At 47.9% G+C, this 50,924-nt stretch carries 48 protein-coding genes and 1 pseudogene (1 of these 49 cut by a window edge); 28 read left to right on the top strand and 21 right to left on the bottom strand.

Translation table 11 applies throughout. The features are described from left to right. Positions 1–629 (top strand): annotated as a pseudogene (locus Q0101_RS09525) (aminoacyl-histidine dipeptidase); the annotation flags it as partial. 452 nt (positions 630–1,081) lie between these two features. On the opposite strand, the gene nth reads toward Q0101_RS09525, so the two are convergent. After that, the gene (gene nth, locus Q0101_RS09520) at positions 1,082–1,717 is read right to left on the bottom strand and encodes an endonuclease III (protein ID WP_297944859.1); all 636 of its coding nucleotides are present in this window, start codon (positions 1,715–1,717) and stop codon (positions 1,082–1,084) included. 105 nt (positions 1,718–1,822) lie between these two features. On the opposite strand from nth, the gene Q0101_RS09515 reads away from it, so the two are divergent. From Q0101_RS09515 to Q0101_RS09500, 4 genes are read left to right on the top strand one after another with little or no spacing between them, the layout of a single operon-like run. Next, positions 1,823–2,632, top strand: coding sequence for a peptidyl-prolyl cis-trans isomerase (locus tag Q0101_RS09515; RefSeq protein WP_291936539.1), 810 nt, complete (start codon positions 1,823–1,825; stop codon positions 2,630–2,632). A 14-nt stretch (positions 2,633–2,646) separates the two neighbouring features. Beyond that, positions 2,647–3,711, top strand: a complete 1,065-nt coding sequence (gene fbaA, locus Q0101_RS09510; RefSeq protein ID WP_297944856.1) for a class II fructose-bisphosphate aldolase — start codon at positions 2,647–2,649, stop codon at positions 3,709–3,711. A 1-nt stretch (position 3,712) separates the two neighbouring features. Then, positions 3,713–5,002 (top strand): MotA/TolQ/ExbB proton channel family protein, encoded by a 1,290-nt coding sequence (locus Q0101_RS09505; protein ID WP_297944853.1) that lies wholly within the window; start codon positions 3,713–3,715, stop codon positions 5,000–5,002. Further along, positions 4,989–6,011, top strand: coding sequence for an OmpA family protein (locus Q0101_RS09500; protein ID WP_297944850.1), 1,023 nt, complete (start codon positions 4,989–4,991; stop codon positions 6,009–6,011). Before Q0101_RS09505 ends, Q0101_RS09500 begins: the two co-directional genes overlap by 14 nt. Before the next feature lie 323 nt (positions 6,012–6,334). Here the strand turns inward: Q0101_RS09500 and Q0101_RS09495 are convergent, their stop codons facing one another. After that, positions 6,335–7,702: a tetratricopeptide repeat protein gene (locus Q0101_RS09495; protein ID WP_297944848.1), complete on the bottom strand. Its 1,368-nt coding sequence runs from the start codon at positions 7,700–7,702 to the stop codon at positions 6,335–6,337. A 147-nt stretch (positions 7,703–7,849) separates the two neighbouring features. Between Q0101_RS09495 and hisD the strand changes: the two genes are divergently transcribed. Together hisD and Q0101_RS09485 are read left to right on the top strand one after the other, a co-directional pair. Next, on the top strand, positions 7,850–9,139 hold the full coding sequence (gene hisD / locus Q0101_RS09490) for a histidinol dehydrogenase (protein ID WP_297944846.1): 1,290 nt from the start codon (positions 7,850–7,852) through the stop codon (positions 9,137–9,139). A gap of 259 nt (positions 9,140–9,398) precedes the next feature. Beyond that, positions 9,399–9,689: a DUF5339 domain-containing protein gene (locus Q0101_RS09485; RefSeq protein WP_291936556.1), complete on the top strand. Its 291-nt coding sequence runs from the start codon at positions 9,399–9,401 to the stop codon at positions 9,687–9,689. A 459-nt stretch (positions 9,690–10,148) separates the two neighbouring features. Here the strand turns inward: Q0101_RS09485 and Q0101_RS09480 are convergent, their stop codons facing one another. From Q0101_RS09480 to Q0101_RS09435, 10 genes are all read right to left on the bottom strand, one after another. Beyond that, positions 10,149–10,811 carry a hypothetical protein gene (locus tag Q0101_RS09480; protein WP_297944843.1) on the bottom strand — a complete coding sequence of 221 codons (663 nt, stop codon included), beginning with the start codon at positions 10,809–10,811 and terminating at the stop codon, positions 10,149–10,151. Between the two features lie 158 nt (positions 10,812–10,969). Continuing rightward, positions 10,970–11,671: a YbaK/EbsC family protein gene (locus Q0101_RS09475; protein ID WP_297944840.1), complete on the bottom strand. Its 702-nt coding sequence runs from the start codon at positions 11,669–11,671 to the stop codon at positions 10,970–10,972. Between the two features lie 184 nt (positions 11,672–11,855). Beyond that, on the bottom strand, positions 11,856–12,281 hold the full coding sequence (locus Q0101_RS09470) for an ecotin family protein (protein ID WP_297896620.1): 426 nt from the start codon (positions 12,279–12,281) through the stop codon (positions 11,856–11,858). An 84-nt stretch (positions 12,282–12,365) separates the two neighbouring features. Next, positions 12,366–13,079 carry a hypothetical protein gene (locus Q0101_RS09465; protein WP_297944836.1) on the bottom strand — a complete coding sequence of 238 codons (714 nt, stop codon included), beginning with the start codon at positions 13,077–13,079 and terminating at the stop codon, positions 12,366–12,368. A gap of 251 nt (positions 13,080–13,330) precedes the next feature. Further along, entirely contained in the window at positions 13,331–13,486 is a 156-nt protein-coding gene (locus tag Q0101_RS09460) for a hypothetical protein (protein WP_297944833.1), read from the bottom strand. Further along, positions 13,483–13,677, bottom strand: a complete 195-nt coding sequence (locus Q0101_RS09455) for a hypothetical protein (RefSeq protein WP_297944831.1) — start codon at positions 13,675–13,677, stop codon at positions 13,483–13,485. Before Q0101_RS09455 ends, Q0101_RS09460 begins: the two co-directional genes overlap by 4 nt. A 152-nt stretch (positions 13,678–13,829) precedes the next feature. Continuing rightward, the gene (locus tag Q0101_RS09450) at positions 13,830–14,387 is read right to left on the bottom strand and encodes a hypothetical protein (protein ID WP_297944829.1); all 558 of its coding nucleotides are present in this window, start codon (positions 14,385–14,387) and stop codon (positions 13,830–13,832) included. Between the two features lie 15 nt (positions 14,388–14,402). Further along, positions 14,403–15,830, bottom strand: a complete 1,428-nt coding sequence (locus Q0101_RS09445) for a hypothetical protein (protein WP_297944826.1) — start codon at positions 15,828–15,830, stop codon at positions 14,403–14,405. Between the two features lie 33 nt (positions 15,831–15,863). Then, complete coding sequence (locus Q0101_RS09440) at positions 15,864–16,298, bottom strand: hypothetical protein (protein WP_297921979.1); 435 nt, start codon at positions 16,296–16,298, stop codon at positions 15,864–15,866. Between the two features lie 253 nt (positions 16,299–16,551). After that, complete coding sequence (locus tag Q0101_RS09435) at positions 16,552–17,787, bottom strand: hypothetical protein (protein WP_297944823.1); 1,236 nt, start codon at positions 17,785–17,787, stop codon at positions 16,552–16,554. A gap of 249 nt (positions 17,788–18,036) precedes the next feature. Between Q0101_RS09435 and Q0101_RS09430 the strand changes: the two genes are divergently transcribed. Beyond that, complete coding sequence (locus Q0101_RS09430) at positions 18,037–18,360, top strand: multidrug efflux SMR transporter (protein WP_297881746.1); 324 nt, start codon at positions 18,037–18,039, stop codon at positions 18,358–18,360. Positions 18,361–18,538: 178 nt separating this feature from the next. Here Q0101_RS09430 and Q0101_RS09425 read toward each other — a convergent pair whose 3' ends face one another. The 4 genes from Q0101_RS09425 to Q0101_RS09410 all read right to left on the bottom strand — a co-directional run bounded on the left by Q0101_RS09425 (position 18,539) and on the right by Q0101_RS09410 (position 23,243). Continuing rightward, the gene (locus Q0101_RS09425) at positions 18,539–19,489 is read right to left on the bottom strand and encodes an NADAR family protein (RefSeq protein WP_297944819.1); all 951 of its coding nucleotides are present in this window, start codon (positions 19,487–19,489) and stop codon (positions 18,539–18,541) included. Between the two features lie 128 nt (positions 19,490–19,617). After that, a complete protein-coding gene (locus tag Q0101_RS09420) occupies positions 19,618–20,319 on the bottom strand; it encodes a cytochrome-c oxidase (RefSeq protein ID WP_297944816.1) in 702 nt (233 codons plus the stop codon). Between the two features lie 463 nt (positions 20,320–20,782). Beyond that, positions 20,783–21,853, bottom strand: coding sequence for a transglutaminase-like domain-containing protein (locus tag Q0101_RS09415; protein WP_297944813.1), 1,071 nt, complete (start codon positions 21,851–21,853; stop codon positions 20,783–20,785). Positions 21,854–22,187: 334 nt separating this feature from the next. Further along, on the bottom strand, positions 22,188–23,243 hold the full coding sequence (locus tag Q0101_RS09410) for a transglutaminase-like domain-containing protein (protein ID WP_297944811.1): 1,056 nt from the start codon (positions 23,241–23,243) through the stop codon (positions 22,188–22,190). Positions 23,244–23,350: 107 nt separating this feature from the next. Between Q0101_RS09410 and cmoB the strand changes: the two genes are divergently transcribed. Further along, positions 23,351–24,244, top strand: a complete 894-nt coding sequence (gene cmoB, locus Q0101_RS09405; RefSeq protein WP_297944808.1) for a tRNA 5-methoxyuridine(34)/uridine 5-oxyacetic acid(34) synthase CmoB — start codon at positions 23,351–23,353, stop codon at positions 24,242–24,244. A gap of 503 nt (positions 24,245–24,747) precedes the next feature. Here the strand turns inward: cmoB and Q0101_RS09400 are convergent. Then, on the bottom strand, positions 24,748–25,347 hold the full coding sequence (locus Q0101_RS09400; RefSeq protein WP_297944805.1) for an MBL fold metallo-hydrolase: 600 nt from the start codon (positions 25,345–25,347) through the stop codon (positions 24,748–24,750). Between the two features lie 91 nt (positions 25,348–25,438). Between Q0101_RS09400 and nadE the strand changes: the two genes are divergently transcribed. The 13 genes from nadE (at position 25,439) to cmoA (ending at position 39,245) form a co-directional block, all read left to right on the top strand. Continuing rightward, positions 25,439–26,242, top strand: a complete 804-nt coding sequence (nadE, locus tag Q0101_RS09395; protein WP_297944802.1) for an NAD(+) synthase — start codon at positions 25,439–25,441, stop codon at positions 26,240–26,242. Positions 26,243–26,252: 10 nt separating this feature from the next. Next, positions 26,253–27,389 (top strand): DegT/DnrJ/EryC1/StrS aminotransferase family protein, encoded by a 1,137-nt coding sequence (locus tag Q0101_RS09390; protein WP_297944799.1) that lies wholly within the window; start codon positions 26,253–26,255, stop codon positions 27,387–27,389. Beyond that, positions 27,382–28,494: a tetraacyldisaccharide 4'-kinase gene (locus Q0101_RS09385; RefSeq protein WP_297944797.1), complete on the top strand. Its 1,113-nt coding sequence runs from the start codon at positions 27,382–27,384 to the stop codon at positions 28,492–28,494. The genes Q0101_RS09390 and Q0101_RS09385 overlap by 8 nt, the downstream gene beginning before the upstream one ends. Before the next feature lie 18 nt (positions 28,495–28,512). Beyond that, entirely contained in the window at positions 28,513–29,370 is an 858-nt protein-coding gene (argB, locus tag Q0101_RS09380; RefSeq protein ID WP_297944794.1) for an acetylglutamate kinase, read from the top strand. Between the two features lie 121 nt (positions 29,371–29,491). After that, positions 29,492–31,045 (top strand): threonine synthase, encoded by a 1,554-nt coding sequence (gene thrC / locus Q0101_RS09375; RefSeq protein ID WP_297944791.1) that lies wholly within the window; start codon positions 29,492–29,494, stop codon positions 31,043–31,045. Beyond that, positions 31,042–31,764 carry a 3-deoxy-manno-octulosonate cytidylyltransferase gene (gene kdsB / locus Q0101_RS09370; RefSeq protein WP_297944789.1) on the top strand — a complete coding sequence of 241 codons (723 nt, stop codon included), beginning with the start codon at positions 31,042–31,044 and terminating at the stop codon, positions 31,762–31,764. The genes thrC and kdsB overlap by 4 nt, the downstream gene beginning before the upstream one ends. Then, positions 31,754–31,891 (top strand): hypothetical protein, encoded by a 138-nt coding sequence (locus Q0101_RS09365; RefSeq protein ID WP_297944785.1) that lies wholly within the window; start codon positions 31,754–31,756, stop codon positions 31,889–31,891. The genes kdsB and Q0101_RS09365 overlap by 11 nt, the downstream gene beginning before the upstream one ends. Continuing rightward, positions 31,888–33,894 (top strand): NAD-dependent DNA ligase LigA, encoded by a 2,007-nt coding sequence (ligA, locus tag Q0101_RS09360; RefSeq protein WP_297944782.1) that lies wholly within the window; start codon positions 31,888–31,890, stop codon positions 33,892–33,894. Before Q0101_RS09365 ends, ligA begins: the two co-directional genes overlap by 4 nt. Continuing rightward, entirely contained in the window at positions 33,891–34,460 is a 570-nt protein-coding gene (locus tag Q0101_RS09355) for a hypothetical protein (RefSeq protein ID WP_297944780.1), read from the top strand. The genes ligA and Q0101_RS09355 overlap by 4 nt, the downstream gene beginning before the upstream one ends. Continuing rightward, entirely contained in the window at positions 34,457–35,701 is a 1,245-nt protein-coding gene (locus tag Q0101_RS09350; RefSeq protein ID WP_297944777.1) for an SAM-dependent methyltransferase, read from the top strand. The genes Q0101_RS09355 and Q0101_RS09350 overlap by 4 nt, the downstream gene beginning before the upstream one ends. After that, entirely contained in the window at positions 35,691–36,203 is a 513-nt protein-coding gene (locus Q0101_RS09345; protein WP_297944775.1) for a lipocalin family protein, read from the top strand. The genes Q0101_RS09350 and Q0101_RS09345 overlap by 11 nt, the downstream gene beginning before the upstream one ends. After that, positions 36,203–37,600: a riboflavin kinase gene (locus Q0101_RS09340; protein WP_297944773.1), complete on the top strand. Its 1,398-nt coding sequence runs from the start codon at positions 36,203–36,205 to the stop codon at positions 37,598–37,600. The genes Q0101_RS09345 and Q0101_RS09340 overlap by 1 nt, the downstream gene beginning before the upstream one ends. Positions 37,601–38,540: 940 nt before the next feature. Next, positions 38,541–39,245, top strand: coding sequence for a carboxy-S-adenosyl-L-methionine synthase CmoA (cmoA, locus tag Q0101_RS09335; protein ID WP_297944770.1), 705 nt, complete (start codon positions 38,541–38,543; stop codon positions 39,243–39,245). A gap of 316 nt (positions 39,246–39,561) precedes the next feature. On the opposite strand, the gene Q0101_RS09330 is transcribed toward cmoA, so the two are convergent. After that, positions 39,562–40,314 (bottom strand): hypothetical protein, encoded by a 753-nt coding sequence (locus tag Q0101_RS09330; RefSeq protein WP_297944768.1) that lies wholly within the window; start codon positions 40,312–40,314, stop codon positions 39,562–39,564. A 459-nt stretch (positions 40,315–40,773) separates the two neighbouring features. Then, positions 40,774–41,046: a 30S ribosomal protein S15 gene (gene rpsO, locus Q0101_RS09325; protein ID WP_005871877.1), complete on the bottom strand. Its 273-nt coding sequence runs from the start codon at positions 41,044–41,046 to the stop codon at positions 40,774–40,776. Positions 41,047–41,150: 104 nt separating this feature from the next. Between rpsO and Q0101_RS09320 the strand changes: the two genes are divergently transcribed. From Q0101_RS09320 to Q0101_RS09310, 3 genes are read left to right on the top strand one after another with little or no spacing between them, the layout of a single operon-like run. Then, positions 41,151–41,564 (top strand): Rrf2 family transcriptional regulator, encoded by a 414-nt coding sequence (locus Q0101_RS09320; RefSeq protein WP_297944765.1) that lies wholly within the window; start codon positions 41,151–41,153, stop codon positions 41,562–41,564. Further along, the gene (locus tag Q0101_RS09315; protein ID WP_297944762.1) at positions 41,561–42,613 is read left to right on the top strand and encodes a DHH family phosphoesterase; all 1,053 of its coding nucleotides are present in this window, start codon (positions 41,561–41,563) and stop codon (positions 42,611–42,613) included. Before Q0101_RS09320 ends, Q0101_RS09315 begins: the two co-directional genes overlap by 4 nt. Next, entirely contained in the window at positions 42,603–42,845 is a 243-nt protein-coding gene (locus Q0101_RS09310; RefSeq protein WP_297944759.1) for a hypothetical protein, read from the top strand. The genes Q0101_RS09315 and Q0101_RS09310 overlap by 11 nt, the downstream gene beginning before the upstream one ends. Before the next feature lie 401 nt (positions 42,846–43,246). On the opposite strand, the gene Q0101_RS09305 is transcribed toward Q0101_RS09310, so the two are convergent. After that, positions 43,247–43,534: a hypothetical protein gene (locus Q0101_RS09305; RefSeq protein ID WP_297944756.1), complete on the bottom strand. Its 288-nt coding sequence runs from the start codon at positions 43,532–43,534 to the stop codon at positions 43,247–43,249. Positions 43,535–43,913: 379 nt separating this feature from the next. Here Q0101_RS09305 and dctP point away from each other — a divergent pair, with 379 nt between their 5' ends. Beyond that, positions 43,914–45,107 (top strand): TRAP transporter substrate-binding protein, encoded by a 1,194-nt coding sequence (dctP, locus tag Q0101_RS09300; RefSeq protein WP_297944753.1) that lies wholly within the window; start codon positions 43,914–43,916, stop codon positions 45,105–45,107. 957 nt (positions 45,108–46,064) lie between these two features. Here dctP and Q0101_RS10730 read toward each other — a convergent pair. Next, entirely contained in the window at positions 46,065–48,332 is a 2,268-nt protein-coding gene (locus Q0101_RS10730; RefSeq protein ID WP_366939434.1) for a molybdopterin-dependent oxidoreductase, read from the bottom strand. Between the two features lie 406 nt (positions 48,333–48,738). Here Q0101_RS10730 and Q0101_RS09285 point away from each other — a divergent pair, with 406 nt between their 5' ends. After that, a complete protein-coding gene (locus Q0101_RS09285; RefSeq protein WP_005871891.1) occupies positions 48,739–49,338 on the top strand; it encodes a 4Fe-4S dicluster domain-containing protein in 600 nt (199 codons plus the stop codon). Further along, positions 49,335–50,924, top strand: partial view of a proton-conducting transporter membrane subunit gene (locus Q0101_RS09280; protein ID WP_297944749.1) — the 5' portion only. It continues 384 nt past the right edge of the window; the window shows 1,590 of its 1,974 coding nt (coding positions 1–1,590); it begins with the start codon at positions 49,335–49,337; the stop codon falls past the right edge of the window. The genes Q0101_RS09285 and Q0101_RS09280 overlap by 4 nt, the downstream gene beginning before the upstream one ends.

Genomic DNA, 50,924 nt, shown 5'->3' with positions numbered 1-50,924 from the left:
TAGATTTTGGCGAGAGGAGCAACTCGATCCCCGCAAACGCCGTGTGCAAGGCGCTCTGTGCGCATGAACCAAAACAGCGCGGCCTCGCGTGGGTAAAGAGCCTGGGCGAGGGCGAAGCGGACGTGCTGGTAAATAGCGGCAAAATTTTGGCGCTAATTAACTCATTCGCTCAGGGCGTACGCAGCTACGACACGCAGCTTGGCATGGTAAACGAAAGCATAAATCTATCGACCGTCAAGCAAAAGGGCGAAGTGATCGAGTTTGACTTTTTCGGACGCGCGATGAAGCGCGAAGGGCTTGAAAATCTGGGCTTTGAGACCGCTACGCTAGCTAGCGCGCTGGGCTTTGAGGTCAAAGTAACCGACCGATCGGCGAACTGGGCTCCGTGCATCAGCGACTTCGCGCATCTCGTGCTCGAGGAGTTGCAAAAACAAAAACCGCAGGCTAAATTTGCCGCCGTGCACGCAGGCCTTGAGTGCGGCGTATTGGTCGCAAAACAGCCTGAGCTACAAGCCTGCTCCATAGGTCCGAACATCCACTCGCCTCACTCCGTGAACGAGCACTGCGAGATAGCGTCGGTGGAGATGATGGCGGAAGTCGTAAGAAATATAATCGCTAGACTTCAGTAGCTTGGAAAGGCTTGTCTTTTGAGCGTCTTTACAGAAACCCCGCCTGCGGCGTCGCTACGCTGGTTTTGAATGAGTTTGAAATTTTAAGTCTGCGGCAGACTACTTGTCTAGCCTTGACTTAAAATTTCCGCACAACATTCAAAATCATCTCGCGATGCTTCGCCTTTAAAATTCTTGTGACGGCTTGTCTCTTGTTGCCCCATGCTTCGTTGGATTTAAATTTTTAATCGGTTACTACCAACTAGGTAACCCCCGCCCTTAAATTTTAAATCTGCCTCGTCGAGAACAAAAATACTTCGCCTTAGCTTCTTGCATTACAAATTTGATTTTAAAATTTGCAGCGATTTTTATAAAATACAGATCATAATAAACACAGCTACCAAGAATCAAAATTCTAAAATTCTGTCAAATTTAAGCTCGTAAATTTAAGCTCGCATCTGTAGACTGAAATTTTACGGAAAATTCTTATCCTTGCTGTGGCACAGCTCGTTTAAAAAGCACTCCTTGCAGTTTGGCTTGATCGCTTTACAGGTGTAGCGGCCAAAAAGCACCATGCCTTGGTGCAGCTTACCAAGATCCGTTTTAAAAGCCTCGCTCAGATCGCGCTCCGTAAGCTCGGGCGTCTTTGCACGGCTCAGCCCTAGGCGATGCGCGACGCGAAAGACATGCGTATCCACCGCCATCACGTTTGCGCCCGCGCCCTCCAAAAGCACGACGTGAGCGGTCTTTTGCCCCACGCCCGCAAGAGATTTGAGCCCCGCTTCATCAAGCGGCACGACGCCGTCAAAGTCGCTAACCACCGCCTGCGCCATTTTGATCAAATTTACCGCTTTGTTGTTGTAGAAATTGCACGAGCTGATTAGCAGTTTAACGCTCGCCAGATTGGCCTTTGCAAGCTCCTTAACGCTAGGGAATTCCGCAAAAAAGCGCGGCGTGATCAAATTTACCCGCTTGTCGGTGCACTGCGCGCTAAGCATCACGCAGACCAAAAGTTGATAGTTGTCTTTAAATTTCAGCTCGCTGCGCTCTTCTGCGAAGTTTTGTAAAATTCTCTTTTTTATCTCTAAAATATCTTTTTTGCTTCTCATTTGTATTTCCTCAAGGCGGAATTCTACCCTAAAATTCTAAAGTACAGTTTGATTGTTAACAACTTTGAGTTATAATCGCCATTAAAATTTTTTTAAGGAATTGTGATGAAAAAAGTTTTATTTACAGCACTTAGTTTGGCTGCCGCTATCAGCCTTAACGCTACCGTTTACGCTACCGTAAATGGCAAAGACGTAACTGAAAAAGAGCTCGCTCCACTACTTCAAGGTATAGGCAATGTAGATATCGCTGCTCTTAATGCCGATCAAAAAAAGGAGCTTATCGATAAAGGTATCGATCTGATGCTGCTAACGGATGAGGCTAAAAAATCGGGCGTTATGGACGAAGACGTTTATAAAAAAGAGCTTGAAATCGTAAAAGATAACTTAGCACTTCGTGTATGGCAGGCTAAAGAAGCCAGTAAAATAAATATCGACGATAAAGAAATAGCCGATTTTTATAACAAAAACAAAGCACGCTTTACCGAGCCTGCGAGAATCAAAGCGGCTCAGATCGTCGTTAAAACCGAAGCCGAGGCAAACGATATTATTAAGCAGTTAAAAGGGCTTAGCGACAGTGCACTATTTACTAAATTTGCAGAGCTTGCCAAAGCTAAATCTATCGATCCGCAGGCTAAACAAACCGGCGGCGAGCTAGGCTGGATGCCTAGCGATCAGGTCAAGCCTTTTGCCGATGCGATCTCTAAGATAAAAGATGGTCAAATCACTACTAAAGCGATTAGAAGCAGGGTTGGATATCACGTCGTGTTAAAAGAGGAGTCTCAAGCTAAAAAGCAGTTAAGTCAAAGCGAGGCAAAGCCTTTTATCGAGCGCGTGCTTAGACAGCAAAAAGCGGCGAAAGTAGTCGAGCAAAAAGCGGCAGATCTTCACAAAAACGCTAAAATCGAGTATAAATAATATAGGAGCTAAAAATGGGCGTTTTAGATATAGTAAAACCGGGCGTTTTAAGTGGCGATGACGTAAGTAAGGTCTATGCGTATGCGAAGCAGCAGGGCTTTGCGATCCCTGCGGTAAACGTAGTGGGATCAAATTCCATAAACGCCGTCTTGGAAAGCGCTAAAATCGCAAATTCGCCCGTAATAATTCAGTTTAGCAACGGCGGCGCGGCGTTTTATGCGGGCGCTACTTGCCCTAATGCCGCGGTTTTGGGTGCTATCGCAGGCGCGCATCAAGTGCATACTTTGGCGGCTCATTACGGCGTTGCGGTGATTTTACATACCGATCATGCCGCAAGGAAGCTGCTCCCGTGGATCGACGAGCTTATCAAAGCTAATACCACTCATAAAAAAGCTCACGGCGTGTCGCTTTTTAGCTCGCACATGCTCGATCTTAGCGAGGATGATTTGGAGTTAAATTTAGCGACCTGCGAGAAGTATTTGGAAATTTTAAGCGATCTTGGAATTTCGCTTGAGATCGAGCTTGGCGTCACGGGCGGCGAAGAGGATGGCGTCGATAATACGAGCGTCGATAACGCGCGGCTTTACACCCAGCCCGCAGATGTCGCGCTTGCTTACGAGCGACTTGGCAAAATCAGCGATAGATTCAGCATCGCGGCGAGCTTCGGCAACGTCCACGGCGTGTATAAGCCGGGCAATGTTGTGCTGAGACCTGAAATTTTGAAAAATTCGCAAAAATTCGTCCGCGAAAAATTTAATCTGCAATCCGAAAAGCCTGTAAATTTCGTCTTTCACGGCGGCAGTGGCAGCGAGACCTCCGACATCAAGGCGGCCGTGAGCTACGGCGTCGTTAAGATGAATATCGACACCGACACGCAGTGGGCGTTTTGGGACGGCGTGCGCGCTTATGAGGGCAAAAATCGCGGCTATTTGCAAGCTCAAATCGGCAATCCGGAAGGTGAGGATAAACCGAATAAAAAATTCTACGATCCTCGCAAGTGGCTGAGGGCAGGCGAGCAGAGTATGGTGGCGCGCTTGCAGGTCGCATTTGACAATCTAAATTGCCTAAATAGGAACTAATATGGATCGCCCGAATAACGAAGTGCTCGATATCACGCTACCTGAGGCGAAGGAGCGCTCGCTAGCGGGCGTTTTTTTTAAGATCGCAGCTCTGCCGATCGCGGTTTTTGTGGTGTTTTTGCTGGGCTATTTGGGGCTTATCGGGCTGAAGGTAGAAACGCACTCGATCCTAATGCTTGCGGTTTTGCTCATTATTGCACTAATTTTAGCTCGTCATAATGCAGAATATGGCTGCTTAAATTTTCAAAATAATATCGATGATTTCAAGCGAGAGCTAAAAAATTACATCGTCGCCAATCTCCTAAGCATTGGCGGTAAGAAAAAATCCGATGCCAGCTTTGATCTTTTTGTGGACGAATACGGCTATTCGCTGCGTAATCAAAACTACGCTTCCGTCGCATCGGCAGTCTTTCCGATGCTTGGAATTTTAGGCACCTTTATCTCGATTGCGATTTCGATGCCACACTTTTCCTCAAGCAATATCGATGGGCTCGAAACCGAGATCGCGCAGCTTCTAGGCGGCGTAGGTACGGCATTTTACGTCTCGATCTATGGAATCTTTTTGGCGCTTTGGTGGATATATTTTGAGAAAAAGGGCATCAGCAAATATGAGCGCCTGCTCATCAAATACAAAAATTCCACTAAAAATTTCTTCTGGAACAAAGACGAAATAACACAGGGCTATCTGAATGAAATTTTAAACGCTAATTCTGAAATTTCGCGCTCATTTGCGATGATGAGCTCTACGAATTTTACCGAAAGGCTAAACCGCCTAATCGATGAAAAAATCGGCGCTTTTGAAAGCGTAATGGAAGCCGAGAAGCGAAGTATGGCGATTACACAAGAAGAGCTTGAAAAAGCAGGAGAGATGATCCAAAGGACAAATCTCGCTCACGGTGAGTTAGATAAGAGTTTCGCTCAAATTTTATCTGCACTCAAGTCCGTGTCTGCAAGCTTAATCGAAATTCAAAACGGAATTTCCGCGCAGTATCTAAGTCAGTCTAAGACTTTAACGGACGGGCAAGGCGAGCTGGCTAACGTTACGAGCGCATTAAGCGCTCAAATCAAGAGCCTAAATGCTTCCTTGGGCGGGTTTGCGGGCGAAATTTCAAGTTCGCAGAATGCTTGCGCCGCTAAAATTGACGCTAGCTTTAAGGGGCTAAGCGCGGATTTGAAGGCACTTTTAGCTGGAGAGGGAGCTGCGCGAACGAGCAACGAAAGCATCATCGAAGAGCTTCGCAAAACGCTTGCGAGCATCGACGAAAAAGCACTTTTAGATGAAAACGAATAACGAAGAAAAAGAGACCTTTTGGATCGCGTACGCCGATTTGATGGCGGGACTGCTTTTTGTTTTCGTGCTTTTAGTAGGCGGCATCATCGTCAAATACTTCCTCACGCAAAGCAACCTACAGGAGAAAGAAAGCCAAATTTCAAGCGCGCTAGCAAGCCTGCAAAGCCAGGAGAAAAAAAGCGCCGAGCTTGAAGCGCTGAATAAAATTTTTAGCGACCAGCTTGAGAAGCTGAACATAGAAAACACCGACCTTCGCAAGCAAAATTCCATCTATTTCATACAGATCGAAGATCTAACCGAGATGGCGGAAAAGCTGAAAAAAGAAAATTTAGACATAAACTCGCTTTTGCAAAAAGCGCGCGACGACGCCAACGCTACGATCAGCCAGAACGAACTTAAAATCGCCTTTTTGCTCGATCAGCTCACGAAGAAGGAGAGCGATTTTAATAAAATTTTACAAGACCTCAACGTCACGAAAAACCGCATCCGTAACCTAACCGGAATGAAGGTCAAGATCATCGCCGATCTGAAGGAGAAGCTGGGCGGCAAGATCCGCATCGACAACGAAAGCGGCGCGATGACGCTAAGCTCGTCGATCCTTTTCGACAAGGGTTCAAGCGAGCTGAAAGAGAGCGCCAAAGAGACGCTCCGCTCGACGCTGCAGAGCTATTTCGCCGCGCTTTTGAATAACGATGAAATTCGCGAAAATTTAGATCAGATCATCATCGAAGGGCACACGGACAGCGACGGCGGGTATTTGTATAACCTCGAGCTCTCGCAAAATAGGGCGTTTGCTGTGATGGATTTCATCAACTCGTGGAATAAAGATGAGCGACTGCAAAAATATCTCATCGCCAGCGGTCGCAGCTACACGCAGCCCGTGATGCGCAGAGGCGTCGAGGACAAGGACGCTAGCCGCCGCATCGAGATCAAATTTACCCTTTCAAACAAAGAGGCGATGGATGAGATCAGGAAATTTTTGCAGTTCGATGCGAACGCTACGAATTAACGGCTCGCTCGAAATTTTAGCCCGCAAAAAAGAGGGCTTAAAATTTTAAAATTCCTAAAGAATTAACGTCTCATCTGAAATTTTAACGGTGGCGGAACGTATCCTTTTATTTTGGCGCGAATGTCGTTGTAATTTGGCGGCTCACTAAATTTTACACACCGCTTACGCAGCATCTGCCGCGGCGGAATGGGTTTAAATTTTAAGTCCGCGTATTTTGACGCGCTTTTAGCGCTGTCGCGAGGATGATATAGTTTAAATTTAGACCTTTAAATTTAAGCCACAAATTTAAACGGGCTTAACGGGCGGCTTAAAATTTAAATGGATCAAAAACCTTGCTCGTTTAGTTTTTTATAGGTGTAGCAACTGCGTTTAATCCCTAGATCGCAGGCTTTACCATAGTATTTTTTCGCCATACTCTTATCTTTTTTTACCCCTTTGCCGGATTCATATAAATATCCAAGATTATTGCACCCTTCGGCAATTTCTAAATCACAAGCCTTGGAAAATAATTTATTTGCTATTTGGTAATCTTGTTTTACACCTTTTCCTTGTTCATATAAAGCTCCTAAGTTGACACATCCTAGTCCATCTCCAAGATTGCAAGCTTTAGAATATAGGTCTTTTGCTTTTTCAAAGTCTTGTTTTACACCTTTACCAGACTCATATAGAACCCCGAGACTATTGCAACCTTCACCGACATCCAAATCGCAAGCTTTAGAATATAGCTCATTTGCTTTGTTATAGTTTTGCTCTATGACTTCCCCTTGTTCATATAAAACTCCTAGATCACTACATCCTAGCCCGTTCCCCAAATCGCAAGCTCTAGAATATAAATTTATTGCTTTTTCAAAGTCTTGTTCTATGCCTTCGCCTGAGGCATACCAAAACCCTAGAGCATAGCATCCTATGCTATATCCTAAATCACAAGTCCTAGAAAACAATTCATTTGCTTTCTTATAGTCCTGCTTTGTATGATTGCCTAAATAGTATGAAGCTCCAAGATTATAACACCCTTCGGCAATCTCCAAATCGCAGGCCTTAGAATAGAATTGATTTGCTTTTTGGTAGTCTTGCTTTACGCTGCCATCTCCTTTTTCGTATAAAACTCCAAGATTGTGGCAGCTTTCGCCATGTTTTAAATCGCAAGCTTTAGAATATAGCTCGCTCGCTTTTTTATAATCCTGCTTTACGCCTTCACCCGAGGCATATAAAAGCCCGAGATTGTAGCATCCGTCACCTTCTTGCAAATCGCAAGCTTTGGAAAGCAGTTCAGTCGCCTTTTTGTAATCTTTCTCTACCCCTTTGCCTGAGTAGTATAAAACACCCAGATTGCCGCAAGCTATGCTATTTTTTAAGTCGCAGGCCTTAGAATACAGTTCGATCGCTTTTTTATAATCTTGTTCTACGCCCTTGCCGTATTCATATGACGCCCCTAAGGTGGTGCAACCCCAGCCGTCTCCCAAATTACAGGCTTTAGAATTTAGCTCTTTTGCTTTCTCATAATCCTGCTTCACGCCATCCCCTGAATAGTATGCCATGGCGAGATTCACGCATGCTAAGGTATTGTTGCTATCGCATTCGCTTTGTAATCTGCTTATACCGGGATCTTCTTGTTCCGCCGATGGCAAAGCCGTGGCTTCTGCTAGCGATAAAGCCGCCGTGGCGATCAGCGCCAAAAATATCTTTTTCATACATCGCTCCGTTTAAAATTTCGGCTATTTTATTTCATTTTCGCTTAATCTTTTGAAAATCGGCGAGCTGTAAATTTACATCGCCGCGAGCTTAAAGGCGAAATTTAGCAAAAAGCGTTAAAATTCCAAGAATTACAAGGAGCGAAAATGAAAATTTTAAGAAGCACGAAGGCAAATTTCAAAGAGGAGTTTGCAAGGCTGGTGCGCCGCGGCGAGACGGATATGAGATCGGTGATGCCCGTCGTAAGCGGTATCATCGAAGATATCAGAGAGCGCGGCGATGAGGCGCTAGCTGAACAGATTGAGAAATTTGACAGATGGCGCGTGCAGGGCGATCTGGCTATCACGCAAGAGCAGATGAGTCTCGCGTATGAAGGCTTAACCGCAGAGCTAAAAAATGCGCTACAAGTCGCATACGAGCGCATCTACGCCTATCACGAAAAGCAGCTTGAGAGAAGCTGGTTTAGCTTCGATCCAAGCGGCGCGATGCTCGGGCAAAAGATCACGCCGGTAGATCGCGCGGGGCTGTATATCCCGGGGGGCAAGGCAGCGTATCCGAGCTCGCTTCTAATGAACGCGATCCCAGCAATCGTCGCGGGCGTGGAGGATATCAGCGTCTGCACCCCCGCCGTGGGCGGCGTCGTAAACGAGCTACTGCTCGCGGCGATGCATGTGCTGGGGATCAAAAAGGCCTACAAAGTGGGCGGCGCCAGCGCGATCGCGGCGATGGCATACGGCACGCGCACGATCGGCAAGGTCGACGTCATCACGGGCCCCGGGAATATCTTCGTAGCGACTGCTAAAAAGCTCGTGTTCGGCGACGTAAATATCGATATGATCGCGGGCCCTAGCGAAGTGGGCATCATCGCAAACGCCGCGGCAAATCCGCGCAACATCGCCGTGGATCTGCTCAGCCAAGCCGAGCACGACGAGATCGCGAGCAGCTTTTTGATAAGCGACGATGAAAAATTTGCTCTTTGCGTCGCAGAGCATATCGAGCGCGAGCTTGCTACGCTCGCGCGTGAGTCGATCGCTCGTGCCAGCATTCAAAACAAGGGTGCAATCATCATAGCACGCGATATGAACGAGTGCGTGGAGCTGATGAACGAGCTTGCGGTCGAGCACCTCGAGATCGCGACCGAGAACGCCTACGAGCTACTTCCGCGCATACGCCACGCAGGCGCGATATTTTTGGGTCACTACACGCCAGAGGCGATGGGCGATTATCTCGCAGGCCCTAACCACACGCTGCCGACCGGCGGAAGCGCGCGATTTTTCTCGCCTCTTGGGGTTTATAACTTCATCAAACGAAGCTCGATCATAGCGCTAAATAAGCGCGCCATAGACGAGTTAGGGGGCGCGTGCATGGCGCTAGCGGACGCAGAGGGGCTCGGCGCGCACAAAAAATCGGTGCAGATTAGATTTGAGGAGAAGTGATTTTTTGCGCCGCAGCCCCAAGAAGCAGCAGGGACGGAATTTTAAAAATCACCGGCGGCAGTTGCGAAACCGCGAGCCGAAATTTTAAAATTTAAAGACGAGTTAAATTTTAAAAAATATAAGCGCCACGGCGAGAGTAAAATTTTAAAATTTCAAAAGCGCTATAAATTTAAAAAAACGGCCGCATTTGATTAAAATTTAAGGCAAATTTACTAAGCTAAATGATATACTTTCGCTGATTTTTTACAAGGAGAGAAAAATGAAAAAATCACTTTTAGTTTTGGCTAGTTTTGGCTTTGCGCTAAGTCTTAGCGCCGCAGATCTTTCAGATAGCTGCAAAGAGTATTTCGCAGATCTTGATAAGATGGTTGATACCTACAAGCAAGCGGGTCAAGAGCAGCAGGTCAAGATGTATGAGGATCAAAAAAAGCAGTCTATGGATCAGATCAGCGCGCTTCCTAAAGAGCAGCAAGAGGCCACTTGCAAACAAGCTAAAGAGATATTTAAGCAGATGATGGATCAGATGAAACAACAAGGCGCTATGAAATAAATACCTTCGCGGGCACGATGATGCCCTCTTCAGTCGCGGCGATACGATATCGTCGCGATTAATTCTCTTTAATCTCATATTTTTTTAAAAATTTTTAAATTTTAAAATTTGGATGTTTTATCCTCGCTGCTTTCGGGACTTGCTAAGAATTTCAGATTTGATATTCAGCTTGTCGCAGGAAGCCAAAACAAATAAAGCGCTCGCGTCATTAAAATGCTCCGTAAGGCGATGCATCTTAGTGGGACGCTACGGTGCACCAAAGATTTACGAGCCGTTTTGGCGCGGCTCGAAACAGCGCCTCATCAATATGATGAATTCGAGGCTCGGTTTGAGCGTTATTTTATCGCGATTTGAAATAGCTGGGCTCATAGATAGAGCAAATTCGCGTCTCAGTTTGCGGCTCTGCTTATGAATTTACGGCTTTACGACCAAAAACATCTCGCAAAATCGCCTCGGATTTTAATCCTCGGTAACGATTGCGCCGTTTTTTATTTCGAGCACGCAGGCATTTCTGTGCAGCTCCTTACCGGCATCTAAAGTATAGTAGTGCGTTGTTACTGTGCAGCGTAAATCGGCGTCGATGACGAACTCCTGCTTGGCGCGCATTGGCGGCTTGCTTTTACCGCAGTGCACGTAATCGGCATAAATTTCGCGACAATCGCTTATACGAAATGCGTCGTTTAAAAGGCACATAAAAACATATTCGTGCCCGTGCCTGCTATCTTGGAAATCCCTCAGATAAAGCCTTAGCAGAATTGTTTTGGCGCTCTTTTTTGGCAAACGACAAGCCCTTATGTATTTGATCCTCTCCCAATACGCGCTTAGATTGTCGATTAAAAAGTTCTCCTTTGCGAACGAAAACAGCTCATTTTTATCAAGTAAATTTTTATCGATAGCCGCTAAGGGCGAAATTCCTCCCGGATAGCGCATTGGCAGTTGCGCGATCGGTAGATCGTCGTAAATATCTTTCATACTCTGATAAATCTCCGGTCGCGGCGCATCGTCTCCTTTGGTCGCGGCATTTTCCATGCCGCATAGCGCAAGTAGGCACAGCAAAAATATCCACACCTGCTTCATAACATTCCCCCTCGTTTCGGTCGCGCCCTCTTTGCTTCTGATCATACTGCAAATTTTAAAGCCTTAATATGAAGAAAAAAAAGATCAAAAATCAAAGCACCGCTTTTACAGCCATCCTTAGCCATCTTTTTCTATTCTGCCCTTGCTTTTGGGCTAATTTAATCCGATTCCTCTTGTTCTTACGTGAAACGGACGATGCGCTGCTATTCGTCTTCCGTAGCCTTTTCAGTGAAGCTAACGATGCGTGGAGCCGCGATGCGCGCGTAATCCTGCGCGTTTAGGATGATCGAGTGATCAAGCAAGCCCGCGTTAAAAGCGATCTCATCAAAGCGTCCGAACAGCGACGGATCGGCGATTAGCAGCAGCTTGTCGTGGAAGCTAAACGGCGGTACCGAGCCGATGACGCAGTCCGTGAGATCGCTCACTTCATCGGGGCTTACGAGCGATGCTTTCGTGCCACCGAGCCCCTGCGCCAGGCGCTTTAGATCGGTTTTATGATCGGCTGCGAAGACCGCTAGGACGTAGATCCTGCCGTTTCTGCCCGCGGGTTTGTCGCTAGGAAGCTTCAGCTGCTGCGGCACGTTTGCGCAAATTTGATCGGTGGTTAAAGCTAAATTTCCCGCGCAGGCGCTGTTTTCGCAGCCTTGAGCGCTCGCAAAGCTGGAAGCATTGGAGTTTTGCGCGTCATCGGCGCTTACTAAATTTAAATCTTGCGCGAAAGAAATTTGCCCGTCCTTAAAGCCCTTAATCGTGCAAACCAGCGCCTTTGCGCCTTGTCCCAGCTGTGTGCCGCGGGCTTTGGCGACCTCGGCGGAGGTGCCCGCGCTTTCGTGAGCTACGACGCGGAAGCGCGCCCCCTGCTGCGTCAAAAGCTCTTTTAGGCTTTCAAAAATTCTCTCTGACATGCTCTCTCCTTGTTTTTGCGAAATTATACTAAAATTTTAACCAAACGACCCATCGGTGCCGAAATTCCATTCTTCGCCGTAAAATTTATCTCGCCTACGCGCAAAACCATTGCGCGATGAAAGATCTATTGCATGGCGGAAATTCCGCCATGCATAAGCTCGGTCCGCCGCGCTTCTTGCGAAATTATTTCATCTTGCGGATTTTGGGCTCTTTGCTCTCTACGAGTTCGTAAATTTTAAGCTCGACCTTAACGTCTTTGGGCGCTAAAATTCTAATTTCGCCGCCATCGTAGGCGAATGGATGCGTGAGCTCGTAATAGATCCGCTTCTTTTGCTTCTTGCCGTCGCATAGCATCAGCGTTTGAGCAAGCTCATCGCCGCCGCTAAACTCGTAATAAAGCCCGTCCGAGCCCTCTTTTTGCTCTATTTTGCCGCCGATTAGATACGCGTCGTTGCAGTCGGCTTTGATCTCTTTCGAAAAGATCGCTTCGACCTTAAACTGCTGCGGCGGCATCTTTGACGGCGTTAGCTGAAAGACATTTAGCTGCTTTTGCGCTTCGCCGCCGAATAAAAACAGCGGCAATAGGAAAAATAAAACGCTTTTTCTCATTTTTTGCTCCTTGAAAAGATATTTTTATTTAAAATTTTAGCAAAATTTTTACTCATTAAACTGAAATTTCAATCGACTTTGTTTTTATCTGTAGCAGATAATATTTTTTAGCGCCTCTGCCTCTGGTTTTAACGCCTCGCTATCGGTTTTTTGCGCGGTGCCATTTTTGTTCGCTAAATTTTTGCTAGAGCTTTGCGGCGAGGGCTTTTCGCGCGAGTTTAAAATTTCGGCGGCGTCGCGCGATATTTCGCCCTGCGTCTGCGCGGCGGAAATTTCGCCGCTAGCCTCGCCAGCCTTGCTCGCGTGGCGGCTTAGCACGCTTTTGACGCTTATCTTTTCGCCTGCATAAAACGCCTCGCAAAGCCCGCCTTGCGCCTCATAGTCCGTCACTTTGACGCTGCCTTCTTGAAATTTATAAAATTTCACCCGTTTTGCTCTGTGTAGCTCCCGAGCTCCGCGCCATACGTCGCTCTGCGCGTCGAGACCCGCGAGCGCGAATGCGCCGTCTGCCGCCTTATACATATCGCCGAGCCTTATCGGTATGCGTTCGCCGCTCTTTTTGGTAAGCACGAAGCCGATCTTTTCGCCATCTTTTGGGCTCTGGCGGAACTGCCCCGAGAAAAACGCCGTGAAAAACGCGACCTCCTTGATCTCGCCGTCGGTGCCTAGGTATCTCGTCCAGCCATCTTCGGGCACATCGATCTCGGCGACGTCTCGTCCATCCTTTGCGCCGCATTTTAAGCCCGCGCAGCCGCTAAACGTTAATGCTGCAAGCGCGGCTAAAAATAGGTTTTTCATATCTTCCCTTCAAATAAATTTTGGCTCAAAGCAGGGCGCCCGCTGCGCCTCGGCGCGTAAATTTGCACGAAATAGGGCGCACTTGCTTGCTTTGCTACTTGGCTTACGCTATTGCGCTTCAAGGTATGCAGATACGCGCGAGATAAGCGGTAGTGCGGAATTTTAACGTCGCTAGGCGCCTTTTGCAAGCGCTTTGCGGCAAATCAGCTCGAAACCTCGGGCGCGCAAAGCCCGTATTGCGGCTAAATTTATCAAGCCGACGTCGCCCAGATGCGTAAAAATCGCTGTCCGCTCGCCTCAAACGAGCACTCCTGCCAGCCCCAGTCGTTCTCGCCGCCCATTGCGAAATTACGAGGCTCGCCTGATAGATCCACCGCGCTCAAAGCAGCTGCTATCCGCTCTTTCATAAAATCATCGGGCTCCAGGACTTAAATTTTTCAAATTTTATCTCGTAAAGGGAAGCGAGCCCAAAGTCCGCGCGCACGAGCTTGCCGCACTGCTGCGCGAACTCCGCCGCGCTGCATTCGTGCTTTGGGGCATAGTACCAAACCTCCAGCTCCTCGATGCTTTCGCCCTCAAATTTTATGGATTTTATCATTTTGACCCCATTTCGATCGTCGCGGCGATTTTAAATTTCATTGCTTAATTTCACTTGCCCCATACGGCGCAGGTTTTGCACGCAAGATCAAACTCTCGCTATTCGGCGCAAGCGCGCTGCGCAGACAAATTTTAAATTTAATCCGCCGCGCTTTAAATTTGCACGCCGAAGTCCGTCCGCATCCCCTCTTTGCCCTTCGGTGTAAAATAGCAAACGACGTAGCAGAGCATTCGGTCTTTACAGTCGTATTTGGCTTCGAGAGCTTCGATAATGCGCGCAAATTCCTGCGGCGCTCTGCCCTCAAAGGCGTTTCGCAGCTCCTCTGCGGCGATATGTCGCGGGCTAAGGAGCAGATACGCCGCGCCGCCGTCCTCGTCCTCGCTGATGGCGCGTAAAATTTCATCGCTCGCGCGAACTCGCCAGTGCTCTTTGCCGTCCCATTCGCGCAGGCTTAAAAACGTCGTGCCGCCGTCAGCGTCCAAAGCCTTTTCGTTTGGAATTTGAGCGCGTAAGGCGCCTTCATTTAAGCTCTCCTCGCTCGCAACCTCGATAAAAACGTCCGTGCCGAGCAGATAGCTGATCCGCTCAAACTCGCTTTCGTACTCCCAGCCGTCAAATTTAGCGACAAATTCGCTCACTCGCTCGTCCGCTTCGCAGCCGAACATCATCGCGTCGCTATCTGAAATTTTAACGATATAAGGTTCATTCATGAGGTTTTTCAAATTTTATTGCGGCTCGCACTTTCCGTAAACCCACTCGCGAGTTTCGTTTAGCTTAAACTCGCCGTCCTTTAGAAAATACTGCTTGCTGCTTTTGATCGCGTTTTCGCCCGTGGCTATGTAGTCGCCGATGAAGCCGCGATCCAGGACGTCGTGCGCTAAAATTTCAGGCTCAAAGACGTTTTGCGTCCTTTGTGTATCGCGCCATTTGCCGTTCTTATCAGGCTCGCGCAGGATGATCGAGATGTTATTGCCCGCTTCGTCGTAGTCGTAGATATACTCATACTGCTTGCCATCGGAGGCCGTGCGATTTTTTATCACGTTGCCACGCGTGTCGTAGCTAAACTCGTTTTCAAACACGACCTCCCAGCGTTGCGATTCCCCGCGCCAAAGCGCGGTTTGCTCGCGTAGAGGCCTGCTCTCCTCGGTCTCCTCGTGCACGTTTTTGTAGTGCTCTCTCCACTCGCCTTTTGCGGCGTCCCAGCGCGATCTTAGCTCGCTAAAGCGCCTATACTTAGGCTCGATTTTGCGCAAGATCTTTTCGTCGCGCTGCCATGTGCCGTCCTTCCATATAAAATTTATCTCGCTGCGCGTCCCGTCCGCTGCCGTAAAGACCGTGTGCTTTGTAAGCGGCACCCATTTGCCGCGCCACGCGTAGCCTTCGGAGCCCGCGTAAGCGTCGCCGTTGTAGTGATATATCGATTTTTCGTACGGCACCCATTTTTTCGCTTTGGCGCTCCATTCATAGGTCGATACGAAATTGTTTCTGTCGTTTTCATCGACAATCCTTTTTGTAAGGTGTGTCGGCGTCCATCTGCCCTTTTTTAGCGTGAAATTTTGTAAAATTTCCGTTTTGCCCTCGCGCTTTTCGACGGCTTTTTCTCCGTCGTACGGCTTGCCGTCCTTTTGCAGACTGAAATAAATTTTCGAGCCGTCCTTTGCGATCTCCTGCTTGCTTATCGCCGTTTCGCGAAATTTGTTTGTATTCGCGTCCCAGTCGTATTCGACATTTTCGATCTCGCGCTCGCCGCTTTCGTCAAATTTGCTAAAGCTTTTCGATACGGAGGTTCCCTCTTCGCTGCTCTTTTTGTAGATTTTTTCTAGGCGGCGGGTTTTGGCGTCGTAGTTTTGGCTAACTTTATATTCATAGCGCGGCACAGCTCCGCCCTCTGTTTTATAACTCGTCTTTTGTAGGCAAATTTTATCCGCCGCCGCGTGTTTCGCCGCCGTCTCGGTCGCGCCCGCAGGCACCGCGAGAACTAACGTCGCCGCTAAAATAGAGCCTGCCAAAACTGCCGCTCGCACTCGAAGCTTGTCTGCCAAAACTGCCGTCTGCGCCCCAAAAGCGCCCGCCGAAATAATCGCTCGCGCCTTTAAATTTAGCGCCGCAAAATTTGCCGCACCTTCGTGTGAAATTTTAAAAATACCTCTCACGACCGCTCCTTTTATCTGAATTTTAAATCGCGTCTATCGCTTTATATCCTCGCTCGAAAAAATTCTCTTGCCTTTGTAAATTTTCTCATAGCGACTTAGCTTGCCCTCTTTGAAATAGCCGATGAAATAGGCCGCCGATCTTTCGGCCTGCTCTTGCGAAATTTCATCGTAGAGGCGGGCGGGCTCCTTTGATTTTTGTTTATGCAGGCACGAACAGCTGCGAAAATAGCGCCTTTTGATTTTAAAATTTTGCGCCTCGTCGCCTTGCTCGTCTGCGTGCTTTGTTGCGCTTATTTCGCTACTTTGCTTGCCTGCGGGCGCCAGATCCTCTCTCCCGCCGCCCCCTATCGTCTGTTTTTGCTCGCTCGCCGCACCGTGATCTTGCGCCTCTACGGCGCCGAAACAGATACTCGCCGAAATAAAGCCGGAATAGCCGCTCTTGCCGCTCTGATTAAAACCATTTTTCAACCTTTTCTTTTGTCGTCGCTGCGTGCGGACCTGCCGCGGCGTAGGATTTAAATTTTAAAATTTACGCGGCACACGAAACATCCGCGCTAGCTAAATTTAATCGCGACTCTCGCATAAATACCACTATGCCGCTAAATTTTAACCGCGGCACTCGCACGAATATTGCTACGTCCGCTAAATTTAACCGCGACGTTCGCGTAAGGCCGCGCAGATAAAATTTAGCCGCGAAATTTTACCTGTGCATCTTCAAACGCTACTTTATCTTTTTGTATTTCCACGTCTGCTCCGTTATGAGCTCGGGTTTACCGTCTTTAAGCTTAAATTCCTTAAAGCTCGTTATCGCGTAGGCGCTAGGCATCTCAAACATCATCAGCGCGGCTCCGTGCCCCACGCTATCTGCCGGGATTTGGGTATCGTAAGTAGCCTCCGAGCGCCCCGTTTGCACCCATTTGCCGCTCGCATCAAGCTTGTAGATATCCATCGCCGTATTGCTGCCGCGCTCGTCATAGCTATAGACGTATTTGCCGCTGCTGGAATTTGATTCGTAGCTTTGCTCGAGCGGGCGCTCGCCCGATTTGTCGTAAATTTCGCCGTTTGAGTAGCTTTTGACCCAATCTTTAAGCTGCTCATCCCACAAATAAGAGGTCATATTAAGATCCGCGCCCTTCTTGATAGCGGTTTGTTTGCTCATATTATCCCACGCGCCCTTCTCGTCGTTCCAGATGAAGCTCGTAACGACCTCCTCGCCCCTCGCGGCGTCAAGCTCATGCTTACTCATCGTCGCGTTTTGCCACGCGCCGTCCTTAAAGGTGCTGCGGATCTGCTCGTAGCTGCCGTTTCTATCGCCGTTAAGCATCTCTCGCTCGCTGTTTTGCCACGCGCCGTTTACAAACTCGTAGCTCACGTATCCGCTCATCTCTCCTAGGCTGTCGTAGAAAATTTCGGTCTTATCTTTGGGCTGCCAGCTCTTGCCGTCCCATTTGAAGCTTATCGTAAGCTCCTCCTTATCCCACGCGTTTTTTACGGATCTGTTCATGCTATCTTTCTGCCATTTGCCCTTTACAAACTTATATCGCACGTCCTGCGTCGCGTTACCGTCGTAGCTGGAGACGGTTTTGCTCGCATTGCGCGTGCCGTCATCCGCTATCGAATTGCTCTCGCGCGTCGTGACGCCGTCTTTGACGCTTTCCGTGTAGTCTTCTATTTTTTTCCACTTGCCGCTTTTAAGATCGAGGTTAAATACTTCAAATTTAACCATATCCCCCTTTTTGTCAAAGTAGCTGATCTCTTTGTAGCTAGAGCCTAGGCCGTCCGAGGAGTTCGTATATCTTACCTGCTCCAGCTTGCGCGCCGCCGCGTCGTAGCTTAGATGCGTGCTCTCCTTGCGCTGCCCGAGTGAGCTGTAGCTCATGCTTTGCACCATATACTCATACTCCTTGGCAAACGCCGCTGCACAGAGCAGCGCAAGTATCGTAGCGAGCTTTTTCATCCTCTCTCCTTGGAAAAAATTTTGATAATTATATAATGTTCGTATATAAAAACGGATAAAATTTCGCCGCGCGGCTAAATTTAAAAACTTCGATTTTTAGGCGGTAGCGGTGGAATTTTACGTTGCCGAAGCGCCGGTTTTACTCAAATATGTGGCGCAAATTTTACGCAAGCCGCCAGGGACGCCTTTGGGTGAAATTTAAGAGAAATTTCTATAAAATTTCGGCTCAAATTACATTAAGGAGCACTTATGGGATACGTTTATTTGGGGCTTGCTATAGTTTTGGAGCTAGCGGGGACCAACTGTATGAAGCTCTCGGACGGATTTAGTAAGCTGAATTATTCTCTAGCCACGCTAGCGGCATACGGCGCGTGCTTTTATTTTTTAGCGCTTGCGCTAAAAACGGTAAAGCTTAGCGTCGCTTACGCTACGTGGGGCGGGCTCGGCATAGTATTAGCATCGCTGCTTTCGGTGTTTTACTTCCACGAAAAGCTCTCTGTGCCCGCGATATGCGGCATAGCGCTCATCGTGATAGGCACGGCGATGTGTAATTTCTTCGGCGCAGGACACTAAGACGGCGCGTTTAAATTTAGCCTCCGATCTAACTATCGCTACTGCAAAAGCGGCGCGAGCCTCAGCCGTCTGCGTAAATTTTAAAATTTTATAAATTTACCGCCTCGCCTCGCTGCCGCGCTATGTCCGTGCCGAATGTACCTGGCGGGAGCGGTAAAATTTTAACCGCCGCCTAATCTTACAAAAAATTCTTATCGATCAGGTCGTAGTTTTTATATAGCCTGCGCAGCTCGTCTCGCACCTCCATCAGCGCAAAGCCGAGCAGATTTTGCCCGCGCCACGCGCTCGGACGACTTGCGTTTTCGCTCTGCAGCCCAAGGCCGATACCACAAATTTTATCCAGCGGGCTGGTCTCAACTAAAATTTTATCTCCCGTCGCGAGCAAAAAGCGCATCATCGCGGGATTTTGCGTAAATTTATAGTAATTGCCGCTTAGCACGACGCTGTAGCGCACCTCGCCCCAGAGCCGCTCATCAAAGCCCCGCACTTGCCTGCCTAGCGCCTTCATCTGCTTTGCATCGCGGCTTTGCATTATCCGCTCCCGCGTCTGCTCGTCGCCGAATATTTGCGCCTTGCTCGCCATCATAAACTGCTCGGCGCATAGATACTCGTCGGCATCTACGGCAAAAGGCGAGCTCTGCCACTGCCCGAGGCAGGATTCATCCGCGGCCGCATCCGGCTTGTAGAAAAATAGAAATTCGTGCGCTTTGGAAGAATTTATTAGCGAGGTTTTGTCGTATTTCGACGCTCCGCCTGCTCGCCAAAACGGCACGCCCTCGCGGTAGAAATCGTCTATGTCGTCCGTAAGATCGTCCCTAAGCTCATCACACTCGCTAAATTTCAAATTTCGTGGCTCCGCGCAGCATCTGTCGCTGCCATGCGCGCATTTTACGCGCTCATTTTCAGACGTCTCGTCCAGCCCGTCCCAGTCGCCGTAGTGCCAAAAGCAAGGATAGGGGAAGGCCCGTGAATACGCTTTTTGCGCCGCTTTATCCAGCCGCTCGAACCACTGCCAAAATTTAAATTTATAATCCTCTGCCGCGCCCATCCGCCAGCCAAGCGAAAACTCGCTAAGAGCGGGGTATTTGATCCACGGCGGCGGCATCACGTTTTTTAAAATTTCGCTCACGCCTTTTCCTTAAATTTTATTTTGTAGCATAGCTTGAAATTTGCCTAAATTTAGTCTACGAGCTGAAATTTAGGCAAAATGCGGCTAAGCTAGCAAAGCCCGCCAGAGGGTAAGCCTAGCCGCAAATTTTAGTCGCAGAAGCGCTCGTCTGTGCGGTATTTCTTACGCTCGGCGATGTAATCGGCTCTGTTTTTCGGATCGGCGAAATACTGCTTTTGCTTCTGCTGATCGGCTTTGAGCTTTTCTATCACTTCCTTTAGAGCCGCCTTGCGGTCGCTAGCCATGGATGGGAATTTATCCGAAAATATCGCCTTATACGGATGATCCTTTACCCAATCGACCGCCTTTTCGACTATGATCTGCTGCTTGTCGATGTCGCAAAACGCGTATGGGTTGATCACGTCGCCCGCAAGGTGCATGAAAGCGGAATTTGCCTCGACCGTCTCCATAAACATCGCGCCGCTGACGTCGATTACCGAAGCGAAGGAGATGAAGCGGTATTTGCCCGCGTAGAACCAAAACACCGCGTCGTCCTTAAGCCCCAGATCATAAGCGCGCGCAGCGATGGTCATCAGCGTAGTCGGAGCGATCATATCTGGAGCGTCCTCGATGATTTTGATCGCCTTTTTTAGGCTCGCCACGTCATTTTTCATCAACAGATCGTCGATCGGCTCGTAAACATGCACGTATTCGGGCTTGCCCTCCTTAGCTGAATAAAACGGCGAGACATAGATGTCGATCGAAGTGATTTTTTCCACCTTGTCCTCACTCTGGGCGCTCAAAGTCGCCGCCGCCGCCGCACACAGCAGCAGTGAACGAAATTTTTTCATGGTCTCTCCTTCGGTTAAATTTTGTAAATTTGCTTCGTAATTATACCCTGAAATTTAAGAGCGCGAGCTTGATCTTTAACGAATATATTTTTGCGGAATTTTAATTTTGCGGTGCGGCTCTATTTCTTTTGATTCGGCTTCAGCGCGACGCTTTACGCGGCTAAATTTAATGCCACTAGTCGTAAAATTTAGCTCATAATTTAGATCGCTTAGAGCGCACAAAATCGCTCGAAGCGCTATCAAAATTTTAGAATCTTGCGCATCAAAATTTTAAGATTCCGTTCATCTTGAAATTTTAAAATTCCAGCCAAACAAGGCGCGGAATTTTTTGCCGATGCAGGCGCGGTAGCGCGCAGATTAGGCGCATTCTTATACATTCGCTTTAAAGACGCCTAACCGAGAGAGTTCTTTGTATGCCGCTCAAAAGCCCAAGCTGGCGCGCCGCATAGCAAAACGCGAGCCGCTACAGCTCCTTCGATCTGTAATCGTAGCTAAATTCTTTCGGCGAGTAGTAATTAAGCGTGTTGCCGTCCACTTCGCCGTAAGGATAGCCGAAATTATTGATCGGGAACTGCGCCGGGCGTGGGCTTAGCGTGAAGTCTCTGCCGTAGTTAAAGCCGATCCAGCACATCTCCCAGTTGCCGAATAAATACTCGCGGATTTTAGCGAGCTTGCTGTCGTCATTGCTTAGCTTCTCGCCCAATCGCACCTTTGTAACGTCTGCGGGATCGACCGGGATCCAGCCGTGGCCTTTGAGATAAAATTCCGCTCTGCAGTGCTGCGCGCCCGAGATATGGCTGACGTCGTCTTTAGGCGCGGCGCCCATTTGAGCGCTAAATCTTGACGCGCCGACGCGGATGCCAAACATCTCTCTTGCGGCGATGCCCTGCGCGCGGCAAAGTGCAACGAAAACGCTATTTATGTCGGTGCATTTGCCGCTTAGCTTGCCGCTACTTAAAATTTGCTTCACGTCCCCTAGCCCGCAGCCTAGCACGCTGTTATCGCGCTGCATAGTGTTTGCCACCCACGTATAAATCGCGCGCGCCTTTTCCAGATCACCCTTGACGCCGCCTGCGATCTCGTCTGATTTTTGCTTGACGACGCCGTCGATTTGAATCTGCGTGCTAGGCTCTAAAAACTTTGCCACCTCGGGGTTAAGCTTTTCGTTCGGATTAAATTTTACCTTGCTAAAGTCGGTATTTCGCTCAAAGGTCTCGACGCTAAATTTAATGTTTAGCGTGGGCTTTGCCACCCCGACGTAGCCGGCATAGAGCGTCGGAATTTCGCCGTAGTCCACGGACGGATCGTTGAAATTACCGTCAAATTTTACGTCGCTTACCTTTTGATATTCCGTGATAAGAGGAAGCGGTATCCAAAGCCGAGTCTGCTTGCCCTTCTCCAAAATTTCGTGATTTAGCGAGAGCCCAAAAGCTCTCTTTTTGCCAATGGCTTTTTCCCCGCCCAAAATGGTACTCGGAGTTGCCATAACGGCGCCTAAAATCGCAGTGTTTCTTAAAAAATCGCGTCTTTGCATGAAATGCCTTCAAAATAAAATGGCTAAGCCTTAGCCCTAATTATGCGTGGATTTTAACCTTTTGCGGCTTTGAAATCGCTAAATTTAAAATTTCACCAGCTTTAAAATTTTAAAATTTCGCTTCAAGACATAGCGCGAAATTTCGCCAAAGCGGGCATGATAGTCCGCAACCTAGGCGCGCAGGCAGTATGTATCGGCGGCGTAGGCTAAACCACGCAAAAAGCGCCGCTGTCGCAAAGCCAAGCATGCGCTTCGATTAAACGGTTAAGCTTCGACGAAACGCGGCGGCTTAGCTTAAGCAAATCGCGGCGGTAAAATGCAAGCCGTCAGAAGGCTAAATTTCGCGCGAAAAATACTCGTAGATAAAATTTTTAGGAGAGTACGGATCTTTCGGCGTACCGCCCACTTCGCAATATGGATGCGAAAAAATTTCGATCGGAACGTGCGCCGGACGCGGATTTAGCACGATTTCGCGAGCGTAGTTAAAGCCCAGCCAGCACGGCTCCCAGTTACCGAAAAGATACTCGCGCACCTGCGCCAGCTTAGAATCATCCTCGCTTAAGCCTTCGCCGAGTCGCACCTTCGTAACGTCCGCAGGATCGACAGGGATCCAGCCATAGCCTTTTAGATAAAATTCCGCTCTGCAGTGCTGCGCGCCCGAAATTTCAAGCGCATCGCCGCTTAAGGCGCCCATGACACCCATTTCAGGAGAAAATTTCTGCGCTGCGCCCGTGCGGATGCCGTAAATAGCGCGAGCAGGAATGCCCGCTGCCCTGCAGAGCGCTACGAACACGCTATTAATATCGGCGCATTTACCGCTTAGCTTGCCGCTGCTTAAAATCGCTGCTGCATCGCCGCTGCCGCATGCGATCACGCTATTATCGCGGCTCATATTTTTAGCGACCCACTCGTAGATCGCGCGCGCCTTTTCTAGATCACCTTTAAGCGAGCCGGTGATCTCGTCTGATTTTTGTTTCGCAGCGCCGCCTACCGGAATTAGCTTTGAAGGCTTTAAAAACTCCTTGATCTCGGGGCTCAAGCGCTCATTTTCATTAAAGCTTACCTTGCTAAAATCGGTGTTTCGCTCCGAAATTTCAATATCGAAGCTAAGCTCAAAATAATCATCCTCTTCGCCTACGACACCTTGCTCGCCGTATTTGCCGACGCCCGCTCTTGCCTCTTTATCGGGTGCGAAGCGCGCGTAGTACGTGCTTATATGATCTCCGCAGATAGCAGACTCTTGCGCATTTGAGCGGGCATGATATTCGCCAAGCAACCTCTGATAGGGCTCTTGCAGCACTAACGGCAGCCAAAGCCGCACCTCTGCGCCACTACTTGAAATTTCGTGATTAAACCTGAGGCTAAATTTTCTCGTTTTTGCTTCTTGCATTTTTTGCTCCTTTGCTTGAATTGCAAGTCGATTTTATCTATTTGCGCCTTAAAATGGATAAAATTTTATGTTAAAATGGCGCTAAATTTTGAAATTTTAGGACTAAAATGGATCTGCAAAAAATCAGAGACGAGAACTTTAAAAAGCTGCAAAGCGGGCAAAACCGCGAAATTTTAAGTGCGATCGAGGCGCTGCAAATAGGCGAGTGCGGCTGCGAGTGCGGCGACGTCGTGCGCGCAAGCTTTAACGCAAGCGCGGAGCAGAGAGATGAAATTTCGCGTATCGCGCGAGCGCTAAAACCGTGGCGCAAAGGACCTTTCGCGCTGAATGATCTTTTTATCGATACCGAGTGGCGAAGCTTCGTAAAATTTAACCTGCTGCAGCCGTTTTTAAATCTGAGTGGCAAAACCGTCGCCGACGTGGGCTGCAACAACGGCTACTATATGTTTCGCGCAAGCGCTCTAAAGCCTGCGCGACTAGTGGGGTTTGACCCGAGCGCGCTATTTTATCTGCAGTTTCGTTTCCTCGAGAAATTCTTTCGCAGCGGCGCGCAATTCGAGCTTTTGGGCGTAGAGCATCTGCCTTTTTACGAGCACAAATTCGATACGATCTTCTGCCTTGGCGTCATCTACCATCGCAGCGATCCCGTAAAGATGCTAAAAGATCTGCGAGCCTCGCTAAATGCGGGCGGCGAGGTGATTTTAGACACGATGTATATCGAGGGGGCGGGCGATTTCGCGCTGTGCCCGAAAAACAGCTACTCGAAAATTTCAAATATCTACTTCGTCCCGACCGTCGGCGCGCTACAGAATTGGTGCGAGCGGGCGAAATTTAGAGATTTTGAAATTTTGGCTCAAAAGCCCACGGATGCTAGCGAGCAGCGCAAAACGGAGTGGATCGACGGGCAGAGCTTGGAGAATTTCCTAGACCCGCTCGATAGCTCGCGCACGATCGAGGGCTACCCCGCCCCGAGGCGTATCTACGTGCGGCTTCGGGCGTGATGCGCGCCTTTGAAACGCGTAAAATTTACTGAATTTATCGACTCGCGGGGAAAATTTTGCATTCGGCAGGATGCTAAATTTAGCTAAATTTAGCGGGCTCGAATTGGATTAGATCACATTGTAGCGGCTAGGATCGGTACGGCGGTGCAAATTTAAATTTCGCCTCGTGCATTATGTTTTGCGTCTTGCGTGCGACGGCGCGAAATTTTACTAAATTTAATCAAGCGGCGGTAGATTAAATTTTATCTGTGCATCGCACGCCAATGCGCGCATACAGCAAACGGGGCGCAAAATTTAACGCCCATAGCAACAAATAAAGCGGTAAATTTTGGCGCCTACAATGCGAGCAAAGCGGCACAAATTCTAGCGCCCGCGAACCAAGCGGTATAAATTTTTCGGCGCCGAGCAGCTTCACACCGCTTCACACCGCTTCACACCGCTTCACACCGCTTCACACCGCTTCACCGCTTATTGTGCGGCGAAACGCAGTTAAATTTAAACGATCAGCGCTCAAAAAGTTGCAAAAAATATTTTAAATTTTGCCTCTCGGCCGCTAGACTCGTATTTGGGCCGTGTCCCGGATAGAGCGTAAAATCGCCCTCTATCTGCAAAATTTTATGCAGAGATTCTTTCATCTGCTCGCCGTTTGAAAAGGGAAAATCCCACCTGCCGATAGAGCCTTTGAATATGACGTCGCCGCTAAAGATCACGCCGCCTACTTCTATCATACAGCTGCCCGGCGTGTGTCCTGCAAAGAGGCTAAATTTAACGTTAAAGCCCGCTATTTCAAGGCTTTGCTCCTGCCCTTTTATGAGCACGTCCGCTTCTATGGATTCTGGCATCGTCTCAAAAGGATCCGCCCGCAGCATAAAGGCGTCGCTTTCGTGGATATAAATTTTAGCGCCCGCCCTTTGCAGCTTGGCGTCGTCGTAAACGTGATCGTAGTGCCCGTGCGTATTCAAAACCGCCGCGATCTTTCCCGTATTTTGCATCACCCAATCAAAGCTACCCTCGCCCGGATCGATCACCAGATCGCCCTGCTCGCCCTTTAGAATGTAGCAATTCGTCACGTATTCGCCGAAAGCTCTTTTTAAAATTTGCATCAAAATCTCCTTTTAAGCTTATATTAAAGCCGTAATTTAGCCAAAAATAGCTAAAATTTCAAAGTTAATATAAAATTTTAAGGTTAGCTAAATGCTTTTGGACGACTTACTGCCGCAACTGACCGATTTTTTATCCGCCAAGCTCGATGAGACGGGCGCAGACGCCTTTGTAGTAGGCATCAGCGGTGGGCTTGACAGCGCCGTGGTTTCTGCGCTTTGTGCGCTTACCGAGATCCCCACTTACGGGCTTATCCTACCTAGTGCGGGTTCAAATTTAGAAAATATGGCAGACGGCATCTTTCACTGCGAATCCTTTAATATCCCCTACGAAATCCAAGAGATCGCGCCATTTGTAGAAAATTTTACCGCTTTAAATCCCGGCGCAAGCGCTCTTCGCATCGGAAATTTCGCCGCGCGCATAAGAATGAGCTTGCTTTATGATTACAGCGCGGCTAAACGCGGCGTAGTCGTAGGCACGAGCAATCTTAGCGAGCGGATGCTCGGCTACGGCACGATCTACGGCGATTTAGCCTGCGCGTTTAATCCGATCGGAGAAATTTTTAAAAGCGATCTGTTTAAATTTGCAAAAATTTTATGCATAGACGATGCGATTATAAAAAAAGCTCCCAGCGCCGATCTATGGGAAAATCAAAGCGACGAACGTGAGCTTGGATACAGCTACGAGATCTTAGATAGTGTGCTAAGAGATATTTTTTCGCACGAAGCGCTGCGGACGAAATTTCGCTCAGGCGAGCAAATAACCGCAAACGATCTAAAATATCTGCAAAACTCGCGCCACAATCAAGAGCTGGTGAAATTTGTCGTCCATAGAATTCTTAAAAATAATTTTAAGCTTCGCGCGCCTGCGGTCGCTCGCATAGAGCCCGCACACTAAGGAGAGATTTATGAAAGAGATACCGTTTTATAAGGCTCAAATCGATAAAAAGGAGGAAGACTTAATCAAAAGCGCCCTCTACAACAGCGATATAAGATATAGCGAAATTTTTGAAGAGGATATTTGTAAATATTTCGGCGTAAAGCACGCCGTATCTACCACTAGCGGCACGACGGCGCTGCATCTGGCGCTTTGCGCGATGGATATTAAGCGCGGAGATAAAATTTTATGCTCCGTAAATTCCTTCCCCAATGTCGCCGAAGTGATCCGCCACTTCGACGCAGAGCCAGTTTTTGTAGATATCGATCCGATAAGCTTTAACATTACGAGCGAAAGCCTTGCTCGCACGATAGATCAGAACCGCCACAAGAAGCTAAAATGCGCTTTCATCTCGCACATCGCAGGACTTGCTGCAGATATAGGCGCCATCAGCGAGGTCGCCAAAAGCGAAAATATCATCCTTATAGACGATGCGTGCCGCGCTATGGGCGCTACCTATAAAGGCGCAAAAATCGGAGCGCTTAAAAGCTCGCTCATATCGTGCTTTCAGATCAATCCTCAAGCGCAAGACGCGATCTCTACGGCGGGCTTTTTCGTTACGAACGACGATGAGATAGCAAGCGCCGCGCAAATTTTAAGAAACGGCGGCATCGTAGGAGACGCCTTTTACAAAGACGGCAATATGTCCTTTACCTACGACGTCGATCGTATCGGTCAAAAATACGATCTTAACGCTATAAATTCCGCCTACGCGATCGCCCAGTTTGAAAAAACCGACGCTTTTATAAAGCGCCGCAAGCAGATCGCCGCAGCGTATCGCGAGCAGCTTGCAAACTGCCCGCACGTGACGCTTCCAAGCGACAGCGAGGAGCATATCTATACTCAATTCATCGTAAAGATCGACAAAAACCGCGACGATTTCGCCAAAGCGCTGATCTCGCGCGGAGTGAGCGTTTCGCTACACTATGTGCCGGTGCATCTGCTAAGCTACTATAAAAGCAAATATAATTACAAGGTCAATGATTTCCCGAATGCGCTTAAAAACTATCAGCAAATTTTATCCCTGCCGATCTATACGGCGCTTAGCGACGACGATGTAAGCTACATCTGCGAGCAGATCAAAGAGATAGCGCAAAATCGTGTTTAAACTCCTAATCGAGCGAAACTTATACGACCCGAGCCCCGCGTGGTTTGTGCTAGGGGTGATTTTAGCACCTCTTTCGCTACTTTACACGCTGATCGTATGCCTAAAAAGGCTCTTTGCTAAGCCGCAAAAATTTAAAATTCCGATAATCAGCGTCGGAAATTTAACCCTCGGCGGAAGTGGCAAAACCCCGCTAGTGCGGGCGCTTTTTAAAGAATTTAGCGAGGAGCTCAAAACATGTATCATCCTTCGCGGATACGGGCGCAAAAGCAGAGGCTTGCTCGAAGTGGCGCTCGGCGGCCGAATACTTTGCGACGTGCGGCAAAGCGGAGATGAGGCGATGGAATACGCGCTGTTTCTGCGCGGCGCAAACGTGATCGTCAGCGAAGATCGCGCCGCAGGGATCTTGCGCGCGCAAACTCTCGGCTTTGAGCTGGTGATCTTAGACGACGGATTTTCTAAATTTAATATATCTAAATTTGATATCTTGCTGCGCCCGCAAAGCGCGCCTAAGCTGCCCTTTTGCCTGCCCTTCGCCGCGTATCGCTACCCGCCGTTTTTTTATAAATTTGCGGATTTCATACCCGCGCAAAGCGACATCTCGCAGGAGCTTAAAATCATTTCGGCGGCGGATCTGCAAAGTAAGCTAAACGGCACGGATGAAATTTCAAATTCCACCGCGGATAAAATTTCGGATTTAAATTTAAAAACCGCCGCAGATAAAATTTCAAATTTAAATCCAGGCGCCGCAGATAAAATTTCAAATTTAAACCCTACCGAGGATAAAATTTCAAACTCCAAAGAGGCTGGTTTTGAAAAATCCCGCACGATCTTAATCAGCGCTATCGCCAAGCCTTGGCGTTTGCAAGAGTTTTTGCCGCTCGCAAAAGCTCACGCGTTTTTCCTCGATCATTATGATTTCAAAAAAGAGCATATTTTAGAGCTGCTAAGGCGCGAGGGCGCGGAGCATATCCTTTGCACGGCAAAAGATTACGTGAAATTAAGGGACTTGAGCGCGGAAATTTCGGTGATTTTGTTAAATTTGAAGCTAAGCGAAAACTTTATCCGCAAAATTCAAAACTACATAAACCAAGCTATGATAAAATAAGGTTTTTAAAGGAATTTTATGATAAAAAAGAGCAAAACCGCCGAAGTCATCATCTCCGCGCTGCCCTATATCCGTAAATTTAGAGATAAAATTTTCGTCGTCAAATACGGCGGCGCGGCGCAAACCGACGATACACTCAAGCTTGATTTTGCTCGCGATATCGTGCTTTTGCATATGGTCGGCATCAAGATCATCGTCGTGCACGGCGGCGGCAAAAAGATCAATCAGACCCTGGATAAGATCGGCGTGCGCAGCGAGTTTTGCGATGGACTTCGCGTAACGAATAAAGACGCGATCGAAATTACCGAGATGGTGCTAAGCGGCGCGGTAAATAAAGAGATTACGGCGCTTTTGAACCAAAACGGCGCGCCCGCGATCGGTATCAGCGGCAAGGACGGCGGGCTTTTGAGGGCAAAATTCCTCGATGAGAAAAAATACGGATTCGTAGGCGAGATCACCGAGGTAAACACCAAGCTGATAAACGACCTGCTGCAAAAGGACTATCTGCCGGTAATCGCTCCGCTTGCGGGCGGCGAGACGGACGAAAACGTGAGCTTTAATATCAACGCCGATCTCTGCGCCAGCAGGATCACAGCCGCGCTAAAAGCGAGTAAGGCGATATTTTTAAGCGACATTGACGGAGTGCTCGATAAAGAGGGAAATTTAATCAGCAAGCTTGATGCCGCGCTCATTTCGAAGCTTAAAAAGGACGGCACGATCGCAGGCGGCATGATCCCAAAGGTCGATGCGTGCCTGCAGTGCGTGCGAAACGGCGCAAATGCCGCACATATCATCAACGGCAAAATTCCGCACTCGATCCTGCTTGAGCTTTTCACGGACGGCGGCATAGGAAGTTTGATAAAGGAAGAAATTTAGGCGCGAGCGCGGAGGCGGCAGGCTTAAAGAGGCAATGCCGCAAGTCCGCGCAAGCAGCCTAAGCGATCAAATTTAAAGCGCCTAGGCGGGCGTAAATTTTAAAATTTTAAAAAGGAAAAAGATGAAACTGGTTTCAACGAGAGATTTTTCGCAAAAAGCGGATCTTAGCTACGCGCTGCTAAATCCGAGCGCGAGCGGCGGTGGGCTTTTCAGCCCCGAGCGACTGCCGCTTTTGAGCGAGGATTTTTTTAAGCAGTGCGAGGATCTGAGCTACAAACAGATCGCGCTTAAAATCATCGAGAGCTTCGATTTTGACGTAAGCAGCGAGGTTTTTGAGAGTGCGCTAAAGCGCTATGATAAATTTGAAAACCCAGCCTGCCCCGTCCAGATCAAAAAATTAAGCGAAAACGCCTATATTTTGGAGCTTTACCACGGCCCGACGCTTGCGTTTAAGGATATGGCGCTACAGCCCTTCGGCGCGCTTTTAAAAAGCATCGCAAAATCCAGAGGCGAGAAATTCTTGATAATGTGCGCCACGAGCGGCGACACAGGGCCTGCGACGCTGGAGGCTTTTGCGGACGATGAGAATATCAAAGCGGTCTGCCTCTACCCGCAGGGCGGCACGAGCGAGATACAGCGCCAGCAGATGGTAAAGCAAAGCGCGGCAAATCTTAAAATTTTAGGCGTGCGCGGCAACTTCGACGATACGCAACGCGCGCTAAAATCGCTACTGGCAGATGATGATTTCAAAAACGAGCTCGCGCGGGCAAACCTAAATCTAAGCGCCGCAAACTCGGTAAATTTCGGCAGGATTTTATTTCAGATCATCTACTATATCTGCGCTAGCATCTATTTCTCAAAGCACGGCGTATTGGGCTATGAGCAAAATTTAAACAAAAGCGATCAATGCACGGCGTGCGGCAAAAATTTTGGCGCCGCAGCGGGCGTAAACAGCGCACAGAGCGCAAAACCGAGCGCTAAATTTAACACCTTCGACGTCATAGTGCCTAGCGGAAATTTCGGCAACGCGCTGGGAGCGTATTTCGCCAAAAAGATGGGCGCAAAGATCGGCAAAATCAAGATCGCTTCAAACGCGAACAATATCCTGACCGAGCTTTTTACGCGCGGCATCTACGATCTGCGAAATCGCGAGCTCATCCGCACGATCAGCCCTGCGATGGATATTTTAGTTAGCTCCAACGTCGAGCGGCTGCTTAGCGATCTATTCGGCGATGCGCGCACGAGCGAGCTGATGCAGAGCCTGGCGCGAGATAAATTTTACAAGCTTAGCGCGAGCGAGCTTGCGAAGCTGCAGGAGGTCTTCGAAGCGGATTTTTGCGACGATGCGCAGTGCGCTAAGTTTATCAAACAAGAGAGCAGCCGCGGCGTGCTGATCGATCCGCACACGGCGACCTGCTTCAAGCTACTTGACGAAAGCCGCCTAAATCTCGTCATCTCGACCGCGAAGTGGATTAAATTTACGCCGTCGATGATCGGCGCTATCAAAGGCAGGGCTTGTGAGGATGAAAGGGCCGATATGATCGCGCTTTCGAAGGAATTTCGCAGCGATATTCCGCCGCAGATCTCGCGCCTTTTCAGCGCGCCGCAGGTACACTCAAGCGTCGTGGAGCAAAGCGAGATCAAAAACGCCATAATGGAGTGGATCAAAAAATGATAGTAATCCCAGCGCGCCTTGCTTCGACGCGCTTTAAAAATAAAATTTTATGTGAGTTCGGCGGCGTGCCGATGTTTATTAAAACGGCTCAAAATGCCGCCAAAGCAGACCGCGTGCTAATCGCCGTGGATGAGCCGCAAATTTTGAAGATCGCACAAGATTACGGCTTTGACGCCGTTCTTACCGCGCGCGAGCATCAAAGCGGCACCGATCGCATCGCTGAAGCGGTCGCGAACGCAGCGCTTGCGGAGAACGAGATCGTCATCAATATCCAAGCCGACGAGCCCTTTTTCGAGAGCGAAAATTTGATTAAATTTAAAGATTTCGCCAACGCCATGATCACGCAAAAGGGCGCATTTATGGCGAGCTGCTATAAATACATAAGCCAGCAGGCGGCAGAGGATCCGAATTTAGTCAAGCTAGTGCTTGATAACGCAGGCTTTGCGATCTATTTTTCGCGCTCGCTCATCCCCTATCCACGCGCGGCATGCGAGTGCTACCTCGGACACATCGGTATATACGCATACAGCGTGCGAAATTTAAAGCGGTTTTGCGCCCTGCCCGCCTCAGCGCTGGAAGACACCGAAAAACTCGAGCAGCTTCGCGCCATAAGCGCGGGCGAAAAGATCGCGATGCTCGAAATAAAAACCGCGAGCATCGGCATCGACACGCCGGCTGATTACGAGCGCGCGCTAAAGGAGTTCGGCAGTGGAATTTAAAATTTACTCGTTATGCAGCGCAGTGTTTGGGGCGCAAGAACTCGCCGCGGAGCGTAAAATTCTAACGCAACGCGAAATTTTAACGGCGTGCGGAATTTTAAAATTTAAAGATGCGAGCGCAAGATGAATTACGATGAATACAGATCCGCAGTAGATACGCTAAATGCGTGGGCGCGGGCATATTACACCGATGATCGGCCGATTGCAAGCGACGAGGAGTACGACGAGCTTTATTCGCAAGCTGAGAAATTCGAGGAGCAAAACCCCGAGCTCGCGCTGCCCTACTCGCCTACGCGGCGCATCGGGGGCGCGATCAGCGAGGGCTTTTCCAAGCTCGCTCACGGCGCGCAGATGTGGTCGATGGAGGATATTTTCGACGACGCGGACCTTTTGGCGTGGCTAGCTCGCGGCGAGAAGAGCGGCGCGCAGTTTTACGTCGAGCCGAAATTTGACGGCGCGAGCCTAAATTTGACCTACGAAGGCGGCGTGCTGATAAGCGCGGCGACGCGCGGCGACGGGCTTATAGGCGAGGACGTGACGCAAAACGCAAGAGCGATCAAATCGGTGCCGCTTCAGATCCCCTACGCGCAAAGGATCGAGATCCGCGGCGAGACGCTGATCGCAAAGAGCGATTTTGACGCGCTAAACGACGAGCGCGCCGCAAACGGCGAGAGTCTGTTTTCAAACCCGCGCAACGCCGCCGCGGGAAGCCTGCGCCAGCTAGATAGCGCAATCGTAGCGAAGCGGAAACTAAAATTTATCCCGTGGGGAGTGGGCGAGCATTCGCTAAACTTTGCGCTGCACTCGCAGATAATGGAGTTTGTACGTAGCCTAGGTTTCTTACGCGACGAGTTTTGCCGCATCTGCAAGAGCGCGAGCGAGATTAGGAGCGCGTACGAGGCGCTGCATAGCATGCGCGCGAGCAAAGATCTGATGCTTGACGGCATGGTAATTCGCGTAAATGAGCTTTCAAAGTGCGCCCAGATGGGCTATACGGTGAAGTTTCCGCGCTTTATGGTCGCGTACAAATTCCCCGCAGTCGAAAAGATAACGCGGCTGCGCGAGATCAATCTGCAGGTCGGCCGCACCGGCGCGGTCACCCCCGTAGCCGTCGTAGATAGCGTAAATATCGACGGCGCGAACGTTTCAAACGCGACGCTTCATAATTTCGACGAGATCGCGCGGCTGGAGCTGATGAAAAACGACTTCGTAGGCATCATCCGCAGCGGCGACGTGATTCCGAAGATCACGAGCGTTTATAAACAGCGCAGAGACGGCACGCAGAGCGAAATTTCGCGCCCGGATCGCTGCCCGGTTTGCGGCGAGAAGCTACTTGACGAAGGCGCGCTCATAAAGTGTCAAAACCTCGATTGCAAGGCGCGCGTGATAGGCTCGCTGATCTATTTCTGCTCCAAAAAATGCATGAATATCGAAGGTCTAAGCGATGCGACAATTACGCAGCTTTTTGAAAGCGGCAAAATTTCAAAGATCAGCGACATTTACGCCCTCGGCGCGCAGGATTTGGCGGATCTTGAGGGCTTTGCGGATAAAAAAATTTCAAATCTTTTGGGCGCGATAAATGCGAGCAAAAACGCGCCGCTTGAGCGCTTCATCGCTTCTTTGGGGATCGAGCACATCGGCGAGGTAGCCGCGCGCAAGATCGCTGCGGCATTCGGGCAGGATTGGCTGGATGCGAGCGAGGATGAAATTCTGCGGCTAGAGGGCTTTGGAGAGGCGATGGCAAGGAGCCTAGCGGAGTTTTGCAAGATAAATCGCGAAAAAATTCTAAATTTAAGCGAAATAATCACGCCGCGCGCGCCCGAGATGCAGACCGCCAAAAGCGCCTTCACGGGCCGCAGCGTCGTCATCACCGGTACGCTCAGCCGTCCGCGCGACGAGTTTAAGGCTAGACTTTTGGCGATGGGCGCGAAGGTGCAGGGCTCGGTATCGGCAAAGACCGACTTTGTGCTTGCAGGCGCAGAAGCAGGCTCCAAGCTGCAAAAAGCCCACTCGCTTGGCGTGCGGGTAATCGACGAAAGCGAGTTTGAAGCGCTTGCGAGCTTGGCGACGACCGGCGCAAATTCACTCGACAAGAACGAGCCTAAAGCGCTCGCGGGGAGCGGCGAGTGAAGGTTTTTTGCTTGGCGCCGAACCCACACGCAAACGGAGTGAGATTAAATTTTAAAAGCAATCTCCACCCTGCAGTGTTTGTGTGTTTTACGAAGCGCGAGAATTTTAAAAATTTTATGGCACACGAGCAAGCGGCAAAAACAATAAATCGAGCAGCCGTTGTAAGATCGCTGGGCTCTAAGGCGTGCGTAAAAGCGGCAGACCGAGAGGCGGTTTCTGCGAGGCGCGCGGGCTATACCTGCCGCGGCGCTAAGACGGCTAGCACGATGCCGATAGATGCGGCTGTAAGCAAGAATATCTCAAATTTTGCGGCACCTAAACACTGCGCCGATATGAAAAATTTTAAAATTTTCGCTAGCGGCAAGATAAAATTTGCAACGCACGGCGAGCAGAAATTTACAATACGTAGCATGGCTAAATTTGCGGCGCGGCGCGGGTTACAGTTTGAGCCTTGCGGCGCTGCTGCCCGCAACTTTGCTATGCGCGATAAAATTTTAAACTCAAGCTCGCGCAAAAATTGCATGAGCTTTAAAATTTCACCGCTGCGCGGAGAAAAAGCAAAATGAGATTTGATCTGCTCGTCGCAAATACGCTTAAAATCAGCAGAAATCAGGCTGCCGCGCTGATAAAGCAGGATAAAATTTTGCTGCGTGGCGCCGTGCAAAACAGACCCTCTGCGCAGATCTCACCCGAGCAGAGCGGCGAAATCAGCGCGATTGATCAAATTTACGTAAGCAGGGGCGCGCTCAAGCTTGCGGGCTTTCTGGACGAGCTCGCCGAAAACGGGCTTTTGGCGAGTTGCGGCGAAAATTTGCCTAACTCGGCGGCAGAAATTTCAAAGCCGTGCAGCGGCGCGAAGAGCGCGGATAGCAAAGCGGCAGCGACGCAAAAGGCGGGCGCAGTAACGATGCAAATTTCAAGTGCAGATTTTGCGGCTACGGATAAAATTTTAGGCGCGGACGAGGCTGATAAAATTCCAAGCGCTACGGCGGCAAAGATCGCAGAAATAAATACCGCGACGACAAAGAGCGCTAAAGCAACTACCGAGGCGATCCGTACCGCAAAAACTAATGCCGATACGGCGGAGCTTTTACAAACCGGTGCAGGCAAGCAAACGGTGGAATTTTTACAGACGAGCGCGGACGCCGATACGGCGGAACTTTTGCAAACGGACGCAGGCGCCGAAACGGCAGAGATTTTAAATGCGGCGAAAGCCTTCAAATCGGGCGGTAAGGTGGGCGCGTGCCGCAACGAAGGCGGCGCGGAGCGTATGCAAGCAGAGCCCTCGCAAAAAGACATTTTAAATTTAGCGGGAGCCGATGTTTTGGACGTGGGCAGTAGCACGGGCGGGTTTGTGCAGATTTTACTTCAGCGCGGCGCAAAGAGCGTGACTGCGCTTGACGTCGGCAGCTCGCAGCTAAGCGAAATTTTGCGGCGCGATCCTCGCGTGATCGTGCGCGAAAACACCGACATCAGGGAGTTTGAAAGCAAGAAGAAATTTGATCTCATCACCTGCGACGTGAGCTTCATCTCGCTAAATTTGATCTTAAAAAGTCTAGCGAGCCTCGCAAAAAGCGCTCTCATCGTGCTATTTAAGCCGCAATTTGAGGTGGGCGCGGAGATCAAGCGAAATAAAAAAGGTGTGCTCAAGGACGAAAAAGCGGTGTGTGTCGCGCGAGCGAAATTTGAGTGGCTATGCGCCGAGCTGGGGCTTGCCACGCTGCACGCTAGCGCCTGTAAGATCACGGGTAAAGAGGGGAATAGGGAATTTTTCTATCTTCTAAAAAGGATGAACGATGAAATTTAAAAACTTAATTATATTGGCGTTTTGCGCGCTATTTTTGGGCTCATGCGCCAAAAGTCTGAGCCCGAAAGCGCCGATCGTAAAAAACTTCGACATCTCTAAATTTAGCGGCGGCTGGTATGAGATCGCTCGCATGAAGGGCGGCGGCGAGCTGCAAAACACCGCGTACGAGTGCTTTATCGATAAAAACTCCACGATCAATCTTCTAAAAACTGCCAAAACAAGCTCGGGTAAAATCGAAAACGAGCAGCACGTGTTGGAGTTTGCAGGCGATAAAAACGTAGGCCTGCTCTATCAAAAAGGTCTGATTTCCGACTCCCTCTACCGCGTGGCGCAGGTGGACGGCGACTATCGCTACGCCCTGATCTTTGGCGCCGATACGAGCGAGCTTTACATCCTCTCGCGCACCAAAACCCTACCTGAGCCGATCCGCATCCTCTATCTAAAAAAGGCGAAGCACAGCGGCTACGACACCAAAAAAATCGTCTGGACGAAGCAGCAATAATGGCTAATCAAAAATCAGGTAAAGACCATACAGAGGCTTCATTGCGGAATTTTAAAGAGCAAAATTCTACGGAACGAAATTCGATCGCACAGAATTCCAGCTTGAAAAATTTTACGGAACAGAATTTCACAAGCAATTGGGAGAATTCATCTCAAAATATCAAACGTCCAAGGCAAGAGTTGAGCGAAAACAAAACCGGCGATGCGCACCGCGCAGATGAAGCAGACACCGACGCCGCTTGCAGTAACGAAACGGCTTATGGCGGCACTTGCGGCAATGGCGTAGACGCACAAGCTCAAAGCGCGCTTCCTGCTTGTGCGGAGGTGCTGCGTGCGCGCCTAAGCGAGCAGTTCACACGTGGCGAGATTTTCGCAACGCTACAAGGCGCAAACCGCGATAATGTGCACGCCGTAGCGATCGGTAACTTCGACGGCATGCACCTTGGACATCAAAAATTATTTGAGCGCCTAGGCGAGCAAGGCGCAATAATCGTAATCCTAGCAGGTGGTGGCACGAAGCTAACCCCTTTTGCGTCGCGGCAGGCTTTTACGGACAAAAAGATTTTTTATTGCGATCTACGCGCTATCAAAAGCCTTAGCGGAGGCGAATTTATTGCACTTTTAAGGCAGAATTTCATAAATTTACAAAAAATTGTCGTCGGCGAGGACTTTAGATTCGGGCGTGATCGGGCGTGGGACGTGGAATTTTTAAGGCGCGAATTTAGCGGGCAAACCTGCGTCGTAGGGGAGTTTTGCTTAAGCGGCGGCGGCGTGCATTCAAGTAGGATCAAAGAGCTTTTATCGCGCGGCCAGTGCGAAGAGGCGGCGGAGCTTTTAGGGCGAAATTACGAGATCTGCGGACGCGTAGTGCGCGGTCAGGGACGCGGGGCGCGGGAGTTCGTAGCGACGCTAAATCTTGATGCGAGCGGCTATTTTATGCCAAAAAGCGGCGTGTATGCGAGCCTAGTACGCGCCGGAAGCAAGGAATTTGCAAGTGTGAGCTTCTTGGGGCACAGGCTCAGCACTGATGGGGCTTTTGCGCTTGAAACGCACATTTTAGAGGATTTTGCGGGCTTTGAAGCGGGTTTAAATTCCGCACAAGATCGCGCGCCGTGCTGCGAGGGGCAAGCCGCACATTCTGCGCGAAATTTAGATGAAATTTCGGCGTGTAATTCGGCTGAAATTTCTACGCAGAATTTTGTGGCGAGCGAGAGCTTGGGCGCCGAGAATAAAAATTTAGAGGCTACGAGTAAAAATAGCACCACGAAATTCGTCTGCGTGAAATTTATAAAGTTCCTACGTGAAAATCGCAAATTTAGCGATCTAGCGCAGCTTAAAGAGCAGATTTTAAAAGACGCTTCAGAGGCAGAGGCGGTACTACGAAGCCGCAAATTTTAATCTACGGCTTGTAAGCTTAAAGATGAAATTTGCGGGCTGTGCGCTTTGAATTTAATGCATCCGTCTGCGTTTCACATCTACGGCGCATTAAATGAGCCATTTGCGTCGTCCCGTATAAAAGTCGTGTGCCCGTTGTCACTGAGAATACTTGGTGCACCGCCTGCGTCTGTGCGATGCCATATGGGAAGTACGCACAAAAGCGGCGCGCAAGCCGATAAAAAGTCGTTAAATTTTAACGACGTATCGCCTACATGGCTTTAACGCACCTTGGGCTTGGGTTTATGTAAGACGAGGCAAGTGCAAGCTGTGCCGAGAATTGAGAACGATAAAAAATCTTAGTTGTGCTGCGAAGCTTTAAAATTTAGCAGGGCTGAGCTTCCGAGCAAGAGCCAAGCGGCTAAATTATACGCCTAGCTAAACGCGGGATTTTGTCAAGCGGGCTCCATTTTACGGCGCGTAAAATCGCAAAATGGGCGCGAAATTCTACCAATATAGCTTTGGCTATGCTTTTAGTTTAAGTTCATAATTAAAGAATTTAAAGGAGCTGTTTTGGCAGTGCGAGATTTGGCGGCGTAAAATTTAATGCTGAGAAATTCCAAGCCCGCTAAATACGGCGTAGAATTTTAAGGACGTATTTGCACGGCGTGAAATTTTAAGGCGTGTCAAGCAAGACGTGAAATTTAATCATGCATCGAGCGTATCTGGGCTAGAAGTTGGGCGCAAACTGGGATGCAGCTCGCTCGCATTAAAAGCGCTCATGCTGCGTTTAAAATTTAGGTATGCTTACACGCGGGGCAAACTAAGCGCAAAAATTCCATGCGTAGCGGTCGCAAATCGAGTGTTGCGCAAGTGCAGGAAGCACGGTGTGAGAATTCTGCGCTTAGTGCATAGGAAGTATAAATCAAGTGCTGCGTAAATAGCAAAACTAAAAAGGAAACGGATGAAAGACGAAATTTTTAAAGAGCCTATCAAAAAACAGTTTGAGTTTGACGCCAGCGTCGCGTCGGTTTTTGATGATATGATCGGGCGCAGCGTGCCGTTTTATGAGGCCAGCACGCGGCTTAGCAGCGAGCTTTTGGCGCGGATACTGCCGCAAAAGGCTCGCGTGATCGATCTTGGCTGCTCGACTGCGACCGCGCTGCTGGCGCTGTTTGCGCTGCGCCCGGATCTGCGACTGTGCGGTATCGACAGCTCGGAGGCGATGATACAAAACGCCCGCGCCAAGGCGGCAGCGTTCGGCGCGAAGCTCGATCTTAGCGTATCGGACGTGCTGGATGCGAGCCTCGCAGACTGCGACGCCGTGATTTTAAACTACACTCTGCAGTTCATCAGGCCGCCGCGCCGCGCCGCGCTCGTGAGTAAAATTTACGACGGATTGCGCGAGGGCGGGGTTTTGATCTTTAGCGAAAAGATTATCTACGAAGAGCCTGCGCTCGCGCGTCAGATGATCGAAATTTACGAGGATTACAAGCGCGCGCAGGGCTATTCGCGCTACGAGATCGCGCAAAAACGCGAGGCACTTGAAAACGTCCTCGTGCCCTACACCGAGGCAGAAAACCGCGCCTTGGCGCTAAGCGCGGGCTTTAAGCGTGTCGAGAGTATCTTTAAGTGGGCAAATTTTATGAGCTTCGCGGCGTTTAAATAGCGATAATTTAAATTTACAAGAAGTATAAATTTTAGAATTCTATGAATTTAAAAATTTCAATGATTTCCGAAGTTTTTTACTTTCCAAAACTCTTGCATTATAAAATTTGAAGCAAAATGCAGAGTGCAAATTTTAAATTTTATTCTGTACGCAAAAGCGCTCCCGTATTTCAAAGGCATAAAACCTAAAATATCTTCTCGTACACGCAACTTTTGGAATGTGAGCGCCCAAAAGCCTTTTATTTTACGTAAAATTTTAACAGTCTAGAAATAATTGATACAAATTCCAATTAAACTAAATTTTACTTCATTTCTATTTACTGCGCTTTTTGGGTTGTTTCGGCGATTTGGACTTGCGGGCTTACTTTTGTGATTAACCCCGTTTCTTCATCTATTTTTTCGCTAGCGATACGATTTTCAAAATCGTCTAAAAAACGTTTCGTATCGGCTAGGATATTTTTATATTTACGCCGTTTATTTTTATAAATCGATCGGCAAACCATGAACGTTAAAATAAAACTACTTCCAATACATGCCAAAAACGGCAAAAGCTCGAAATAAAGTATTTGAAAATAACATATACATATAAATAGCAGTATTCCACCTATAAATGTACCGCAGCCGACGACATAATAATCAAATCTGGGTTTATAACTTTCTGCATTAGCCCAGAATTGATCCTCATTGCTTACTTTTCTAGTTATGTTTTTAGTTAGACCGCAATCGATATAACCGCCATTTTTTTCGGCATAACCAGCCATCTCATCGCCATCCAAAATCAAAAAATTTTTATCTAAAACCGCTCTAAACAAATCTTTACCTTGTCCCTTAAGCTGAAATGTCCATATATGAGTATGCGTAGTGCTTGTTTTAGTGGTCGTATTTGTCGTCGTATTGCTGTTAAAACTGCCGCGAACGGCGAACGGATTGATAGGCAAAAAGGGATAACCCAAGCCTCCGCTACTTACATCGCCACTATTTACAGTATTTACAGTAGTATTAGTTACGCTACTCATGTCTGTTAGAACTTCTTTTTTAGCATTGATTGCGATGCCGTGAAAATAATCCATTAATAATCCTTTAATTAAAAATAAAATTTGTGAATAATACGCCCCCCCCCCATTAAAATTTGCTGAAATTTTATACTCGCCGTATTTTTCAGGCGATACGGCAAGGATTTTTATCTAAATTCTTTGGAATTTGACAATTAAATTTTGATGCAAATAACGCGAATGTATAATTTTCTGGCTGTATGCAAGACGGCGCAGATAAAATTTATCGCCGCTCGTAATTTCAAAATTCCGTCGCGGATGTGAACTACGCAAATTATTAGAATTCGGCAAAATTTCAAAATTTCTATGAAATTTTAAAATTTCATAATCCAAACAGAATTCATAAATTTTACAAAAATTCAAAAATTGAAAAAGTGTAGCTGTCTAAATTCCAGGCACAAAAAAAGCGTCCGTCGTTTGACGGACGCCGTGTATAAATCGCAGTGACGAAATAAACGCCGCCGCGAGCAAAGAAGCTTATTTATCTCTTAAATTTAACTCGCTAACGAGCTTAGAGTAAACTGCGTAGTCTTTGTTTTTAAGATATTTCATCATTCTTTTGCGCTGACCTACTAGCTTTAGCAGTCCTAAGCGAGATGAAAAATCTTTCGGATTTGCTTGCAAATGAGTGGTAAGAAGCGTGATCCTCTCGGTAAGAAGCGCGATTTGCACCTCAGCAGAACCTGTATCTTTCTCTCTTCTAGCGAATTTCGCAACTATCTGTGCCTTTTGAGCCGTGTCTAAAGCCATGATGACCTCCTGATCGGTAAAATAGGAAGCGATTATACTTAATTAACCTAAATTTTTGCTTTCTTTGTGTAAAATGCACGCTTTCAGACCAAAGGAGAGAATAAATGCTTTTTACAAAAGCAAGCGAATACGCCCTGCTTTCAATGATCTGCATCGCGGGTAAGGAGGAATCGATGGATGTCGATTCGATCTCTAGCGAGCTTGGAATTTCACGCAGCTTTTTGGCTAAAATTTTACAAAATTTGGCTCGCGCGAGACTTTTGAATTCCTTCAAAGGCGCCAAAGGCGGCTTTGTACTCGCGCGCAATGCGGACGAGATCACGCTAAGCGAGATCATCAAAAGCGCCGAAAGACGCAAGGCGACGGTATTTGACTGCACCGCCGAGGGGATCGACGCCTGCCCGAACGGTCGCACGCTGTGCCGCGTCAATCTAATGTTTGGCGAGCTTCAAGAGAAAGTCGATGAGTATATGGATACAATCACGCTAGCAGATATCATCGGCAAAGAGCGCAAATGAAAATATATCACCTCAGCCACACCGATCTGGACGGCTACGGCGCGCAGTTCGTCGCGGCGCACTATTTGACAGACGTGGAATTTTTCAACGCCAACTACGGCAAGGAGATAAACGAAAAATTTGATCTCATCCTCGCTCGCATCGACGAGCGGCTTGCCGCGGACGCAGACGAGAAAAGCCTGGTTTTGATCACCGATCTAAATTTACTACCCGCGCAGTGCGAGAAATTTAGCGGCGAACTGGCGCGCCGCAACGCCCGCGTGATCCTTTTGGATCATCATCAAAGCGGACTTGAGTGCGCGAAAAAATTCCCGTGGTATTTTTTGGACTCATCGCGCTGCGCCACGAAGATCACCTATGATTTTTTCAGCGCGATGTTCGGCGGCTCGCCGCGGCTGGATAAACTCGTGCGCATCGTAAACGCCGTGGACATCTGGCTGAAAGAGCAGAGCGAGTTTGAGCTCGGCAAGGTCTGCCTCGGCATGGTCTCGGGCGCGAAAGAGATCAATAAAATTATGTTTGAGCAGGAGAGCAGGGATTATATCTTTTTCCTGTTAGAAAAAATTTTTAAATTTCAAGACGAGCCGAATGCACACATTGCGCTAGATAGCGCGCTGCACGGCATAAAGAAGGAATTTTTTAAAAGCGAGCGCGACGATACGCTAAGCAATCTCGTTTCGCATTTCGTAGTCGCCCGTCTAAGCGCGCAAAAGCAGCGCTTTGAGATCAGCTACCTCGATAAAAAGGGCATTTTGACCTACAATATCGGCAACGTAAGCGTCATCGGCAACGATTTTTTGACGCAAAACCCCGATGTCGATTTTTTCATCGACGTAACGAGCAAAAAAACGCTCAGCTTCCGCGCCGACGGCAAAATCGACGTTAGCGAAATGGCAAAGCTGCTCCTAGGCGGCGGCGGACACATAAACGCGAGCGGCGGGATGTTTGCGGGCTTTAAGGACGCGAGCTCGTACGAAGCCGTAAAGGCGCAAATCGTGGGTCTAATCGAGAAAAAAACTCAAATTTCAAAGGAAGAAGATGAAAACTAATGATGAAAAAATCGCCGAGCAAGATCTAATCTACGAGATCAACATCCTGCTTGACGCGATGCTACTTTATGCGGGCATCAAGCGCGATCGGCTCGCTGATGCGGCGCAGCTGTATATCGAAAACATCGACGTCGTGCTACAAAACTCTGACGCTAGCGGCGCGGATGAGGTAATCGCCGTGGTCGAGTTTTTGCGTAGCAAACACGCGGAACTATTCGAAAATAAGGGCTAGCTCGCGGAATTTTAAGCAAAATTTTGCGAGCTAGAATTTTACGAAGCGCAAACTTACGGAGTAGAATTTCATCGAGCGTAAAATTTATAGAGCGAGAAATCTGCGAGATAAAATTTTGCGAAATAGAATTTCTAAAATGCGGAATGCGGAATTTTGCAGACTTAGACTTAAAATTTTAAAATTTAGCAGGCAGGCTTTGCAAATAAAATTTTAAGGCATGATGGCTACAGAATTTTGTTTTAAAATTTTATGCTGTCAAACAAGAGCAAAATTTCAAGGCTTAGAATTTACGCTAAGAAATTCCGCGCAATAGCAAATTCAAAATTTTAAGTGCATTTTGCGGCACGGAATTTTGCAAAAAATTTTAAACAACGCGGGGCAGCTCTGCGTAAAATTCTAATCTAGGCTTCGCGCGGAATTTGCATCAAAACTCCGCGCGGAATTTTGCGCTCAACTAAGGTGCAAAATTTAAATATAAAGGCTAAATCTTTGCTTGCCAGTGTGGCGCGAAGATCACGCAGATTGCGGAATTTTAAATTTAAAAGCACGATTCTGCCGTCTAAGATCAAAGAAATGGCGTAGCGTCTAAGCTTACTGAAATGATAAAGCTCGCTTTGAAAGGAAGGGAGAATTTTATCTGCAAAAGCGTAGAGATGGCATTTTAAGATACTTTTGTTGTTTCTAAGCAAAAAAGATCCGCGCCAGAGGCTTTTAAGCAAGCGCGCTTGATAAAATATTATCGCTAGATATGGCGCAGGTGCAAGTAAGTGCGCTCGAACGCGGCAAAATTAAAACTAACGTGGCGCTCTATAGTCGCAAAGCCAGGCATTGTAAAATAAAAAGCTTGGTAGAGCACTTAGAAACAAAATATCGCGAAATAAGACGTCTGCAAAGCAAGGTGCCGATAAGATGAAGCGTCGTAAAATAGAATAGAAAGCAACACGTGGATAAAATAAGTACCGTGAATCAGAATTTCATAGCAGTGACGCAGGACGCGATTAAATTTTAAGCCGGCGGCGCGTTGAATTTTGAAATTTTATGAATTTAAAACTTTATGAAAGGATAGAAATGAAAAAGATTTTTTTGTTTGCATGTCTCATGCTTTTGGGTTCTCAGCTTTTCGGCGACGATAAGGTTTATCGCCTAAGACTTGCTAGCACGTGGGAGGCGACTACGCCCGTTTTGGGCGCTGCCGCCGAGGATTTTAAAAACTATGCCGAAAGCCTTAGTGGCGGCAGGCTTCAGATCCGCATCGATACACCGAGCAAGCACAAGGCAAGCTTTGGCATATTCGACTTCGTCAAAAGCGGTCAATACGATCTAGGATATACTTCGCTTTATTATTATAAAGGCAAAGACGCCAAAACTATGCTCTGGACGGCGGTGCCTTTCGGTATGACTACTGATGAGCAGCACGCGTGGTACTACTATGGTGGTGGGCGAGAGCTTAATAATAAGATGTTCGCGCAATACGGTATAAAGACCTTTTTGATGGGATCTACCGGCATGCAAATGGGCGGCTGGTTTAAAAAAGAGATCAACTCAGTCGCGGATTTGCAAGGGCTTAAATTCCGCATACCGGGGCTAGGCGGAGAGGTGATGAGCAAGCTGGGTGCCACTATAAACACGGTGCCTACGGGCGAGCTATTTATGGCGTTAGAGATGGGTACGATCGACGCGGTCGAGTGGGTAAGCCCTGTCTATGATATGCCACTTGGATTTCACAAAGTGGCTAAATACTACTACACAGGCTGGCAAGAGCCTATGGGAGACTGCCAGCTGCTGGTAAATCAAAAGGCGCTAGAGAAGCTGCCTGCGGATCTTCAAGCGATCTTAGAGGCTGCAGCAAGACTTGCCGGCGAGAACTTCCAAAATAAGGGCTTTTACGAAAACGCTCGCATTTGGGCAGAGCTAAAAGCGCAGTTTCCGGACGTGCAGGTGCGCGACTTCCCTGCGGACGTGATAGCCGCGCTTAAAAAAGCAACGAATGAAATCTTAGACGAGGAAGCGGCGAAAGATCCGATGTTTAAAGAGATCCTAGACAGCCAGCGCGCATTTTTGAAAATCGGTAGAGAATGGAATAAAATAAGCACCGTAGCCTACATAAATAACGTAAGCGGCATCGCGGGCGAAAGCATAGCAAATCCAATCTCCGCAAGCCCTAGCGGTACGACGAGCTCAGATTCTGCAAGCAGCGAAAATCACGGCGCTGCAAGCGATTCTAACACGATGGACGGCAAAAATTTAGGCGCAACAAAGTAAAGCGGGTGCTGCGAGCGATAAAAATAAGGTGTGACGAACAGATCTGGCACAATAAGTAGCTCAGGTGCGATAAGCGGCGGAAATTCTAACTACTTTTAATAAAGTAGATGGAATTCTGCCGCAGCAGCTTTGGCGCAATAGCTTCAATATCAGAGCCTAGTTTCATAAATCTCATCCACAAGCAAGGCAGAAGCTTTTGCGCAATAGCTTTAACATCGCAAGCAGCGTGATCTGGCGCAGCAAAGGGCTCCCGCGTGAAAAATAGAACGCCAAAAACACGCGATAAAATAAAATTATAAAAATTCCGAGCTCCAAGCACGGCGGAATTCGGAATTTTAAATCTAAAATTTTAAAATTAAAATTTATGGATTTCGGACGGAGCGCGAAACTACTCCGGTTATGCTAGAAACCGGCATTTTGCGACCATTAAGACTAAAAGCCGCGTCTAGCATTTTAAAAAAGCCTATGAGCCTTTTGCATTCATCTATCAAAATCACAAAAATCGCATTTGCGTTATTAAAATTGCAGCGCTATTCGGCAATATAGGCTAATTCGCATAAAATCAGCCTGCGCGCGTTAAAATTTAATCAATAATGTAATTTGGCAAGATTTGTCGCGATAAAATAGCCTTATTATCATGCTTATCTTTAAAATTTACTCCATTGCGCCGCTCTTATAGAGACTACATTTATTAGGATTTGATAAATCACGAATGCCCGGTCTCTGCCGTCGCATCTATTAAATGAAATAGCAGATAAATTTCTATGCCCTCTTATCGATAGTGCAACTACGCAAAAAAAGCGTATTAATACCGCGAAATTCATTGAATTCTTGAAATTTTTGATCTTTAAAATATCGCAAGACGGCTAGATCGCCAAAATTTCATATTATTTGAATTGATTGTTAAAAAGTAGATTCGGAAGCATAGCCCCCGAATCTATGGATAAGATTAAATTCTTAGAATTTAATCGGATGGTGGTGGAAGTCGTCGTAAACGACCTTGTTGGTCTGAAACTTAATGCGCTTAAGCTCGCGGATACGCAAAAATTCCTCTTCGTCGATCTTTTTGATCTGAATCGCTGCCTTAAATGTAGGCGTTTTGGCGATTAGATCCCAGCCGCCGCTGGTTAGCTCGTTGCAGCAGCTCTCCCAGTAGTGATAAGACATCTGAATGATACCATCCATTATGCACTCGGTGATGTCCGCCTTGATCGCGATATAGCCGTAGCGGCTCCACGCGACGATGAAATCGCCCTGTGAAATTCCATATCGTTCGGCGAGTTTCGGATTCATTTCCGCAATCGGTCCTATCGCGTCGCCACCCTGCTCGACGATCTTAGAGCGCCTAGTCATCGCGCCTCCTGCGTACTCGTAAACCTTACGCGTAGTTAAAAGCTGGATAGGGAACTCCTCGTCGGTCTTCTCGTCCACGGAGCCCGCCATTACAGGATAATCTTTCGGCATATTCATACGCTTTGCGAATTCCTCTTTGGCGCTTTCGATCTTGCTTTTATCATCCACGAATAGAACTGGGACGAAATTTCCTTTACCGTCCGGGGTAAAGAATTTCTTATCAAGATACAATGCAGGTCCGCCCATAGAATTCTCATCAGGGCACGGCCAGTGAAGTCCGTGGTATTTTTTGATGCGGTAATAGCTCATTCCGCCGTAGTTGTGCGGAGCTACCCTGCGCACCTCTTCCCAAATCTGCTCTGGAGATTGAAATGTGAAATAATCCCCTAGTCCTAAGCGTCTGGCAAGCTCGCAGATGATAGCCCAGTCTTGTCTAGCTTGTCCCGGAGGGGCAACTACAATCTCGCTATGCTGTACGCGGCGCTCGGCGTTAGCATAAGTGCCCTCCTTCTCGCCGCTGCAAGCTCCAGGAAGCACAACATCTGCTTTGCGGCTCGTCTCGGTTAAGAAAATATCTTGGATCACATACATCTCTACCTGCGAAATCGCGCGCAAGAAGTGGTTTGCGTTCGGATCGGTCATAACCGGGTTTTCACCCATCGTCCAGAAGAATTTTACCCTACCATCAAGAATTGCGTCAGGAACTTCAGTTTTATGAATGCCGATCTTACCGTTTAGATGACCTTTTGGTAAATTCCACTGGCGCTCAAACCAATCACGGGCACTCTCGTCGGTTACAGCTTTATAGCCGGTAAATACGTTAGGAAGCATTCCCATATCGCAGCAGCCTTGGACGTTTTCTTGTCCACGGATCGGTAGATCGCCGCTTCCAAGCTCGCCCACGTTGCCCGTTACAAGCATTAAATTTGAAATGTCGCAGACCGCGCCCACGCCGTGGTTGAAGTGAGTTACACCCATTCCGTGCGTGATAACCGCAGGTCGCGTAGTAGCGTAAATTCTAGCCGCTTTTCTAATATCCTCGGCGTTTAGCCTAGTGTATTTAGCTACGGCCTCAGGCGAATAATCCTTAACCGCCTCTTTTACATATTCAAAACCCTTGGTGTATTTCTCAACGAATTCGTGATTTACCAAATCCTCGTCGATAATAGCATGGATTAAAGCGTTAATGACTGGGATATTGTGCTCCGGCTCAAGCTGGAGGTGGATATCTGCGCGATTTGCAAATTCCGTCTTAACCGGGTCAATGACGATGAGTTTGGCGCCTCTATTTAGCGCTCTTTGTACGTGCATAGCTACGATCGGGTGACCATTTTCCGGGTTTGAGCCGATCATCATAATGCAGTTGCTGTGAGTTCCGATCTCCGTGAAGCTATTTGTAGCCGCTCCGTTACCGATTGTTTTGGCAAGACCTGCCACAGTCGGAGCGTGTCAAATGCGCGCGCAGTGATCGATATTATTCGTGCCTAAAATTCTAAGTAGCTTCTGCGCTACGTAGTTATCCTCGTGCGTACAGCGTGCGGAATAGTTTCCGGCTATCGCGTCAGCGCCGTATTTTTCTTTAACCTCGAGCATCTTTTTAGCAACCAAATCAAGCGCTTCGTCCCAGCTAGCCTCGACCAAATCGCCATCTTTACTAAATTTGCCATTCTTTTTACGAATTAGCGGAGTAGTAAGTCTATCTCTAGAGCCTACGTAATTCCATCCGTAATAACCTTTCAAACATAAACAACCCTGATTTACGGGGTTGTCGCTTACGCCAGTTGCGGATTTGATATAATTGTCTTCCGCAGTCAGCTCGATTTGACAGCCTGTGCCACAATAAGGGCATATGACCTTGCCTTTATTCGCCATATTTTCTCCTTTCGAAAATACTAAACATGCAAAATTACCATATATGCAATTTCGGCACAATTATATAAATTCTTACCTAAAATAAAATTGAAATTTTGCCTTAAGCTAAAAGAATTTTTTCAATTATAATTAGGAGTAAGTTGGGGTAATTTAAGTAGTAATTTAAGTAGTAATTTAAATTTTAAAATATACTTTAATACTGATATACTAGACTTTTAAAGCAAATAATCAACGGACCTGTTTAAAAAAGAAATTAGTTTTTAAATTTAAGCTTTGAAAGCAAATTTATCAAATAAATTCCAAATATCGTCAGATAAATGACGGAATTTTTTTACGGACTTAAATATAATTACACCAAAATTTTTAGTAAAAAATTTTTAAAATTCCTTAAGTCAAGGAGAAAGGTATGAAACAACATAAATTTGTAATCTGCGATTACAAACGATGTATCGGTTGCACGACGTGCATGGCGGCCTGTTACTCAAGTGCCTACGAGCGCGGCAAGCTTGCTAAATCGCGACTTACCGTGCTTAGACAGGCTTACGGCGTTATGCCTACGCAGTGCAGGCAGTGCGATGACGGACCATGCGCAAACGTCTGCCCTACCGGTGCGCTTCGCTTCGATAATAACTATATCGAATTGCACGAAGAAATTTGCATCGGATGCAAGATGTGTACGCTCGCCTGTCCTTATGGCGCGATCAGCTCGAATGCCGAGCTTATGCCGTCAGTAAATTATGCGGTCGAGCCGAAGTATTATCTCGAGATCGAAAGCCAAGCGGGCGCCAAAAGCACCGCCATCAAATGCGATCTATGCAACGGACGCGAAAACGGTCCTGCATGCGTCGAGGTTTGCCCAACTAGCGCTATCATTATGATAGATCCTAAAGAAGGTAAGCATAAATTGGGCTTTGCGATAGACTACGATGCGGCTAATGCTTTTGCAAAAGACGTGTTAAACGGCGAAATCAGTTGCGTCGCCAAAAAAGAAGGAGGCGCAAAATGATAAGCGTCTATACTTTATTTATCGTCAGTGCAGTAATTAGTATCCTTTTATACTGCGCTCCAAAAACTGCCGTTAAGGTGGGATTTGGATTAGGTGCTATCAGCTGTTTTTATGCGATGTGTCATTTCGTAGCCAATATGGGCGTAAGCGATAGCTTCGTTTTGGGCGGTACTTTCTTATATGCGCCAAAATTTGCTTTAAGTCCGCTTGGAAATTTCTTCAGCTTCGTAGTCGTTTTTATAGGCTTTGCAAGCAGCGTTTACGGTATGAGCTATGCTGAGGAATATATCGGAAAGGCAAATATTGGCGTTTTTGCATGTTTATTTAATACCTTCATCTTATCTATGCTTTTAGTCATCAGTGCGGATAATGTATTTTGCTTCGCTGTTTTATGGGAGCTTATGACGTTAATTTCGTCATTTCTAATCATAGTAAACGATGGCAAAGGCACGCTCAAAGCCGTTATGGTATATTTAGGTATAGCGCAGATCGGTGCATTTTGTATCACCTGTGGATTACTTATCATTGCAAACTACGCAGGCAGCTTCGAATTTGCGGAGTGGGGAAAAGTAAATATGCCGATGGGTGCTTCTGTGGCTGCTTTCGTGCTATTTTTGGTCGGCTTCGGCTCAAAAGCGGGAATGTGGCCTTTCCACGTTTGGCTACCGCAAGCTCACCCTGCGGCTCCATCAAATGTCTCTGCGCTAATGAGCGGCGTTATGATTAAAGTAGCGCTCTTTACCCTTGTTAAATTTACACTATTTTTACCGCTAAGTATCTATTTCGGACTTGCAGTTTTGATCCTAGGAGCAGCTAGCTCGCTTTTTGGCGTTTTATACGCGTTGTGCCAGCACGACTTTAAAGCGCTTCTTGCGTACCACTCGGTTGAAAATATCGGCATTATCTTGCTGGGTCTTGGCACCGGAATTTACGGCGTCGCAGCAGGCAATGTAACACTAGCCGCAGTCGGATTTTTAGCAGGCTGCTACCACGTAGTAAATCACGCGATATTCAAAGGCTTGCTATTCTTATGTGCAGGCTCTGTAATCCACGCTACTCATACGCAAAATATGGACGTGCTAGGAGGGCTAGCTAAAAAAATGCCGCTAACTGCTGTTGGTATGTTTATCGGTATTATGGGTATCGCAGCGCTTCCTCCGGTAAACGGCTTCGTTTCAGAATGGTTTACCTATCAAGGAATGCTTCAAGGTGCTAAGGAAAGTGGAATTTTCATCAGATACGCCTTCTCTTTAGCGGTGGTCGCTCTTGCACTTACCGGCGTTTTGGTCGGTATGCACCTTAAGCTTTATGCGGTAATCTTTGCAGGAACCCCGAGAGATGAAAAAATTTGGGAAAATGCAAAAGAAAGCCCACTAGGAATGGTTTTAGGAATGATCATTTTGATGATAGGCTGCGTGGGATTTGGCGTAGGCGCACACTTTATAGTAGATTACATTATGCAAGCAGTAAATTCTATCACTTCCAATAGCGGGTATGTCGCAAGCCTAGGCGCTTCGTCAATCACTTCGCCTTTGGGAAGTATCGTTTCAACTCCTCTTATTGCAGTGATTTTGTGTTCTACAATG

This window comes from uncultured Campylobacter sp., assembly GCF_937921625.1.
Classification (GTDB): domain Bacteria; phylum Campylobacterota; class Campylobacteria; order Campylobacterales; family Campylobacteraceae; genus Campylobacter_B.
Note: the sequence above shows the minus strand (reverse complement) of the source record. Positions and strands in the feature narration are given on the sequence as shown.

Bases quoted from the DNA above. Each gene is read 5' to 3' on its own strand.
- nth (WP_297944859.1), bottom strand. From the start codon at position 1,717: ATGAGAAGCAAAAAAGATATTTTAGAGATAAAAAAGAGAATTTTACAA.
- Q0101_RS09515 (WP_291936539.1), top strand. From the start codon at position 1,823: ATGAAAAAAGTTTTATTTACAGCACTTAGTTTGGCTGCCGCTATCAGC.
- fbaA (WP_297944856.1), top strand. From the start codon at position 2,647: ATGGGCGTTTTAGATATAGTAAAACCGGGCGTTTTAAGTGGCGATGAC.
- Q0101_RS09505 (WP_297944853.1), top strand. From the start codon at position 3,713: ATGGATCGCCCGAATAACGAAGTGCTCGATATCACGCTACCTGAGGCG.
- Q0101_RS09500 (WP_297944850.1), top strand. From the start codon at position 4,989: ATGAAAACGAATAACGAAGAAAAAGAGACCTTTTGGATCGCGTACGCC.
- Q0101_RS09495 (WP_297944848.1), bottom strand. From the start codon at position 7,702: ATGAAAAAGATATTTTTGGCGCTGATCGCCACGGCGGCTTTATCGCTA.
- hisD (WP_297944846.1), top strand. From the start codon at position 7,850: ATGAAAATTTTAAGAAGCACGAAGGCAAATTTCAAAGAGGAGTTTGCA.
- Q0101_RS09485 (WP_291936556.1), top strand. From the start codon at position 9,399: ATGAAAAAATCACTTTTAGTTTTGGCTAGTTTTGGCTTTGCGCTAAGT.
- Q0101_RS09480 (WP_297944843.1), bottom strand. From the start codon at position 10,811: ATGATCAGAAGCAAAGAGGGCGCGACCGAAACGAGGGGGAATGTTATG.
- Q0101_RS09475 (WP_297944840.1), bottom strand. From the start codon at position 11,671: ATGTCAGAGAGAATTTTTGAAAGCCTAAAAGAGCTTTTGACGCAGCAG.
- Q0101_RS09470 (WP_297896620.1), bottom strand. From the start codon at position 12,281: ATGAGAAAAAGCGTTTTATTTTTCCTATTGCCGCTGTTTTTATTCGGC.
- Q0101_RS09465 (WP_297944836.1), bottom strand. From the start codon at position 13,079: ATGAAAAACCTATTTTTAGCCGCGCTTGCAGCATTAACGTTTAGCGGC.
- Q0101_RS09460 (WP_297944833.1), bottom strand. From the start codon at position 13,486: ATGAAAGAGCGGATAGCAGCTGCTTTGAGCGCGGTGGATCTATCAGGC.
- Q0101_RS09455 (WP_297944831.1), bottom strand. From the start codon at position 13,677: ATGATAAAATCCATAAAATTTGAGGGCGAAAGCATCGAGGAGCTGGAG.
- Q0101_RS09450 (WP_297944829.1), bottom strand. From the start codon at position 14,387: ATGAATGAACCTTATATCGTTAAAATTTCAGATAGCGACGCGATGATG.
- Q0101_RS09435 (WP_297944823.1), bottom strand. From the start codon at position 17,787: ATGAAAAAGCTCGCTACGATACTTGCGCTGCTCTGTGCAGCGGCGTTT.
- Q0101_RS09430 (WP_297881746.1), top strand. From the start codon at position 18,037: ATGGGATACGTTTATTTGGGGCTTGCTATAGTTTTGGAGCTAGCGGGG.
- Q0101_RS09420 (WP_297944816.1), bottom strand. From the start codon at position 20,319: ATGAAAAAATTTCGTTCACTGCTGCTGTGTGCGGCGGCGGCGGCGACT.
- Q0101_RS09415 (WP_297944813.1), bottom strand. From the start codon at position 21,853: ATGCAAAGACGCGATTTTTTAAGAAACACTGCGATTTTAGGCGCCGTT.
- Q0101_RS09410 (WP_297944811.1), bottom strand. From the start codon at position 23,243: ATGCAAGAAGCAAAAACGAGAAAATTTAGCCTCAGGTTTAATCACGAA.
- cmoB (WP_297944808.1), top strand. From the start codon at position 23,351: ATGGATCTGCAAAAAATCAGAGACGAGAACTTTAAAAAGCTGCAAAGC.
- Q0101_RS09400 (WP_297944805.1), bottom strand. From the start codon at position 25,347: ATGCAAATTTTAAAAAGAGCTTTCGGCGAATACGTGACGAATTGCTAC.
- nadE (WP_297944802.1), top strand. From the start codon at position 25,439: ATGCTTTTGGACGACTTACTGCCGCAACTGACCGATTTTTTATCCGCC.
- Q0101_RS09390 (WP_297944799.1), top strand. From the start codon at position 26,253: ATGAAAGAGATACCGTTTTATAAGGCTCAAATCGATAAAAAGGAGGAA.
- argB (WP_297944794.1), top strand. From the start codon at position 28,513: ATGATAAAAAAGAGCAAAACCGCCGAAGTCATCATCTCCGCGCTGCCC.
- thrC (WP_297944791.1), top strand. From the start codon at position 29,492: ATGAAACTGGTTTCAACGAGAGATTTTTCGCAAAAAGCGGATCTTAGC.
- kdsB (WP_297944789.1), top strand. From the start codon at position 31,042: ATGATAGTAATCCCAGCGCGCCTTGCTTCGACGCGCTTTAAAAATAAA.
- ligA (WP_297944782.1), top strand. From the start codon at position 31,888: ATGAATTACGATGAATACAGATCCGCAGTAGATACGCTAAATGCGTGG.
- Q0101_RS09350 (WP_297944777.1), top strand. From the start codon at position 34,457: ATGAGATTTGATCTGCTCGTCGCAAATACGCTTAAAATCAGCAGAAAT.
- Q0101_RS09345 (WP_297944775.1), top strand. From the start codon at position 35,691: ATGAAATTTAAAAACTTAATTATATTGGCGTTTTGCGCGCTATTTTTG.
- Q0101_RS09340 (WP_297944773.1), top strand. From the start codon at position 36,203: ATGGCTAATCAAAAATCAGGTAAAGACCATACAGAGGCTTCATTGCGG.
- cmoA (WP_297944770.1), top strand. From the start codon at position 38,541: ATGAAAGACGAAATTTTTAAAGAGCCTATCAAAAAACAGTTTGAGTTT.
- Q0101_RS09330 (WP_297944768.1), bottom strand. From the start codon at position 40,314: ATGGATTATTTTCACGGCATCGCAATCAATGCTAAAAAAGAAGTTCTA.
- rpsO (WP_005871877.1), bottom strand. From the start codon at position 41,046: ATGGCTTTAGACACGGCTCAAAAGGCACAGATAGTTGCGAAATTCGCT.
- Q0101_RS09320 (WP_297944765.1), top strand. From the start codon at position 41,151: ATGCTTTTTACAAAAGCAAGCGAATACGCCCTGCTTTCAATGATCTGC.
- Q0101_RS09315 (WP_297944762.1), top strand. From the start codon at position 41,561: ATGAAAATATATCACCTCAGCCACACCGATCTGGACGGCTACGGCGCG.
- Q0101_RS09310 (WP_297944759.1), top strand. From the start codon at position 42,603: ATGAAAACTAATGATGAAAAAATCGCCGAGCAAGATCTAATCTACGAG.
- dctP (WP_297944753.1), top strand. From the start codon at position 43,914: ATGAAAAAGATTTTTTTGTTTGCATGTCTCATGCTTTTGGGTTCTCAG.
- Q0101_RS09285 (WP_005871891.1), top strand. From the start codon at position 48,739: ATGAAACAACATAAATTTGTAATCTGCGATTACAAACGATGTATCGGT.